The following is a 56,148-nucleotide window of genomic DNA, read 5'->3' as shown; positions in this document are numbered from 1 at the left end:
CTGGCCAGGTAGGTCACCGACAGTGACGTGCCGAGCCCGGCGACGACGCTCGCGGCGGCGATCACCAGGACGCCGCGCAGGATGCTGGAGGTGTCGCCGCTGGTCGACACGGTGTCGACGATGTCGCCGAGGACCCATGGCGCTACCAGACCTGCCAGTCCCACGACGACGAATGCCGCGGCTGACACGGCAAGCGGTCCGCGGTGGGCCCGCAGCATGCGCATCGCGATCCGGGTCGTCTCGGCCCGCGACGCGATGGGCAGCAGATGGCGGGTCATCGGAGCACCGCCCGACGATAGGTCTCGTCCTCGGAGAGCTCGTGGTGCGTACCGGTCGCGACGACCTGGCCCGCCGTGATCATGACGACGCGGTCCGCGGCCGCCAGGATGGCCGGGCTCGAGGTGATGACGATCGTGGTGAGCCCGGACCCGTCATGGTGGCGCAGCGTACGGATGCCCTCGGCGACCCGCTGCTCGGTCATCGCGTCGACGGCGCTCGTGGGCTCGGCGAGGACGAGGATCGGAGCGCGGGTCGCCAGGGCGCGAGCCAGCGAGATGCGCTGCCGCTGGCCGCCCGAGAACGTGGTCGCACCGGCGGTGACGGGCTGCTGCAGCCCGTCCGGGTGCAGGCCGACGACGTCGCCGGCTGCCGATGCGGACAGGACCTCCTCGAGCGCCGCGTCGTCGAGCCGCCCGTCGGGGTCGATCGCCGAGCGCAAGGTCCCCTCGAACAGGTCGACGTGGTGCTGGCTCACGACGACCCGGGAGCGGAGGGAGTCGATCGTCAGCTCGTCGACGGGGTGACCACCGAGCGCCACCAGGCCCTCGCGATCCGCGGGACCGATCTCGCCACGCAGGAGCCGTACGAGCAGGTCGCTGCTGGCGGTGTCGTCCACGACGACGCCCAGCAGCTCACCGCTGCGAGGCGCGAGGTCGACGCCGCGGATCGGACCGGCGGTCACCCCATCGAGGGTGAGCTCGGGGCTCGCCTCGTCGAGGACGATCTCGCCGTACGTCGCCAGCTGGGGGGTCTGCAGGAACTCGACGACCCGTCGCGCCGAGGCGAAGGACGACGCTGCCTGCGCACTCGTCTCGCCGAGCCCGGTGATGGGCTCGGCGAGGAACTGCGTCAGGCCCACGATCGCGATCAGCTCGCCGATGCTGATCGTGCCGTCGAGGGCGCGGGTGCCGGCCAGCCACGCCACGACCGCGAGGAAGATGCCGCTGAGCGACGCGGTGAGGCCGAACAGGTAGCCGACGGACTGCGCCGTGCGGATGCTGGCGTCGCGGGCCGAGGCGCTGTGCCCGCGATAGCGGGCGGCCGCGACGTTCTCGGCGCCGACACCCTTGAGCGGGCGGAGCCCTTTCACGAGGTCCGTCGCGATGCCGGTCGCCTTGGCGATGCCGGCCTGCTGGTCGCTGGTGTGCCGGGCGATCAGGGGGGTCACGACCTGGATCAGCGCCAGCACGAGCGGCACGCCGAGCAGCACCACGACGCCGATCGTGAGGTCGATGCGGATCAGGACGACCGCACTGACGACGACGCCGACGAGCCCGGCCAGGGTGTAGCCGACGTGCCAGAGGAACTGGCCGATCGTCTCGGCGTCGGACGTGGCCAGCGACAGCGTCTCGCCGGGCAGCAGGCCCGTACGGGCGCCACCGGGCCCCAGCACGTGCTCGCTGACCTCGACCCGGAGCAGATGGGTCTCGAGCTCCAGAGCACCGACACCGAGCCGCGCCCCGAACCGGTAGGAGTAGCTCAGCACGACGAACAGCGCGACGAGCGCCGCGCCCCAGGTCGCGAGCTCGCTCACGTCGCCGGTGGCCACGGCACGGTCGATGACGACGCCGATGACGACCGGCACCAAGGCCTCGCAGAGAAGCCAGGAGCAGATCAGGGCATAGCTGCCGAACAGCTTCCTGCGGTGGCGACGCAGCCCTCGCCGCAGCAGGGCGCCGGCGCTCCGGGGTGGAGCAGGGACGTCGACAGGCACCGGGTCAGGCTAGCCTCAGCTGCGCCCGTCCGATCCACCCAGGTGGGCGTCAGAGATCCACCGAGAAGGCCCACAGGATGACGTCGGGCTCGGGGCTCCAGTCGAGCTCAGGACGACGCACGAAGCCCAGGCGGGCGTACAGCCGATGCGCCGGGACCATCTCCAGGAGGGAGAACAGCAGGACCTCGGTCAACCCGGCCTCGCGCGCGAGCCCGAGGCAGTGCTCGACCAAGGCCTGTCCGATCCCGCGGCCACGTGCCTCCGGCGCGATCGAGAGCGTACGGAACTCGCCTTGATGCGGCTCCTTGGCCAGCTGGGCGTCGCCGGACCCGTACGGGCACCACGTCACGGTGCCGACCAGCTCGTCGTCGTCGATCGCCACGAGCAGGGTGCTCTTGTCGGCGCGGGAGGCGGCGTCGGCGAGCCAGCCGGCGTAGCCGTCGTCGAACGTCCCGTCCGGGTAGGTGAGGTAGCCGTCGGCGTCGTATCCGGCGACGCTCAGCGCTCCGACGGCCTCGTACTCCGCCTCGAGGGCCGGCCGGATGACGACCACGTCAGATGCCGGTGGTGTTGCGCGGGTAGGCCGCGTTGATGTCCGTCATGACGTTGACGAGGTAGGGGACGCCCGAGGCGAACGCGCGGTCGAGGGCCGGGCCGATCTCGCGGGGGTCCGTCACCATCTCGCCGCCGCCACCCAGCGCGGTGACGACCTGGTCGTAGCGCGTCTGCGGAGCCAGGTCGGCGGCGACGTCGTAGCCGTACAGCCACTGCATCGGCCCCTTCTCGAGCCCCCACGCCGAGTTGTTGCCGACCACCATGACGACGGGCAGGTTGTGCCGCACGAGGCTGTCGACGTCCATGAGCGACATGCCGGCCGCACCGTCGCCGTAGAGCAGGACGACCTGGCTCGACGGTCGGGCGATGCGGGCTGCCATCGCGGCGCCCATGCCGGCGCCGAGGCAACCATAGGGACCGGGATCGAGCCAGCCACCGGGCCGCTTGGGCTCGACGAACTTGCCCGCGAACGACACGAAGTCGCCGCCGTCGCCGATCACGACGGCGTCGTCGGCCAGGCGCGGGAGCAGCTCGCCGTAGATGCGAGCCGGGTGGATCGGGTCCGCCTCGGCCATCAGCAGCTCGCTGTCGCGTTGCGTGGCCGCGGCGACCTCGGCCTGCAGCGTCCCGATCCACGAGGACCAGTTGGGACGGCGACCGTGCTGCGACGACGAGGTCAGCGAGTCGAGCAGCGCGGTGAAGAACAGCGTCAGGTCGCCGCTCGCGGATGCCGCGAGCTCGGCGTGCGTCGACATCTGGCCGGGGGAGTCCGCGACGTGCACGGTACGCGCCGGGGTCGCGCCGTCCTTGCCGCCGAAGATGCCGTAACCGAGGCGGAAGTCGAGCGGGGTGCCGACGACGATCACCAGGTCGGACTGGTTGAACGAGGTCGAGCGGGCCTTGGTCACGAGCTGTGGGTGCCCACCGGGCACGATGCCGCGGCCCATGCCGTTGGAGATCACCGGCATGCCGGTCTCCTCGACGAAGTGCAGGGCCGCGACCTCGGCGCGATCGGCCCAGACGTCGGTGCCCAGGACCAGGACGGGTCGGGCCGACTGCCGGATGAGCTCGGCGATGGCCTCGACGGCACCGGGGTCGGGCTCGACCGGGGTCGTGGGGTTGCCCTGCGACGGCGTGGTCACGGTCGTGCTGTTGAAGAACTCGTCCATGGGGACGTCGACGAACGTCGGACCGCGATGCGACGAGCCGGCGAGGGTGAAGGACTCGTCCATGACCGGAGCGATGTCGTCGACCGTCCGGGCGGTGACGGCGGACTTCGAGATCGAGTCGAGGATCGGTGGCTGGTCAAGCTCCTGCAGGCTGCCCGAGCCCCACCGGTTGTTGGGCGCCCGGCCGCCGACGACGACGAGCGGCGAGCCGGAGAAGCTGGCCTGGGCGATGGGGCTCACGCCGTTGGTCACGCCGGGTCCGGCGGTGAGCACGGCGAGGCCCGGGGTGCGGGTCAGCTTGCCGATCGCCTCGGCCGCGAACACGGCCGTGGGCTCGTGGCGGACGTCGATGATCGGCATCGGCGGCTCGGCCTTGACGGCGGCGTCGTACATCGGGAACACGTGGGCACCCGACAGGGTGAACATCGTCTCGACGCCATGGGCGCGGGCCACGTCGACGGCGTGGACTCCGCCGTGACCTTCTCGGGGCTCAGTACTCATGTGACGCAGGCTACTGGAGCGTCAGGCCAGCGGCTTGGCCCTGGTCGTCGGGCGGTAGAGCCAAGGACTCTCGGCGCGGATCTGGTCGAGGACCGCGAGCAGCAGGTCCGCCCGGTGCGCGGGCTGCTCCGCGAACAGCTCGGCGTCGGCCCGCAGGTCGTCGCGGCCCTGCACCCCGAGCGCGAGCTGGAGGTGCAGCGCCCGCAGGAACGACGACGTGTTGCGCACGCCGGGGGAGGGCCACTCCGCCTCGAGGTGGCCGCGGGTGCGCGGGGGCTTGATGCCGGCGCCGAGCCGGGCGAGCCACGGCTCGACGATGCTCGGGTCGAGCTCGTTGCGGTGCAGCAGCGTCATGACGGCGTACGCCAGCCGGTCGTCCTCGCCGTGGCGCCAGATGTAGGCCGTCGGCGTCAGGACACGGTCAGCGATGACGTCGAGGAGGACCGTCAGCTCGAGCCGGCCGAAGTGCCGCGAGCGCGCGAGCGCCGCCAGGAGGTCGGCGCCGTGGGCGATCGAGTTGGCCCACCCCAGCTCGGGGATCCAACCGCGATGGTCCTGCTCCCGGACGTACCAGGCGGTTGCCCGGTCGCCCCAGTCCAGCACCGAGGAGGCCGACATCAGGTGCTCGTTGTTGTCGCGGCCGATGATCTCGGCCAGCATCAGCGCGCTGTAGGACCGCCGCAGGACCGAGACGTCGCCGTCGTGGCCGAGGCCGTAGCGCAGGCCGGGCGCGATGCCGTCGCCGAGCCCGGACAACAGCTCGTCGTAGACGCCGCGCGTGATCCACGTGGTCAGCAGGGGGTAGGCCAGGTCCTCGCGCCACCGGGGGTTGGAGTGGCCCAGCATCTCGACGAGCTCGACGGTGCACTCGTCGAGGCTGCGGTCACCGGGTACGTTCATCCCGCTCTGCATCACGGTTTGCCAATACGCCTCAGACACTCGCTCATCGTGCCACGCCTCCGCCACTAGGCTGACTGTGTGCCCTCGCTGGATGACATCGCGCGCTTCCAGACGTCGCTGAGCCCTGACGACGTGGCGTGGCTGCACGCCCTGGTCACGGACTGGCAGATCATCGCCGACCTGTCGTTCTCCGACCTCGTGCTGTGGGTGCCCGACGCGGAGGCCAAGGGCATGTGGGCCGGGGCCCAGATCCGCCCCACGACCGGGCCGACGACCCTGTTCGAGGACGTCGCCGGGACGTTCATGCCGTCGGGCCGTATCGACGAGATCGAGCTGGCCCTGAGCAGCGGCGAGGTCGTCGCCGAACGGATCGCCGAGCTGCCGGACGGCCGTCGCATCCGGGTCGAGTTGGTCCCGGTCACGCACGACGGTCGGACGATCGCCGTGATCTCCCGCCGCAGCGCCGAGTCAGGCGTCCGCACCGCCAGCACGCTCGAGGCCGCGTACTTCGAGGCAGCCGGCGAGCTCACCGAGATGATTCGCCGAGGCGAGTTCCCGTTGCCGGGCAGCCGCTCGGACCTGGCCGACTCGTTGCGGGTGGGTGACGGGTTCGTTCGTACGAACGCCGCCGGGACGGTCCGCTACGCCAGCCCCAACGCGATGTCGGCCTACCGTCGCCTCGGACTCGTCGGTGACCTGGTCGGCACGCAGCTGGGGCACGTCACCTCGGGTCTCGTCGACCGCCGCCCGACCGACCGAGGTGCCCGCGGCCTGCTCGGCGGTGACGCCAGCACGGAGGCCGAGATCGAGAACTCGGCGGCCTCCCTGCTGCTGCGGGTCATCCCGCTGCGGTCGGACGGCCACCGCAGCGGGGCCCTGATCCTGCTGCGCGACGTCACCGAGCTGAGGCTCCGCGAGCGCGAGCTCGTCTCCAAGGAGGCGACGATCCGCGAGATCCACCACCGGGTCAAGAACAACCTGCAGACCGTCGCCGCCCTCCTGCGGCTCCAGGGCCGGCGCATGGAGCTGCCCGAGGCGCGCGCGGCGCTCGACGACGCCGAGCGCCGGGTCGGGTCGATCGCCCTCGTCCACGAGACCTTGAGCCAGTCGTTCGACGACAACGTCGCGTTCGACGAGATCGCCGACCGGTTGCTGCGCACCGTGCTCGACGTGGGCGAGGAGGCGTCCGCGGTCGGTCGCATCCGCGCGGACCGGATCGGCTCGTTCGGCCTGCTTCCCGGTGCGGTGGCGACCCCGCTGGCGATGGTGCTGACCGAGCTGGTCCAGAACGCGTCGGCGCACGCCTTCGATGAGCGCGGCGGCACCGTGACGATCGCCGTCAACCGCATCCGCGACCGCGTACGCCTGCGGGTCAGCGACGACGGCAAGGGACTGCCAGCGGACTTCGACCCCGCCGGCAGCCTCGGCCTGTCGATCGTCACGACGTTGGTCGAGGGCGAGCTGCACGGCTCGCTGGCCTTCGAGCAGCGGTCCGGCGGCGGCACGACCGTGGCCATCTCGCTCCACGTGTAGCGGTCGGGGATGCAAAGAACCCCGCGGCCGAGGCCACGGGGTTCACCGATACGTGCGTACGTTCAGGCAGTACGAATACGTGCCCGTGCGTTGCGGCGCTTCAGCGTACGACGTTCGTCTTCGCTCAAGCCTCCCCACACACCGTGATCCTGTCCGGACTCGAGTGCCCACTGGAGGCACTGCTCGCGAACGTCACAGCGGCGGCATACGACCTTGGCCTCTTCGATCTGCAAGATGGCGGGACCCGTGTTGCCGATGGGGAAGAAGAGCTCAGGGTCCTCATCGAGGCATGCAGACTTGTGACGCCAATCCATGTGGACACTCCTTCCCGTTCGGTGTTGCTCCCTGGGCAGGCCTGTTTGACCCGGTACCAAGGCGTTGACCTCCATGTTTTCAACAATCCAATCGCTTTACAAGGGCTGCGCCGCGCGCGAATTGTCAGTTCGGTCACACGCTCCCTACCCTGATGTCGTGAGCGCTCACGCCAAGCCGACCGGCACGGCTCGAAACCTGCTTCTCGTAGCGGCCGTCGTCGTCCTCGCCGAGGCCGGGACCTGCGTGGTCCTGGCCGTCCTCGGCCTGCTCGACCTGGGCGGGGACAGCATCGGCTCCGGCATCGGGGTGTCCCTCATCCTCGCGGTGTACGGCGGGTTCCAGGCCTGGGCCGCGTGGCGAGTCACCGAGGGGGACCAGTGGGCCCGCAGCCCGCTCGTCGTCACCCAGATCATCCAGCTCATCATCGCGTTCAACCTCGCAGACGTACCGACGTGGATCACGGTCCTGCTGGGCTCCGCCGCGGTCGTCACCCTGGCCTGCCTGCTGTCCCCGCCGGTGACCCGGGCCCTCGGGGACAACCCTCCCGTGTGAGAGACTGGCGGTCGGGCACAACCCGTGTGACCCCGCCTCGGCGGGCAGCAATGAGCGGCGTACTCGCCGCGCCGGCGACCTGATCGGTCCCGAAGAGAACGTACGGAACGGCCCCGAGGATCCACACCATGGTTGCGACTGACATCGACGTGCACTCCGACACCCCTGACCCCGACGACCCGGTCTTCGCCCTGCACCGCGGCGGCAAGATGGCGATCTCGGCGACGGTGCCGCTGCGCAACGCCCAGGACCTGGCGATGTCCTACACACCCGGCGTCGCACGGGTGTGCGAGGCGATCGCGGCCGACCCGGCCCTCGCCCACGACTACACCTGGGTGTCCAACACCGTCGCGGTGGTCACGGACGGCACCGCGGTGCTCGGGCTCGGCGACATCGGCCCGGCAGCGTCGATGCCCGTCATGGAGGGCAAGGCCGTGCTGTTCAAGCAGTTCGGTGGGGTCGATGCGATCCCGGTCGCCCTCGACACGACCGACGTCGACGAGATCGTCGAGACCATCGTCCGACTCGCGCCGACATTTGGTGGCATCAACCTCGAGGACATCTCGAGCCCGCGCTGCTTCGAGATCGAGCGCCGCCTGATCGAGCGCCTCGAGATCCCGGTCTTCCACGACGACCAGCACGGCACCGCCGTCGTGACCCTCGCCGCGCTGATCAACGCCGCGCGCGTGACGGACCGCGAGCTGGACGACCTCAAGGTCGTCATCTCCGGGGCCGGTGCCGCGGGCGTCGCGATCATGAAGATGCTCCAGACGGCCGGCGTGCGCAAGATCGCCGTCGTCGACCGCACCGGCGTCATCCACCCGGCGCGCGAAGGACTCGACGTCGTCAAGGCCGGCATCGCCGAGGCGACCGCCCCGTGGGCCCGGCCCGGCACGATCGCCGATGCGCTGGCCGGGGCCGATGTCTTCGTCGGTGTCTCGGGCGGGACGGTTCCCGAGGCCGCTGTGGCCTCGATGGCACCGGACGCCGTCGTCTTCGCGATGGCCAACCCGACCCCCGAGGTGCACCCGGACATCGCTCACAAGTACGCGCGGATCGTGGCCACCGGACGCTCTGACTTCCCCAACCAGATCAACAACGTGCTGGTGTTCCCCGGGATCTTCCGCGGGGCCCTCGACGTCCGCGCGACGCGGATCTCCGAGGGCATGAAGCTCGCCGCGGCCCACGCCATCGCCGACCTCGTCGGCGACGACCTCAGTGAGACGTACGTCATCCCGTCGCCGTTCGATCCCCGGGTAGCCTCTGCCGTGGCGCGGGCCGTCACGGACACCGCGCGCCGCGAGGGCGTGGCTCGACGCCCCTACTGATCTCGACAGGAGCGCGATGTTCGCCGTCTACGCAGGAACCATCGATCCGAAGGACCCCCTGAGCGGTCTGGTGGTGGGCGACCGCCCCGCCCCCGAGGTCCCGGACGGCTGGACCACCGTCACGGTCAAGGCGGCATCGATCAATCACCACGACGTGTGGAGCCTGCGCGGGGTCGGCCTGCGCGAGGAGTCGCTGCCGATGATCCTCGGCTGCGATGCCGCGGGCCTCGACGAGGACGGCAACGAGGTGCTGGTGCACGCGGTCATCAGCGATCCGTCGTGGCGCGGTGACGAGACGCTCGACCCCAAGCGGTCCCTGCTGTCGGAGCGCCACCAGGGCACGTTTGCCGAGAAGGTCGCCGTGCCGACCCGCAACGTCGTGGCGAAGCCCGCTGGCCTGTCCTTCGCCGAGGCGGCGTGCCTGCCGACGGCCTGGCTCACGGCCTACCGCATGCTCTTCACGCAGTCGGGCCTGCAGCAGGGCGACACGGTCCTGGTCCAAGGAGCCGGGGGAGGCGTCGCCACCGCGGCGATCACGCTGGCCAGGGCCGCCGGCTTCCGCGTCTACGCGACGAGCCGTGACGAGGACAAGCGCCAGAAGGCGGTCGAGATCGGCGCCCACGAGGCGTTCGAGTCCGGTGCTCGGCTGCCCAGCAAGGTCGACGCCGTCATCGAGACCGTCGGTGCAGCGACCTGGTCGCACTCGGTCAAGTCGATGCGGCCCGGCGGCACGATCGTCATCGCGGGGGCGACCTCGGGCGACGCGCCGTCGCACGCCGAGCTGACCCGCATCTTCTTCCAGCAGATGCGCGTGCACGGCTCGACGATGGGCACGCGTGACGAGCTGCACCGCCTCGCCCAGTTCATGGACGTCACAGGCACCCGGCCGCTCATCGACCGCGAGATCCCGATGGCGGACGCCGCGGACGGGCTGGCCTCGGTCATCGACGGTGACGTCTTCGGCAAGATCGTCCTGACCCTCTAGCCCCCGAGCTTTGTGACGTTGATCGTCACGCGAGGCGCCAGCGTGACGATCACCGTCACAAAACTTGGGGGTCAGTCCTCGTCGTCGAGGCGGGCCAGCCAGGTGGCGAGCCGCTCGACCGGGACCTCGAACTCGGGGTTCAGGTCGACGAACTCGACGAGCCGCTCCGCAAGCCAGGCGAAGGTGACCTCTTCGTCACCTCGCCGGCTCTGGAGCTCCTCGATGCCTCGATCCGTGAAGTACATGCGTCAGCTGAAGGCCTGCTGCATCAGCGTGGCCTGCTCCTCGACGTGCCGGTTGTGCGAGCCCACGGACGGTGCCGACGACTCCGGGCGCGAGACGCGCAGCAGCGGGAGGCCGTCGAACTCGCCGCTGTAGTGCAGCGCGACGTGTGGCCACGGGCCCTGGTTGGCCGGCTCGTCCTGCACCCAGCGCACCTCGCGGGCGTTGACGAACTGGCTGATCACGGCGTTGAGCTCGGACGTGGGCCGCGGGTAGAGCTGCTCGAGACGGACGATCGCGGTGCGGGACTGGCCCGACTCCCGCTTCTCGCGCTCGGCGAACAGGTCCCAGGCGATCTTGCCCGAGCAGACCAGCACGCGCTCGACCTTGGACGCGTCGACGGAGTCGTCGCCGATCACCGGCCGGAACTTGCCGGAGGTGAAGTCCTCCGGCTGCGAGGCCGCCGCCTTGCTGCGCAGCATCGACTTCGGCGTGAAGACGACGAGCGGGCGGTGCTGCGTCTGCAGGTTCTGTCGGCGCAGCAGGTGGAAGTACGACGCGGGGGTCGAGGGCTGCGCGAGCGTCATGGCGTCGTTGGCGCACAGCTCGAGGAACCGCTCGATGCGGGCCGACGTGTGGTCCGGCCCCTGTCCCTCGTGACCGTGCGGCAGGAGCAGCACGACGCCGGACTTCTGGCCCCACTTGCTCTCACCGGCCGAGATGTACTCGTCGATGACCGACTGGGCGCCGTTGATGAAGTCGCCGAACTGCGCCTCCCAGATCGTGAGCGCCTCGGGGCGGGCGACCGAGTAGCCGTACTCGAAGCCCAGTGCGGCGTACTCGCTCAGGAGCGAGTCGTAGATGTAGAACGTGGCCTGGTCGTCTCCGACGTTGGCCAGCGGGGTCCACTCGTTGGCGTTCGTGCGATCGATGATCGTCGCGAACCGCGAGGAGAACGTGCCGCGGCGCGAGTCCTGACCGGCGAGGCGTACGGGCCGCCCGTCGAGCAGCAACGAGCCGAGCGCGAGGATCTCGCCCGTGCCCCAGTCGATCGGGCCGGCGCTGATCGACTGCGCGCGGCGCTGCAGCTGCGGGAGCACCTTGGGGTGGACCGTGAAGCCCTCGGGCACGTTGGTGTAGGAGTCGGCGATCGCCTTCATCGTCTCGGGCGTGATCGCGGTGACCAGCTCGCCGGCGTGCTCGGGCTTCTCGGGGTAGTCCGGGGTGCGCGAGTAGCCGGGATCGGTCGTGCTCTCCTTGACCTCGGCGAAGTTGCGCTCGAGCTGTGCCTGGTAGTCGCTGAGCGCTGCTTCGGCCTCCTCGAGGGTGATGTCGCCACGTCCCACCAGGGCTTCGGTGTAGAGCTTGCGCACCGACTTCTTGGCGTTGATCGTGTCGTACATCAGCGGCTGGGTGAAGCTCGGGTCGTCACCCTCGTTGTGACCACGGCGGCGGTAGCAGACCAGGTCGATGACGATGTCCTTGTGGAACGTGCGGCGGTACTCGTACGCCAGGTGTGCCACGCGGATGCAGGCCTCGGGGTCGTCGCCGTTGACGTGGAAGACCGGCGCCTGGATCATGCGGGCGACGTCGGTGCAGTACGTCGAGGAGCGCGACGACGAGGGTGCCGTCGTGAAGCCGACCTGGTTGTTGACGATCAGGTGGATCGTGCCGCCCGTGCGGTAGCCGCGCAGCTGCGACAGGTTGAGCGTCTCGGCCACGACGCCCTGCCCGGCGAACGCGGCGTCGCCGTGCACGAGGACGGGGAGGACGGGGTACTCCGCGCCACGGTTGAGCCGGTCCTGCTTGGCGCGGGCGATGCCCTCCAGCACGGGGTCGACGACCTCGAGGTGGGACGGGTTGGCCGCGACGGAGACCTTGATCTTGTCGCCGGTGCCGGAGGTGAACTCACCCTCGACGCCGAGGTGGTACTTGACGTCGCCGGAACCCTGCACCGTACGGGGGTCGATGTTGCCCTCGAACTCGCGGAACACCGAGCCTGCGTGCTTGCCGGCGATGTTGACGAGCACGTTGAGGCGACCGCGGTGGGCCATGCCGATGCAGACCTCGTCGAGCTGGTCGGCCGCGGCGGCCTCGCAGATCTCGTCGAGCACGGGGACCGTGGTCTCGCCGCCCTCGAGGCTGAAGCGCTTCTGCCCGACGAACTTGGTCTGCAGGAACGTCTCGAACGCCTCGGCCTGGTTGAGCTTCTGCAGGATCCGCAGCTGCTCCTCGCGGGGCGGCTTGGTGTGCGGCCGCTCGATGCGCTCCTGGAACCAGGCGCGCTCGTCTGGATCCTGGATGTGCATGTACTCCAGGCCGATCGTGCGGGCGTAGGAGTCGCGCAGGATGCCGAGGATCTCGCGCAGCTTCATGAAGCGCTTGTCGGTCTTGAACGATCCCGTGGCGAACTCGCGGTCGAGGTCCCACAGCGTCAGGCCGTGCGACGCGGTGTCGAGGTCGGCGTGACTGCGCGGCCGGTTGTCGAGCGGGTTGGTGTCGGCCATGAGGTGACCACGGACGCGGAACGCGTGGATCAGCTCGAGGACGCGGGCCTGCTTGTGCACCTCGTCGTCGTGGCTGACCGCGATGTCCTGGGCCCAGCGGATCGGCTCGTAGGGGATCTTGAGGGCGCGGAAGATCTCGTCGTAGAAGTCCTCCTCGCCGAGCAGCAGGGCGTGGATCTTCTTGAGGAACTCGCCCGACTGCGCGCCCTGGATGACGCGGTGGTCGTACGTCGAGGTCAGCGTCATCATCTTGGAGATCGCCATCTGGGCGAGCGTGTGCTCGCTGGCGCCCTGGAACTCCGGCGGGTACTCCATCGAGCCGACGCCGACGATGACGCCCTGCCCCTGCATGAGACGGGGGATCGAGTGGTTGGTGCCGATGCCACCGGGGTTGGTGAGGCTGACGGTCGTGCCCTGGAAGTCGGAGACCTCGAGCTTGCCGTCGCGCGCCTTGCGGACCATGGTCTCGTAGGCGGCCCAGAACTCCGCGAAGCCCATGGTCTCGGCGGCCTTGATCGAGGGCACGAGCAGCGTGCGGGAGCCGTCGGGCTTCTTGAGGTCGATCGCGAGACCGAAGTTGACGTGCTCGGGCTTGAGCTGGTTGGGCTTGCCGTCGACGACCTCGAAGCCGGTGTTCATCTCCGGGATGGCCTTGAGGGCCTTGACGATGGCCCAGCCGATGAGGTGCGTGAACGAGACCTTGCCACCACGGGCGCGGGCCAGGTGGTTGTTGATCACGATGCGGTTGTCGAACAGGAGCTTGACCGGGACCGAGCGGACGCTCGTGGCGGTCGGGACGGCCAGGCTGGCGTCCATGTTGGCGACCGTGCGGGCCGCCGCGCCGCGCAGGACGACGTTGTCGACCTCGCCGGGACCGGCCTTGGGCGCCTCGGCCTTCTTGGTGGCGGGAGGCGTGGCCGCGGCCGTGGGTGCGTCGACGACCGGGGGCAACGGGGCCGGCGGGTCGACGTGCGCCGGGGCAGCCACCTGGCTCTGCGCCGGGGTCACGGCCGCAGGCTCGGTCTTGGCGGCCGGAGCTGCCGTGGACGACGGTGCCGTCGGGGCCGGGCTGGGCGCAGCAGGCTCGGCCTTGGCGGCGGGCTGCTCGGCCTTGGCAGCGGCCGCGGGCTCCTTGGCCTTGGCAGCGGGCGCCGGGCTGGCCGCCGAGCTAGCGCCGTTGGCCGACGCGCCGTTGCCGGAGCTGCCCGCCATCGCCGCGCCGTCGCCGCTCTCGAAGAACGTCACCCAGGTGGCGTCGACCGACGACTTGTCCTGGCGGAAACGTTCGTACATCTCTTCGACGAGCCACTGGTTGGTGCCGAAATCAGGGGTTGAATGGTCTTGTGAGGACTCGGCCACAGCCTCGATCGCCTCTTCCGAATTGTGTGCTGGCGCGTTTGCAAAAACTACCGCTAACAGGGTAACGCGGCGTCCTACCGCCCTGCAGGCAGGTGGACGGCCGAATCGCCGTGATCATGGCGCCTGGTTGATGGGGCGTGGTGGACATCACGTCCGCCTTGACGCTGGCTCGTCAGCTCGTCAGCTCGTCAGCTCGCCAGCGTGAGCTGTGGCTCACGGTTCAAGAACCGGCCGAACGCGGCAGCCTCGGCCTCGAGGGCGCGCCGCACCGCCGCCGTGAGCCGAGGCGCTCGGTCGACCACGATCGTGACCGTCCTGGCCGAGACCGTGCGGGACCACCGGGCGCAGAGGAGGCCGTCGATCATCAGCAGTCCGGCGCCGCGCATCACGTCGTCAGCGGTGCCGTCGAACCCTGCGTAGTCCTCGGGGTCGCGAGCGTAGGAGATGTACTCGTCGAAGTTCGACAGCAGCATCACGCGCGGGACCTCGGCCTCGACCGGCTCGTCGATCATCCAGTAGGCCTGGCCGTCGACGTCCAGCGGTCGGAGCCCGGCGAGCTCGATCGCCCGGCGGCTGTCGGTCAGGGTGAGGCTCGTCCACCACGCCAGGTCCTTGTCGCGGAACGGCCCGTGCCCTCGGGCATACCGGCGGGCAGCCTCGGCCAGCAGCTCGTCGTGGGCTGGTGCCTCCGGCTGGGGCGGCAGGGCGACGTAGGTGTGCTGCTTGCCCTGCATCGGGCCGTTCGCGGCGAGCAGCCGGATCTCGGCGTTCATCAGCTGGTGCACCAGGAACGTGCCGGTGGCCTGCAGCCCGGCGCCCTCGAGGGCCTCGGCGAGCTCGGCGCGGGTGTGCGGCTCGCCGTCGGCCAACGCAGCCGCGATGACCTCGGAGCCGCGGTCGATGAGCTCCATGCTGAGCCCGAGGGCGTTCCAGCTCGACGTCATGACCTGGCGGATGCGGGGGGCGGTCAGGGCCATGAGCCAGGGCAGGTCCGCCGGGTCGACGAAGTGCCAGGTCGGCCGCAGGATGTGCGTGCGGAGGAAGTCGCCGCGAGCGAACGCGGCCTGGACCTCGGCGTACGTCAGGCCGGGCGTGCGGCGGGCGACCGCCCACAGGGCCATGTCGTGGAGCTGTGACTGGACGCAGCCCAGGTGGCGCACGACGTCGGCGGCTGTCTCGAGCCGTGGGGTTGCGAGCCCCTGTGCGTGGACTCGGCCGGGGACGTTGGGCTTCACGGGTTCAGCATGGCGTACGAGACGGACCTTTCGGCGGGTCGATGCGCCCGGCGGCCGTGCTCTAGGCTCGCCCTGACGAAGCATGATCAGCGACGAAGGTGGAGATCGATGAGCACTGGGACAACTTCGGGACGCAACCGGCTCGTGGTTCCGGCCGCGGCCGGCGCGATCCTCCTGGTCATCATCATCGGCGTCCTGCTCGCGCGCGGCGGCGACGAGACACCCGCAGCGCCCAAGGCCACCAAGTCGACGACGGCTGCACCCACCGCGCCGCAGGACAAGCTCAAGGGCTCGGGTGACGCACCCGAGGCGATCTCGGTCAAGACCGCGACGGTCGCGCGGGGCTCGAGCGTCTTCGCGCTCGGCGCCGAGCTGCCCGACATCGACATCAAGAAGATCGACACCGTCAATCTCGTGATGGGTCAGGACGACGGCGACGTGCTGTGGCGCCTGACGACCTTCCAGGACGCCCGTGGGGGCTTCGTCTATCCCGAGCTCTACCTGGTCAAGGACGGGGACGACGAGCAGTTCGCCTGCAACGCCGTCATGCGCATCAAGGGTGTCCAGCTGACCATGACGGTCCCACTGAAGTGCCTCGACGACTCCGAGAAGCCCCTGCGGGCACGCCTTGAGATCACTGATCGCGATGGCGGCGAGGAGAAGACCTCGACGTCCAAGGAGCTCAGCGCTCCCAAGGCGTAGACCCGGTCAGGGAGTCTCGAGCGCGGCGTCGAGCGTGATGTCGACGCCGGCGAGGGCCTTGCTGATGGGACAACCGACCTTGGCGGCCTCGGCTGCCTCGAGGAAGCCGGCCTCGTCGATGCCCTCGACCTCGCCACGGACCTTGAGCACGATGCCCGTGAGCTTGAACCCGCCATCGGGGTCGGGACCGAGCGTGACCTCGGCGCTGACCTCCATCGACTGCGGCGAGGCGTCCCGCGCATTGAGCTGGCCGGCCAGCGACATGGCGTAGCAGGCCGAGTGGGAGGCGCCGATGAGCTCCTCGGGATTCGTGACGCCGCCGCCGTCGTCGGACGCGCGCTTGGGGAACGAGACCTCGAACGTGCCGAGGCCCGAGCTGGTGAGCTCGACCTGGCCGGAACCGTCCTGCAGACCGCCGTCCCAGGCGGTACGGGCTGTGCGTGTGGGCATCGTGAACCTTCTTTCCGTATCGGGTGTCACCTCGACGCTACTGGTCCGGGTCTGACGCGGGGAAGGTGCGAGGTGACGGCCGGGTGAAACTTCCTGCCGTCCGGCGGGATGCAGGCCAGGCCCTGGCTCAGTCGCGACTGCCCAGGAGCTCGAGGGAGACCTCCCAGAGCCGCTCGGCGTTGCCGGGGTCGAGCGCGTACGGCGCCACCCCGGTCATGTCGTCGGTCGGGCGATCGACGACCACGGCCTGCTGGTTGTCGACGAAGTAGCGCCCGCCGATCCCCTCGAGCAGGGGGCTGGTGGCGAGCAGCACCGACGTCGACGCGCCCTGCTCGACGGTCTTGGCGAGAGGGTTCGGCGGCTCCGAGCCATCGCTGTGCCGTTGGAGGTTGGTGGCGATCGAGCCGGGCATCAACGCGTTCGCGGTGATCCCGTCGTCGGCCCAGCGCCTGGTCGCCTCCACCGCGAACAGGACGTTGGCGGTCTTGGACTGGCCGTACGCGGCCCCCGGGTCGTACGGCATGAACCGGTAGAACAGGTCGTCGAAGATCACCGGCGACCGGAAGTGTGCGCTTGAGCTGACCGAGACGATGCGGGCACGGCCTGCAGCCGCGAGGGCGTCGTGCAGCCCGAGCGCCAGCTTGAAGTGCCCCAGGTGGTTGGTCGCGAACTGCAGCTCCCAGCCCTGCTCGGTGTAGGTCTCCGGCGTGGCCATGACGCCGGCGTTGTTGACGAGGATGTGGAGCGGCTCGTCCCACTCGGCGGCGAAGGTGTCGACGCTGTCGAGGTCCGTCAGCTCGAGGTGGCGGACGTCGACGACACCTCCGGACGTCGTCCGGCGAATATCCGCGGCGACCTCCTCGCCCGCGTCCAGGTCGCGCACGGCCAGGGTCACGTCCGCGCCGGCACCGGCCAGCGCGCGGGCCGTCTCGACCCCGATGCCGGACGCGCCTCCGGTGACGACGGCGCGCCTGCCCCGCAGGTCGATGCCCTCGACCACCTCGGCGGCGGTGGACGTGATGTCGAACGGTGTCGTGATGCGGTCCATGCCCCCCAGCATGCGCGCCGGCCTAGACGTGCGGGTAGTCGGGGGAGCGCTGCTGGAAGGCCAGGATGTCGGGGTTCTGGACGACGCCGTCCCGGATCTCGATCGCCCGCCTCAGCGTCTCGTCGGCGTCCCAGGCCTCCGGACCGGCGAGGACCTTCGAGACGTACGGCAGGAGGGCCTGGCTGATCTCCCACGTGGCGGAGTTCCAGAGGTACGACGGGCTGTGGTCGACCGCGTAGTAGGTGACGCCGTTGCCGACCGTGAACGTCGGCTCGTCGAAGGACGTCGGCCTGGCCCACTCGAACCCCATGCCCTCGTCGCAGGACACGTCGACCACGAGCGTGCCCGACGCCAGGGTCGGCAGGTCGTCGTTCGTCAGGAACGTCATGGGGGAGTTCGGGTTCTGCAGGACACAGTTGACGATGACGTCGTGCTCGGCCAGCAGCGCCGGCATCGGCACCCAGCTCTCGTCGACGAACGCGCGACTCTCCGCCGGCGACGCGGCCGGGTCGAAGTGCACGATGCGGGCCGAGTGGATCGGTGCGCTGACGGCCGCCACGCCGCGCTGCGTGAAGATGTCGACGTCGTGGATGCCATGGGCGCTCAGCGCCGTGACGGCACCTCGTGCGGTGGCCCCGAACCCGATCACGGCGGCGGCGAGGCGGCGTCCGTAGTTGCCGGTCAGTCCGCCGATCTCCATCGCGTGCAGCACGGACGAGTAGCCGGCGAGCTCGTTGTTCTTGTGGAACACGTGCAGCAGGAAGTTGCCGTCGCCGCTCCAGTGGTTCATGACCTCCCACGCGATGAGGGTCAGCTTGCGGTCGATCGCGGCCTGGGTGAGCGCGCGGTCCTGCACGCAGTGCGGCCAGCCCCAGAGCGTCTGGCCCTCGCGCATCGCCAGCAGGTCGGACGGCTGGGGCTTGGTCAGCAGGATGATGTCGCAGCGCTCGATCAGCTCGGCACGGCTGAGGATGCCGCCGACGTACGGCCGCAGCTCGTCGTCGGACCAGCCGAAGTTCGCCCCGTAGCCGGCCTCGAGGAACACGTGAGGTCGCTGCGCCTCGGTCAGCCGCTCCAGGTGCCGCGGGTGGATCGGCAGCCGGCGTTCGTTCTCCTTGGCGGTGTGGGCGATGACGCCCAGGTCGAGCTGTTCCATGCGGCTCCGTCTGATGAGGGTCTTGTGCAGGATCGAGTGCCCGCTGCCCGCTCTCGTGATGCTCGGCACAGCGTACGTCCACACGGCGGTGTCGCGACCGGCCCGGCCGCGACACCGCCATGCGGGATCAGCCGCGGAGCGACCCGAAGAACTCGCGGATGTCGGCCGACACGACGTCGGGACGCTCGAGCGAGGCGTAGTGCCCACCGGTCTCGTGCTCGGTCCAGTGCACGATGTTGCTGTTGTCGCGGTCGGCGAACGTACGGATGGACGTGAAGTCGTCGGCGAACACCGCGACGCCGGTCGGGGCGTGGTTGACGGCCGGCTCGGTCCCGGCATGCGCCTCGGCGTAGTGGTAGCGACCGACCGTGGCCGACGTGTTCGTGAACCACTCCAGCGACACCTCGGTCAGGATCTGCTCGCGCGTCACGAGGCTCGTGCCGTTGCCGAACGACATGAACAGCTCGTTCCAGGCGAGCTGGCCCACCGGGGAGTCGGAGGTGCCGGCGGCGATGGTCTGCGGCCGGGACGCGTTGATCGCGTTGTAGCCGCCGACCGACTGGAACCACTCCATGTGCTCGAGGGCGGCGTAGTCCTTGGGCTGCAGCTGCTCGAACTCGGCGGGGTCGCCGGACGGGAAGGAGAAGAGCTGCAGGACGTGCAGGCCCAGGAATCCCTCGGGCTGCAGCAACCCGAGCTCCCGCGAGACCAGCGCTCCGCTGTCGCTGCCGTGGGCACCGTACGAGTCGTAGCCGAGTCGGCGCATCAGGGCGTCGTACGTCCGCGCGACCCGTGCCATCGTCCAGCCGTGGTCGGTGACCGGCGTGCTGAACGCGAAGCCGGGCATCGAGGGCACGACGACCGAGAAGGCGTCCTCGGCCCTGCCGCCGTGCGCCACCGGATCCGTGAGCGGGCCGATCATGTCGAGGAAGTCGACGAACGATCCGGGGTAGGTGTGGAGCAGCAGCAGCGGGGTCGCATCCGCCTCGACGGACGGCGCGTGGATGAAGTGGATCGTCTGACCGTCGATCTCGGTCAGGTAGTGCGGGAACTCGTTCATGCGTGCCTCCTGGACGCGCCAGTCGAACTCGCCCCGCCACTGGGCCACCATCTCCTGGAGGTAGTGGTTGGGCACGCCGTAGGTCCAGTCGTCACCGGGCGCCGGCGCGGGGTAGCGGGTCCGGGCGAGCCGGTCGTCCAGGTCGTCGAGCTCGGCCTGCGGGATGTCGATGATGAAGGGGCGGATGTCGGATGAGGTGCTTCGCTGTGTGGTCATGAGTCAACCGTAGAATCGATATAGGAAGACTTCGTTCCTATATCTGGAGTATCTTTTCAGCCATGTACGAGACCTCCTCACGGCTCCTGTCCCTGCTCTCGTTGCTGCAGTCCCGGCCGCAGTGGTCGGGTGCCGAGCTCGCCGAGCGGCTGGACGTCACGACCCGCACGATCCGCAACGACATCGAGCGGCTGCGGGCGATGGGCTACCCGGTCAACGCCGAGCGTGGGGTGCACGGCAGCTACCGGCTCGGCGCCGGCGCCGCGCTTCCTCCTCTCCTCCTGGAGGACGACGAGGCCATCGCGGTCGTGCTGGGTCTGCGGGCCGCGTCGACGAGTGCGGTCGAGCGCGTCGCCGAGAGCAGCACCGTGGCATTGGCCAAGCTCGAGCAGGTGCTGCCGTCGCGCCTGCGCCGCCAGGTGGCCACGCTGTCGCAGGTCACGACCCAGGTCGCCGACGACGCCGGCATCCCCGATGCCGACCCGACGGTGGATCCCGAGGTGCTGACCGCCGTCGCCGCGGCGATCCGCGACGTCGAGTGGCTCCGGTTCGACCACGACGACGAGCCTCGCCTCGTGGAGCCCTACCGGCTGGTCAGCTGGGAGCGTCGTTGGTACCTGCTCGGCCGAGACCCCGACGCCGACGTGTGGGGTGTGTTCCGGCTCGACCGCATGACGCTGCGGATGCGCACCGGGCGCCGATTCGCCCCGCAGCCCCTGCCGGACGAGGACGTCAGCGCGTACGTCATGCGAGCCGTCGCGTACGAGGGGTGGGCCGTGCACGCTCGCATCACGGTGCTGGCCCCGGCCGAGCAGGTCCGTGAGCGGATCAACGCTGCGGTCGGCATCGTCGAGCCGATCGACGACGAGTCCTGCGTGCTGATCACCGGCGCCGACAGCGTCGCGACGATGGCGGTCTACGTCGGCCTGCTCGACATGGACATCCGCGTCGACGAGCCGCCGGAGCTCGTCGAGCGGATGAAGGTGCTCAGCCGCCGGTACGGCGAGGCGGTCGGCTGAGTCCGCGGCGTCGGGGCCCCGGCCGCCCGGACGGGCTCGAGATGGGCCATACTTTCCGGGTCAGGCTCGCACGAGGTTGGCGTCGCGGACGTGGTGTAGTTGCAGCACGCTTCCCTTCCAGGGAATGGGTCGAGGTTCAAATCCTCGCGTCCGCTCCACACGCCACTCGAGCCCGATGCCGGCGCACTGACGCGTCGCCTGGCCGGTGCCGGGCATGGGCCGATCGTCAGCCCACCTCAGTCGTGCCGGCGACCACCAGATCGGCCAGGGCGCGGTAGGCATCTGAGTCGCTCAGACCGGTCCTCGAGCGGATGTCACCGCGGTGGATCGCCTCCATGACCTGAGCCGTCGCGGCGCCGACGAACGCAGCGTACGTCCGATCGGCCTCCGGGGTGGCCGCGCGGATCAGCTCCCTGACGCGCTCCGACGCACGTGCCGTGTTGAGCCGGTAGATCTCTCGCGCGGGGGCCATGGAGTGCAGGTCCGCGAAGAACTGTGGCGATGCCGGCGCAAGCTCCTCGGACACGCTCAGGAGATAGGTGGAGATGCGACCGACTGGGTCCGGCTGGGTGGCCACGCGAGCCTCGACGCGCTCGGTCGCCCGGCGGAAGAAGCTGCGAACGGTCGTGGAGATGAGCTGTTCCTTGCTCGGCGCCAAGGTGTAGAGCGTCGATTTGGAGCATCTGAGGCGCAGCGCCAGGTCGTCCAGGCTGAAGCCGAGAAATCCCTCCGAGAGGAAGAGCTCGATCAGCTGAGTCTGGAGCTGAGCGTGCCGGGGGGAGTGTCCTGGTCGGTGGCGCATGGTCCTACTGTACTGATATAGATTCGTCAGTACACCTTGAAGTATCGTCCCGAGGAGAGCAATGCCTGCCATCCGCCTGATGCCGTCCGACGAGTCCTCGGACCTGATCGCCCTGACCCGCGACATCGTGGCCAAGGAGCTGACGCCGAAGGTCGCGCAGATCGAGGCGTCGGCGGAGTTCCCTCGTGAGGTGTTCCGGACCCTGGGGAGGGCCGGGCTGCTGTCGTTGCCCTATCCCGAGGAGGTCGGCGGGGGTGGTCAGTCGTACGAGGTGTACCTGCAGGTGCTGGAGGAGATCGCGGCGGTGTCGGCGTCGGTCGGGGTGGGGGTCAGCGTGCACGCGCTGTCGTGCTTCGGCTTGTTCACCGCGGGCACCGACGAGCAGCGCCAACGATGGCTGCCCGAGATGTTGTCGGGCGAGCTGCTCGGCGCGTACTGCCTGTCGGAGGCGCACGCGGGCTCGGACCCGGCGGCGATGCGGACCCGCGCGGTGCGCGACGGCGACTCGTACGTGCTCAACGGCGCCAAGGCCTGGACGACGCACGGCGGCCAAGCCGACTTCTACAAGGTCATGGCGCGCACGTCCGACGACGGTGGGCGCGGGATCTCGTGCTTCCTCGTGCCGGCCGACACTCCGGGGCTGTCGGCGGACAACCCCGAGCAGAAGATGGGCCTGATGGGGTCCACGACCGCGACGATGCTGTTCGACGATGCCCGCGTCCCGGCCGAGCGACGGCTGGGTGACGAGGGGCAGGGGCTGCCGATCGCCCTGGCCGGCCTGGACTCGGGGCGCTTGGGCATTGCCGCGGTGGCCACAGGTCTGGCGCAGGGTGCGCTGGATGCCGCGGTCGCGTACGCCAAGGAGCGGCAGGCGTTCGGCAAGGCGATCATCGACCACCAGGGTCTGGGGTTCGTGCTGGCCGACATGGCGGCGGCGGTCGAGTCCGCTCGTGCGACCTATCTGGCCGCGGCCCGGCTCAAGGATGCGGGGCAGCCGTTCTCGCGGCAGGCCTCGATCGCCAAGCTGGTGTGCACCGACAACGCCATGAAGGTCACGACCGATGCCGTGCAGGTCTTCGGCGGCGCCGGCTACACCCGCGACTTCCCGGTCGAGCGCTACATGCGCGAGGCCAAGGTCATGCAGATCTTCGAGGGCACCAACCAGATCCAGCGCCTCGTGATCGCCCGCGACCTCGCCCGCTGATGAGGACGATCCTCGGCGAGCTGTCGGAGATCGTGGCGGGACGGGTCGACACCGACCCGGACGTCATGGTCGCGTACAGCCGCGACCAGTGCCTCACGGCGCCCGCTGGTGCACCGCTCGCGGTCGTCCACCCCACGTCGACGGCAGAGGTGAGTCAGGTCCTCCGGCTGGCCACGCGGCACCGACTCCCTGTGGTCACCCGAGGTGCGGGGTCCGGACTGGCGGGGGGAGCCAACGCGATCGACGGCTGCATCGTGCTGAGCCTCGACGCGATGAACCGGGCTCCACTCATCGACGCCGTTGCGCGGACTGCCACAGTCGAGGCCGGCGTGCTCAATGCTGATCTCGACGCTGCGGCCCGACGGCACGGCCTGTTCTACGCCCCCGATCCGGGCAGCAGGTCGATCAGCACGATCGGCGGCAACCTGGCCACCAACGCCGGCGGGATGTGCTGCACCAAGTACGGGGTGACGGCCGACCATGCCCTGTGCCTCACCGCAGTGCTCGCCGACGGCACCGTGATGACGACCGGCAGGGCGACGCTGAAGGACGTGGCAGGTCTGGACCTGGTACGGCTGCTGGTCGGGTCGGAGGGCACGCTCGCCGTCATCACGGAGGCGGTGGTGAGGCTCCGGCCCGAGCCTGACGGGGTGTCGACGATGGCAGCGTTCTTCGCCACGCCGCACGAGGCGATCGAGGTGGTGCAGGCGCTGACGGACATCGGTCCCGCCTGCGTCGAGATCATGGACCGGACCACGATCGCGGCCGTCAACGACATGACGCACATGGGTCTCGACCCCGACGCCGGGGCCCTCCTGCTCGTCCAGTGCGACGGCCGGGGCGCAGACCGCGCGGCCGCGGACTGCGTCGCGGTGATGCAGCGGGGAGGAGCCCGCGACGTCGCGATCACGCACGACCCCGCAGAAGGGGCCGCCTTCATGCGAGCTCGCGCCAGCGCGTACCCCGCGCTCGAGCAGCGCGGGTCCACGATGCTGGACGACGTGTGTGTCCCGGTGCACGCCCTGCCACGGATGCTGTCCCTCGTCGACCAGGTCGGCGCCGACCACGAGCTCACGATCGGCACGTTCGGACATGCCGCCGACGGCAACCTGCACCCCACGATCGTGTACGACGCGGCATCGCCCGCAGAGCTGCAGCGCGCGACCGAGGCGTTCGACGCCATCGTTCGGGGCGCCCTGGCCCTGGGCGGGACGATCTCCGGCGAGCATGGCATCGGGGCACTGAAGACCGGTCACCTGGGCGACCAGCTGGCGCATGCCGAACGGGACGTCATGCAACGCGTGAGGTCGGCGCTGGACCCGGCCGGAATACTCAACCCCGGACGTGCGTACTGACCCGCGACCAGCGCCCCGCGCAAAGTCGAACTTGACATCGAATTCAGTTTGTCTAATACTCCGGAGAACGCCAGTTTCGCCCCGCGCCGAGGCGGCTGTGCGTGATGATGTCCTCGGGGTACTGAAGACGGGCGGTGGCATGATGACGGTCGACAGTGCCACGCCCGGCATCATCCTCGACCCTCCCGTCGCGATGCCGTCCCGGGGCGGTCTGATCGATGCTCGCGCGATCTTCACGTTGCTCGGCCGCTTCTACGCGATGTCGCTCGAGACCTTCCGCCAGCTGTTCAAGCGGCCGTTCCACACCAAGGAGTTCATCGAGCAGGCGTGGTTCATCGCCAGCGTCTCCTTGCTGCCCACCTTGCTGGTGGCGATCCCGTTCTGCGTCATCATCGTCTTCCAGATCAACCAGCTGCTGGCGCAGATCGGCGCCGTCGACCTGGCCGGAGCCGGGGCCGGCCTGACGGTGGTGCGCGAGATCGGCCCCCTGGTCAGCGTGCTGGTGGTGGCCGGAGCCGGGGCCACAGCCATCTGCGCGGACCTGGGAAGCCGGACGATCCGCGAGGAGATCGATGCCCTGATCACCTTGGGGGTCAATCCGATCCACCGCCTCGTCGTGCCCCGTGTCGTCGCCTCCACCGTGGTGGCCCTCGCGCTGAACGGGCTGGTCACGTTCTTCGGCCTCGCGGGAGGATTCATGTTCTCGGTCTTCGTGCAGGACGCCAGCCCCGGCCTGTTCGTGTCGAACCTCAACCTGCTGGTCGGCCTGCCCGACCTGCTCACCAGCCTGTTCAAGGCCGCCGTGTTCGGCATGGGAGCAGGGCTGGTGGCCTGCTTCATCGGGCTGAACGTCAAGGGCGGGTCCAAGGGCGTGGGCGAGGCGGTCAACCAAACCGTCGTGTTCAGCTTCATGATGCTGTTCTTCACCAACAGCGTCATCACCGCCGTCTTCATCCAGTTCGCGCGGTGATCCGGTGAGTGCAGGCACGCGGGTCTCGGACTCGGCAGCGGTGACGGGTCTCGCGGGTCTCGGCCGGCAGGTCCGGTTCCTCCTCGGTGCCTACCTCGCCGTGCCCTTCGCCGTGCGGCGCCACCGTCGGGAGGTGCTGCGGCTCGTCAGCGAGGTCAGCCTCGGCAGCGGCGCGCTCGCACTCATCGGCGGCACCGTGGTCGTCATCAGCTTCCTGACCGCGGCGGTGGGGATCGAGGTCGGGATCCAGGGATACACGTCGCTCGGCAACATCGGGGTGAGTGCCCTGTCCGGCTTCATCGCCGCGTACGTCAACACCCGCGAGGCCGCTCCCGCGATCGCCGGCATCGCCCTGACGGCGACCGTCGGCGCAGGCTTCACGGCGCAGCTGGGAGCCATGCGGGTCTCCGAGGAGATCGACGCCCTCGAGGTGATGGCCATCCGCTCCATCCCGTACCTGGTGTCCACCCGCATCGCCGCCGGATTCCTCTCGGTCATCCCGCTCTACGCCGTGGCCGTCGTGATGTCGTACGTCTCCACCCGCCTGGTCGTCACGGTCTTCTTCGGGCAGTCCGCCGGCACCTACGAGCACTACTTCTCCACGTTCCTCATCCCTGCCGACCTGCTCTACTCGTTCGGCAAGGCGCTGCTGATGGCGTTGCTGGTGCTGTCCATCTGCTGCTACGAGGGCTACACCGTCAAGGGCGGCCCGGCGGAGGTCGGACGTGCGGTGGGCCGTGCCGTGCGCACGTCCTTGATCGCCATCATGATGCTGGACCTCCTGTTCGGCCTGGCCGTCTGGGGCGGCACGTCGACCGTCCACGTGGCGGGCTGACATGACGCGACAGGTCAAGGACGTCGCCCTCGGCGTGATCTTCCTCCTCGGGATCGCCCTGCTCGCCCGCCTCGCGGTGGGCCAGTTCAATCACGAGTACGAGCGGACGTTGCCGGCCACGGTCGAGGCCCCGCGCGCCGGGCTGCTGCTGGAGAAGGGGTCGCAGGTCAAGCTCCGCGGGGTGGAGGTGGGCCGCGTGTCGAAGGTGGAGCCTGCGCCGGGCGGCGCGCGCATCCACCTGGCCCTCCAGCCCGGCAAGCAGCGGCTCATCCCCGCCGACGTCCGGGCCTCCATCATCCCGCCGACCGTGTTCGGGTCCAAGTACGTGGAGCTGGCCGGCTCGACCGAGACCGACGGGCCGGCGATCGCGTCCGGCGCCGTCATCGACGCCGACCACGTGACGGTCGAGACCAGCACGACGTTCGCGCACTTGGCGGAGCTTCTCGAGGCCGCGCCGCCGGCCAAGGTCAACGCCGCCCTGACCTCGCTGGAGGCCGCGCTCAGCGGGCGCGGTGAGGAGCTGGGCGAGTTCCTCACGGACCTCGACGCCTATCTCGCCCAGATCAACCCCGAGCTGCAGGTGTTCACCCGTGACCTGCGTTCGGCGGCGCGCGTGGCCAAGACCTACGCCGATGCCGCACCCGATCTCGTGGGCGTCGCCGAGAACCTGACCACCACGAGCAACCTAATCGAGGACAACCCGGCCACGCTCGACGCCTTCCTGCTGAGCCTGCGAACCGTCTCGACCCGGTCCCAACGATTCCTGGAGGCCAACGAGGACCAGCTGGTCACGACGCTGGACGTCCTCGCACCGACCACCCAGCTGCTGGCCCGGTACTCACCTGAGTTCCCGTGCCTGTTCCAAGGTCTCGTCAGGGCGTTGCCGCTGGCCGAAGCCTCGATCGGCGGGACGAATCCCGGGCTGACGGCCGAGTCCTCCTTCATCCCGGCGATCGAGCCGTATCGCTACCCTCGTGACCTGCCGAAGGTCGGGGCGGACGATCCGCCGGGCTGCTACGGACTGCCGGACATCACCGGTGCCGTCCCGCCCCGGCACAAGGTCTTCGACACCGGGCGCGACCCCTACCTGAATGCCAACCCGCGACCGGGCGTGGACCTGGACAACCTGGCCGAGCTGCTGTTCGGCTCGCTGCTCGGGGGCACGCCATGAACGTCCGTGCGAGTGCCATCAAGCTCGTGGCGTTCTTCGCCGTGTGCGGGCTCATCACGACCTATCTCGCGATCGTCATCGGCGACCTCAGCCTCACTCCGCGGCACCGCTACGGAGCGGTCTTCGACGACGTGTCCGGGCTCAAGCCCGGCAGCCCGGTTCGCATCGCGGGGGTCAAGGTCGGTTCGGTCAGCGACGTGCGCATCCACGGAGGCACGCGCGCCCGCGTCGACTTCGAGGTCGACGAGTCGGTGACGCTGTCCTCGCGGACCGAGCTTGCCGTGCGCTACAAGAACCTGATCGGCGACCGGTACCTCGAGCTCACGGGCGGGCAGTCGGGCGCCGACGTCCTTGAGCCGGGCACGGTGATACCGGCGACGAGGACGGCGGCGGCGCTCGACCTCGACACGCTGCTGGACGGATTTCAGCCCCTCTTCCAGGGCCTCGACTCGGCCGAGATCAACGCGTTGTCGACCGACATCGTCCGGACTCTCCAGGGGGAGGGCGGCACGGTCCGCGCCATCTTGAGCCATGTCGGCTCCCTCACCGGGACGTTGGCCGACCGCGACGAGGTCGTCGGCGAGGTGATCGACAACCTGCGGGCGTTTCTCGACGTGGTCGCCTCCAGGGAGTCCAACCTGGACGCCCTGGTGACCAACGTGCAGAGCCTCGTCACCGGGTTGGACCGGGAGCGCCGCCTCATCGGGACGGCCTTGACCGATGTCGGGGACCTCGGACGCACGACCGCCGATCTGCTCGCGGAGGTGCGTCCGGACCTGCGCGCCAACATCGAGTCGCTGGACGCAGTGGCCGGCACCTTGGCCAGTCGGCAGGACACGCTGCGGTTGGTGCTCGACAAGCTGCCCGACACGTATGCCCGGCTCGCGCGCTACGGGTCGTACGGCAACTTCTTCAACTTCTACGTGTGCGCGTTGCGGTTCAAGGTCGACGGGCCTGACGGGCCGATGTACACCCCGTACCAGCGAAGCGGAGCCGCCCGATGCGAGGACTGAGGATGCAACGCTCGTTCACCGAGATGAACCCGGTCGTGATCGGCGTCGTCGGAACGGTCTGCACGTTGGCGCTGCTGGTCGTGTCGTTGAACCTGACGAACCTGCCGTTCACGGGGGAGGGTCATGTCTACCGCGCGCAGTTCGCCGAGGTCGGCAACCTCAATCCCGGTGACAGCGTCGAGGTCGCGGGTCTGCAGGTCGGCACGATCAACGACATCCGCCTGCGCGACGGGCTGGCCGAGGTCGAGTTCGAGGTCTCCGACCGAGCCGTGCACCTGGGTGAGGAGACTCGGATTCAGGTCTCGACCCTGACGCTGCTGGGCAAGCGAGGTCTGCGCCTCACCAGCGCCGGACCCGGCACGCTCGACCCCGGGCGCGTCGTGCCCGTCGCGCGCACGGAAGGCCCCTACGACCTGACCGAGGCGCTCTCGGGCCTGACGCAGACGACGGGAGCCATCGACACGGCGCAGGTCGCCAAGGCCCTGGAGACCCTCACCGAGACCTTCGGGGGCACCGCCCCGGCCCTGCAGTCGGCGGTGCAGGGATTGTCCGACATCAGCGCACAGGTGGCGGATCGCGACGACTCGGTCAAGGCCCTGCTCGGATCGGCCGAGACCGTGACCTCCGTGCTGGCAGACCGGAACGAGCAGATCCGTCTGCTGCTCAAGGACGGGTCGACCCTGCTCGGCGAGCTGAACACCCGACGGGCGGCGGTGATCAGGCTGCTGGACGCCACACAGGAGGTCTCGCGCCAGCTGACCGGGCTCGTGGGGGACAACAGCAAGGCGATCGGGCCAGCCCTCGACAAGCTCAACGACGTCACCGCGCTGCTCAATCGCAACAAGGCCAACCTGGAGAACATCCTGGCCCGGGCCGGCGTCTACGCCACGGGACTGGGCGAGTCGCTTGGCAGCGGGCCGTTCTTCAGCGCGTACGTGCAGAACCTGGTGCCGCCCACCAGCCTCCTGCCGGTGCTCGGGGGGTTGAGCCAATGACGCGCGTCCGCCACGGGCTGATAGCCCTGGTCCTCGTCATCCTGGCGTCGGCCGTGGTCGTCCGCCTCACGGGGTGGAACGACGCCGGGACGCGAGGGGTCGATGCCTACTTCCGGTCCACCACCGGCCTCTACGTCGGCGACGAGGTGCGCGTGATCGGCGTCAAGGTCGGCAAGGTGGAGTCGATCACCCCCACCGCCGACGCCTTCCGGGTGCGGCTGCAGGTGCCTCACGACCTGGAGCTGCCTGCGCAGGTCAGGGCGGCCATCGTCCCGCCCAACCTCGTGAGCGGCCGGTTCGTCGAGCTGGCGCCCGCCTACAGGGGAGGCGCACGCCTGGGTCGCGGCGAGCCGGTGCGGTTGGACAGGACCGCGGTCCCGGTCGAGTGGGACGAGGTCAAGTCCCAGCTGACCGAGCTCTCGCAGGCGCTCGGGCCCGACGGTGCCAACAAGGAGGGTGCCCTGGGTGACGCGGTGGTGACGGCGGACGCGAACCTCGACGGCCTGGCCCGGAAGCTGAACGACACGCTCGGGACGATGGCAACCAGCTCACGCGCGCTCGCGGACGGGCGCGGTGACCTCTTCGCCACGGTGGACCACCTCCAGCAGCTCGTCAGCACCATCCGGGCCAGCGACTCCGACGTCCGGGCGTTCAGCGCCCAGCTCGACGGGGTGGCGGAGGTGCTCGCGGCCAACCGGACCGACCTGTCCGCGGCGGTCACGCTGCTCGACCAGGCCCTGCGGGACGTCACGGGCTTCGTCCGGACGAACAAGGCATCGCTGTCCAAAGGCGTCGACCAGCTGACCGAGCTCGGGTCGACGCTCGCGGGCCGGACCGACGAGATCGAGACGATCCTGCACGTGCTCCCGACCGCGCTGGCCAACTTCTACAACGTCATGGATCCCCGGTACGCCTCGGTCACCGGTGCCCTGTCGGTCGACAACGCCCGGGATCTCGGCCAGCTCGTGTGCGGTGCGGTGGTGTCGACCGGTGCTCCGGTGACGGACTGCAAGAAGGCGCTCGGCCCCCTGCTCGAGCTGCTCCGACTCAACGACCTGTCGTTGCCCGGAGGAAATGCCGGAGCTGAGGCGGCGCCGCCGTCCGAGCAGCCCTCTCCAGCGCCCGACGCTGCTCGACCGACGACGCCGGCCCCCCTGGGCGGATTGCTCGACCTGCTGGTTCCCGACGCGGAGGAGGGCCGATGAGAACGATCAGGCGATCGTGGTCGTCCGCGGTCGCGGCGATCGTGGTGGCAGGTGTGCTCGCGTCGGGGTGCGGCCTGACTGATCCTGGCAGCGCCGTCCTCCCGGGCGGTGTGGCCAGCGGGGGCGACGGCTACCGGGTGACCGCCGAGTTCGAGAGTGTCTCGAACCTCGTGCCCAACTCGTCCGTCATGTTCAACGACGTGACGATCGGCACCGTGCGCTCGATCGACCTGGATCGCCGGACGTGGCGGGCGCGAGTCGTGCTGAGCCTGGACCGCGACGTCGACCTGCCTGCCGATGTCACCGCGTCGGTGGCGCAGAAGAGCCTGCTCGGCGCGGAGTACGTCGAGCTGGCCGCGCCGGGGGAGCCGAGCACCGCGCTCCTCGAGCCCGCGGCCGTGATCCCCGCGTCGCGCACGAATCGCTACCCCGAGGTCGACGAGCTGCTGTCGGCCCTGTCGCTGCTGCTGAACAACGGTGGTCTGGACAAGATCCGCAGCATCACCGCTGAGCTGCACGACGCGCTCGGCGGGCGCAGCGCCGACGTCCGGTCGCTGCTGGACCGGCTCGACGTGTTCGTCGGGTCCTTGGCCGGGCAGCGCAGCACGATCAAGGAGACGATCCAGCACATCAACCGCTTGTCGAGGACGTTCGCCCAGGAGTCCGAGACGGTCCGCGACGCGCTCGAGGGGATCACTCCTGCGGTCGCGCGGCTCGAACGTGAACGCCCGGACATCGTCCGGGCCCTGCGCGCCGTGGACGAGTTCGCCGTGGTGGCTGAACGCGTCGTCACCGAGTCCCGTGCGGGGCTCGCGGCCAACCTCGAGTCGCTCCGGCCCGTGCTCGGCAAGCTCGCCGAAGCCGGTGACTCGGTGCCGGACTCCCTTCCCATCGCGCTCAGCTTCCCCTTTCCCGTCACGACGCTCGAGCGCGCCGCACCGGGGGACTACCTCAACGCCTTCCTCACGTTCGACTTCCGCCTGGGCACCCTGCAGCGGGACCTGCTCGGCCAGGTGCCGCTCGTCGGCGGCCTTCCGCTGGGTGCGGCACTCGACGCGAACGACCCGACGACCGCGCCCCTGACGACTCCGCCTGCCGGGAAGGACGCGGCGAAGGGCTCGGCTCCCAAGCCCCCTGCCGCCACATCGCCCGAGCCCCGGGCGACCGAGCCCCCGGCCGCGCCCTGCGGGCTGCTCGGCCAGCTGCTCGGGAGCTGCACATGATCACGCGTCGGACACGGGTCCAGCTGGTGATCTTCGCCGTCGTCAGCATCGTGATGGTCGCGGTGACCTCGGTCCTGTACCTCCGGCTCCCTCAGCAGCTCGGCATCGGGCAGTACGACGTGACCGCGGACTTCGCCGACACGTCGGGCCTCTACGCCAACGCGCTCGTCACCTACCGCGGCATGGACGTCGGCAGGGTGCGCGGACTCGACCTGCGAGCCGACGGAGTCACCGTGCGGATGAGCATCGACGACGAGCGACGGATCCCGGCGAACGTGACGGCGAGGATCCGGAGCACCTCAGCCATCGGCGAGCAGTACGTCGACCTGGAGCCGGCGACCGTGTCGGGACCGATGCTTCGCGACGGAGCCGAGATCGAGCGAGCCCGCACCAAGGAGATGCCTCAGGTTGGCCCGTTGCTCGACAGCTTGGATGCGCTGGTCGAGTCCGTCCCCGAGGAGGCGCTCGGCCGGCTGCTGACGAACGTCGCGGTCAGCTTCGAGGGCAGCAGCGACGACGTCGACACGCTGTTGACCGCTTCCGCACAGCTCGTGTCGACCGCGTCGGACCACGTCGAGTCGACCCGCGCCCTGCTCCGGGACCTCGGGCCCGTGCTGCAGACGCAGGAAGATCTCGCTGACCAGACCCTGTCGTCGGTCGCCGACCTCGAGTCGTTCACCAAGGATCTCGCCGGCAGCAGCGATCATCTCCTCCGGCTGTTGCTCGCCCTGCCCGCGGCCACCTCCCAGGTGCTGGACCTGCAGGACCGCCTCGAACCCACCCTTCCGGTCCTCCTGTCGAGCCTGACGACGGTCGGCGACGTGGTGTACACCTACCTCCCCGGGGTCCAGCAGGTTCTCGTGATCTACCCGCCGCTGGTCTCCGACCTGATCGCCGACGTGCTGCCCTACGCCGACCGGTCGGCCGTGCCGCTGGACTTCCGGCTGAACCTGAACGACCCGCCCACGTGCACCAAGGGATTCATCCCGGTCAAGGACCGGAGGGACCCGAGCGAGACGTCGCTGGTGCCCACGCCCCCCGGCCTGTACTGCAAGGAGCCGGTCGATGCGGTGCAGGACGTCCGGGGCGCGCGCAACCTGCCCTGCCTGAACAACCCGGGGGTTCGCGCGGCGAGCCCCAAGCTGTGCCGAGCCGGGGCGCCGGCCAACCGTCGTTCGGGGGCCTCGGACCTCGCCGCGACTCCGTACGACCCAGCGACCGGTGGCTTCAGCGCGCCGGACGGTGCGCGATACCTGTTGGGCTCCACGGGCCCGACCACGTCAGGAGGAAGCACGACATGGCAACAGCTCTTGCTGAGGGCGAGATGACCGACCGACCCGCGCCTGAAGGGGTGCGCCGAGTCCGACGACCCGGATGGCAGGTCGTCGTGGTTCTGACGCTGGCGGTCGGTCTCACGATCTACGGCGTGGTGGGTGTCCTCGACCTTCGCGAGCATCGCGCGCGCGACGTGCAGCGTGACGACGCCGTCCGCACGGCCAACCGAGCCGTGCTGCTGCTCGTGTCCATCACCAAGGACAACGCGGACCGCAACCTGGACGACCTGTTGGAGCTCACCGAGACCGGTACCGGGTTCCGCGAGAACCTCGCGCAGCTGGCGAAGACGTTCCAGCAGACGGTCGAGGCCGGAAAGGTGACCTCGACGGGTGAGGTCACCTCGGCCGGGCTCGTCCGCATGACCGACACCTCGGCACGAGTGGTCGTCGCGGCGTCCGCGGTCGTCGTCAACGTCGACGCTCCTGATGGAGAACCACGCAACTACCGGATGTCGGTGTCTTTGAAGCGCGTGGACGGCACGTGGAAGATCAGCAACATGGAGTTCGTCGCATGAGCCGCCGACCTGCGGTGCTGGTCCGGGTCGTCGTGGCCGTGGCGCTGCTCGCCCTGCTTGCCGTCGACGTGCGCCTGTCCGTCGTGCGGGACAACCGTGAAGAGGTGGAGTCCGCGCGAACCGAGGCGCTGGCGAGCGCAAGGAAACGGGTCCCCGCGGTCCTGTCGTACCACCACCGCTCGCTCGACGCCGATCTCGCCCGGGCCACCCGACAGCTCACCGGGCCCTTTCGCCGCGACTTCAGCGAGCTCGTCCGGTCGACGGTCGAGCCAGCGGCGCGCAAGAGCCAGATCGTCACCAAGGCGGTGGTGCGATCAGCCGGCATCGTCCGGGCGAAGTCCGACAAGGTCGTGGTGCTGCTGCTGGTCAACCAGCAGACCAGCACGAAGTCGCAGACCGCGCCCAGGATCGACGGCAGCAGGGTGCAGGTGACGATGCAGCGCAAGGGGTCGAGCTGGTTCGTCGCCGCCATCAAGCCGGTGTGACGGGCTCGCCGAGCTCCTCTGCGAAGGCCAGGACCAGGTGGGCGAGCTCGGGCGCCAGCATCGCGAGATGACCGGCTCGCGCCAGGACCACCTCGTCCACGAGCCGGAGCCCGGCGACCAGGTCGGTCGTGTGGTCGGCAGGCAGGGCACGGTCTGCGCCGGCGCGCACCACCAGCGCAGGGCACGCCACCTCTGGCAGGCGCGGCCGCAGGTCGATGGTCGACGCCAGCTCGCAGCAGTCTGCGTACGCTGCGGCGTCGACTCCGGCGAGCATGGCCAACGTGCGGTCGGCCTGGTCGGCCGGCACGTCCCACCGCTCCGCGATCGCGGGGGCGAGGTCACCCAGCCCTGATGCGCGCACCCGCGCTGCTCGATCCAGCCACGCCGCCGGGTCACTGGGGCACGCCGTACCGGCTGCCAGCACGAGGCCGGCCACCGTCGCAGGCTCGCGAAGCGCCACGGCGAGCGCGAGGCAGGCGCCGAAGCCGACACCGACCACGACCGCCTGTCCGCGGTCCGGGACCAGGGCCAGGAGGGTGTCGGCGAAGCGGTCGAGGTCGGTGCAGTCCGCGCCGCCGAGGGGCACGTCCACGGCTCGGGGCTGGTGCCTGGGCGAGAGGAGCCGGGCCGTGTCGGCCCAGACGTCGGCCGTCGTGCCGAGCGGCCCGAGGAGGAGGACCGTCGTCACCCGATCGCCGGCGCTCTGGGTGCGGGGGTCCACCCGGTGCCGGAGGGGTGGCCGTACCGGTTGCGAAGCACGCCCAGGCCCTCGATCTCGAGCTCGACCAGGTCCCCGGGCGCCAGACGCTTGCCGATCTCGAGGGTGCAGCCTTCGTTGCAGGTGCCCGAGCCCAGCAGCATCCCCGGCACGAGCTCCTCAGCCTGCGAGGTCCAGGCGACGAGCTCAGCGATCGACCAGATCATGTCGGCCGTGGTCGACCGGTTCCACGTCTCCCCGTTGACTCGTGTCTGCATCACCAGACCGGCCTCCAGGTCCAGCTCGTCGAGGCTGGTGACCCACGGTCCCACGGCGCAGGCGAAGTGCTTGCCCTTGGAGGGGCCGAGACCACCGGTCATCTCGCGGGCCTGGATGTCCCGCGCCGAGACATCGTTCAAGATGGTCAGCCCCGCGACGTGCTGAAGGGCCTCGTCCGGAGTCAGGTTCGTCCCCGGACGACCGATCACGATGCCCAGCTCGAGCTCGTAGTCGAGATGCTCGCTGTAGTGGGGCCACGGGACCTCGTCGTCAGGTCCGATGAAGGCCAGCGGGTTGCCGCAGTAGCTGACCGGGAGCTCGTACATGACCTCGGGGACCGGCTTGCCCTGCCACCGGTACCCGAAGCTGAAGTGCCGCTCGAACGTCATGAAGTCTCGGTAGCCGGCAGGATCGAGGGCGTTGACCAACGGCGTGCTCGCCGCGACCGGGGCATCGCCTGCGGAGACCGCCGCCGCACACGCCTCCTGAAACAGCGGCCCGACCGAGAGCGCCTCGCTCAGGCTGCCCGGCACCACCGCCGCAGCGACCCGCGCCGCCGCCTGGTGCGTGGCGCCCAGACGCACCAGCCGCAGGCGCTCAGCCGTGCGCACGTCCACCCATCCAGAGCTCGGGTCAGCACTGGCCAGCAGCCTGGGCTGGGGGCCGTCGCCGACATCCACGACCGTGCGTGCGTAGTGCACGTCAGAGCTCCAGGCCTGCGGGAAGCGGGTCCTGGGGGGTGGGGAACTCTCCGTCGATGAGCTCGATGCGATGCCCGTCGGGGTCGACGGCGAAGCACACGCGCACCTCGGCGCGATCGGCCGGATGGAACGGCTCGGACTCCAGGTTGATCCCGTCCTCACGCAGCGACCGGACCACCGCGTCGAGATCGCCGACGGCCAGCGCCAGGTGTCCGGTCCCGGGGTCGCGTGAGTAGTCCGGATCGGTCGTCCCGTTGACGGCCAGCTCGATCGTCACGCCGGGATCCCCGGGCGCCGACACGTAGAGGAGGTAGTAGCCCTCGGCGATCTGCAGGCACCCGGTCACCTCGAGGCCCAGCGAGCGGTAGAAGCTCACGGAGGCCGCGGGGTCCGACACCCGCAGATTCGCATGCGAGAACCGGACGCTCATGAGTCTTCCTTGGTCAAGGTCTCCATGTCGTACGACTTCTCGTCGGCCATCGGCCAGTACCCGTGGGTCGCCCAGCACTCCATGGCCATGCCGGTCGGCAGCTCCTTGGTGAGCAGCTCACGCCACGGCTGCACCAGCAGGGCGCGGGTCATTCGCCGGTGGGAACGGGCTCGGGCCATGAACACGGTGCGTGCCAGCTCCCATGCGCGGTTAAGCAGCTGGTCGTCGGGCACGACCTCGCCGACGACCCCGGCGGCGAGCATGTCCTCGGCCGTCAAGGTCTGGCCGGTCAGCAGGAAGTGGCGGGCACGGATGGGTCCGAGCAGCTCACGGAAGACGGTCTGGACACCGTCGCCCGGGACGATCCCCATGCCGGTGTAGTGCCCGTCGCTCATGGTCGTGCTCTCCGAGCAGATGACCAGGTCGTTCAGGAGCGCGAGCTCTTGATGGATGAAGAACGGTCCGTTGATGGCCGCGATCACCGGGATCTCCAGGTTCAGCAGCGACATCGGCTCGTGGACCTGGTCCGCGTACCAGAAGTCGTACCCCTTTTCGAAGTCATAGGGCTTGTCGAACTCGTAGCGGACCCACCCGGCAGGGTCCATCGACGCGAGGAAGGCGTCGCCGCTGCCCGAGAAGATGACGCACTCGTTCTCCGGGTCGTGCCCGATGTCTGCGAACGCCGGGATGAACGCGCGATGGAGCTCGAGGCTCCACTTCGCCGAGTCGCCGCCCGTGTGCATCCGTACCTCGAGGATGCCGTCCTCCCGCCTCATCTGGAAGTATTCCTGCCACGCGACCGAGTAGTCCTCGAGGTGGGTCCGGTACATCTGGTTGGCCTTGTGCACGCGCATGCGTTTCCTTCCGTTGGTGCGGTGAGGGGTGGGTACGTCAGGTGGTCGAGACGGTGCGGGCTACGTACGGCTCGGGGATCCAGTCGCCGCCGCGACGAGCATCGGCGCCAGCCGCCACGGCCCGGTCGAACACCGTGTCGCAGGCGGTCTCGGCGAGTCGGCGCAGGCGGGCCACGTCGACACCGACCAGCTCACCGTCCCGCTTGACCGCCTTTCCGGCGACGTAGACCGACTCCACGTCCCCGGCGTGCGAGCCGAGCGCGACGGCTCCGTACGGGTTGTTGAGGGGCGCGTGGTGGAGGGTGTCCGCCCGCAGGACCACCAGGTCGGCCTGCTTGCCGGGGGTCAAGGTCCCGATCTTGTCCTCCATCCACAGCGAGCGCGATCCCACCACCGTGGCCATCTCGAGCAGGTCGCGCGCGGTGACGGTGAGCCGGTCGGGCATCGCGTCGGCGTGCGCATGCTGCATCGCGCGGGTGAGGGCGGCGGTGGACCGCATCGCGCCGAACATGTCGCCGACGGAGTTGATGACGATGTCGATCCCGAGGCTCGGGCGCAGCCCGAGCTCCATGAGACGCAGGACCGCCGGCCAGCCGAGGCCGAAGTGGGACTCGCTGTCGACCGTGACCGACGGCGGCCGGCACCCGGCGTCGCGGATCAGCCGCAGCTCCTCGTCGCTCGAGGCGTTGCAGTGCACGAACAAGATGTCGTCGGCCAGGAGGCCCCAGTCGTGCAACGACGTGACCGGCCCGTGATTGGCGGGCAGGCGGTCCCCGTTGCCGACGTGGATGCTCATCTTGAGGTCGAGCTCGCGGGCCAGGGCCATGTCGTGCTCCACGACCGCGCGGGTCGTGAACTCGGGTCCGCGGGGCGACATGGCCATGGTCACCAAGCCGTCGTCGTGGGGGAACCAGGTCTCGCGGACGTGTCGTGCCACCTGGTCGCTCGCGGGAACATCACTCATCGGCAGCCAGTCGTCGTTCGGGTCGCCCAGACCGAAGACCGCGCGACCGCCGGCGTCTCGCAGGCCGGCCACCGCGGCGTCCGCCGCGTCCTGGTCGTTGATGCAGTGCGCCCAGTCGAAGATCGTCGTGATGCCCATGTCGAGCGCCTCGAGGGCGCCGACGAGGTTGGCCGCGTACATCTCCTCGGCGCCGAAGTGGCGTCCGAGCTGACCGCGAACCCCCGAGAAGTAGTGGGATCCCTGCCAGTCGGTGGCGATGTTGCGCAGCACCGACTCCCAGGTGTGCCGGTGCGTGTCGATGAACCCCGGCATCAGGATGCGGCCGCTGACGTCGACGACCTGCGCGTCGCCGACGCCCAGGTCGGCCCCGACGGCGGCGATGAGCTCGTCCTCGATGAGCAGCTCACCGCGCGGCAGGATGCCGATCTCGGGGTCCAGCGACATGACCATGCCTCCGGTCAGCAGCGTTCGCATGCGGTCTCTCCCGGTCTCAGGCGCCCGGCGCCCGGTAGATCGTCACGACAGCGGCGCCGCCGAGCCCGATGTTGTGCTGAAGGGCGGCGCGCGCGTCGTCGACCTGGCGGGCCCCGGCCGTGCCGCGCAGCTGCCAGGTGAGCTCAGCGCACTGCGCCAGCCCCGTGGCCCCGAGGGGGTGCCCCTTGCTGATCAGGCCGCCCGACGGGTTGACCACCCACCGGCCGCCGTAGGTGGTGTCCTCGTCATCGACGAGGTGGTGCCCGTGACCCTCGTCGCACAGGCCGAGGGCTTCATAGGTGAGCAGCTCGTTGGTGGCGAAGCAGTCGTGCAGCTCGATGACCTGCACGTCGGAGACGTCGAGCCCGGCCTCGGCGTAGGCTGAGCGGGCTGCCGCGCGCGTCATGCCGGCGCCGACGATCTGCGCGGCCGACCGAGAACTCAGCGTCGCGTCGGTGTCGGTCACCATGCTCTGTCCGGCGATCTCGACGGCTGTGTCGCGCAGTCCGCGCTCGTCCATCGCTCGTTCGCTCATCACGACGGCCGCGGCGGCGCCCTCAGAGGTCGGCGAGCACATCAGCCGGGTGAGCGGGTCGTGCACGGCCGGGGAGGCCATGATCTCGTCGACGGAGTACGCGTCCTGGAACTGCGCGCGCGGGTTGTTGACCGAGTGGGCGTGATTCTTCGCCGCGATTCGTGCGAAGTGCTCGGCGGTCGATCCGTGCCGGTGCATGTGCTCGCGCCCGGCGTTGCCGAACAGCTGCGCCGCAGGAGGCCCGGACTCGGGCGGGTAGAGATCGGTCATCGACGCGACGTGGAGGTCGAGGGGGTTGGTGCGGTCCTCGTACTGCGTCACGAGCGACCCGCGCTGCATCTTCTCGAAGCCGACGGCCATGGCGACGTCCACGACCCCGGCGGCGACCAGCTGACGTGCCGCGAACAGCGCGGTCGACCCGGTGGAGCAGTTGTTGTTGACGTTCACCACCGGTACGCCGCTGCGGCCGAGGCCGTACACGGCGCGCTGACCCGAGCAGGAGTCGCCGTAGACGTATCCGACGTGCACTTGCTCGACCTCGTCGTAGCCGATGCCGGCGTCCTCGAGGGCGGCGGTCCCGGCCTCCAGGACCATGTCGGGGTAGTCCCACTCGCGGCGGCCCGGCTTCTCGAAGTTCGTCATGCCGACACCGGCGATGAACGTCCTGCGCGCAACGCTCATGTCAGATGCTCCTGTCGTGGTCGGCCCAGAACTCCTCGCGCACCTCGCGCTTCAGGATCTTGCCGACCGACGTACGGGGGAGGGCTTCGCGGATCTCGACGCGCTTCGGGGTCTTCACCCCGGACAGCCGGTCCCGGCAGAAGGCCACGAGCTCGTCCTCTGTCAGGGCGGCGCCGGGCCGCAGCTCGACGACGGCCGTCACGATCTCGCCCCAGTGCGCGTCGGGGGCGCCGACGACGACACAGTCAGCGACGCCGGGATGCTCGGCGACCACACGCTCCACCTCGGCGGAGTACACGTTGAAGCCGCCCGAGATGATGACGTCCTTCGAGCGATCGACCAGGTACAGGTACCCGTCCTCGTCCAGGTAGCCGATGTCGCCGGTCCGGTGCCACGCGCCGTGCTTGGAGCGTTCGGTCTCCTCGGGCTCGCGGAAGTAGCCGGTCATCACCAGGTTGCCGCGGACGCACACCTCACCGCGCTCACCCTGGGGGACAGGTTCGCCGTCGCTGTCGAGGATCGCCAGTCGCACGAACGGAGTCGCGCGCCCCGCGCTCGACAGCCGATGAACGGCATTCTCGTCCAACGCCCTCGTGTGCTCGGCCGCGGTCAGGGCGGTGCAGATCATCGGCGCCTCGGTCTGTCCGTAGAGCTGGACCATCACCGGGCCGAACACCTCCATGGCCTCGACCAAGCGGGTCGGTGAGATCGGAGCCGCGGCGTAGAGGAAGTGGCGGACGGACGAGAGGTCGTGGTCGGCTCGCGAGGGCGCGTCGAGGAGCATGTAGATCAACGTCGGAGGCAGGAAGATCGTGTCGACCCGGTGGGTCTCGATCGCCTCGAAGATCGCAGGCGGCGAGGGGACTCCCAGCACCACGATGGTGCCGCCCAGCGCCATGATCGGGAACGCCAGTGCGCCTGCCGCATGGGTCAGGGGAGCGGCGGCGAGGTAGGTCGGCGGGGCGCTGAACTGGACGGTGGCCAGCACGGTGGCCGTCATCGTCTCGAAGGTCAGGTCGGACAGCATGACCCCCTTGGGAGTGCCGGTCGTCCCCCCGGTGAAGCCCAGCACGGCTGTCCGGTGCGGATCGCTCGACGCCTCCGGGACGGCAGCCTTGGGGCCGGCCAGCCATTCGGCCAGCGGTACGGCTGACTCGCCGGCAGCGCCGTCCCCGGCAACCACGACCGCCTTGAGGGACGGAAGATCGGCCAGCAGCTGACCGGCGGCGGAGGCGAACATCGGGTGCACGAACAGCAGCTCGCACTCCGACGTCCGCAGCACCTGGGTCGTCTCGGCGATCGTGGCACGGGCGTTGACCGGGACCCAGATCTGCTCAGCCCGAGCGATGCCGAGGACGCAGAGGAACGCTGTCGGATCGTTGGGGCTGAGCACGGCCACGGCGGAGCTGGGGCCGAGGTCGGCCACCAGGCGCTCCGCGACGGCCGTGATCTGCTCGTCCGCCTCGCGGTAGGTCACGTGGTCGTGGTCGAACACGAGGAAGGGGCGGTCGGCGTGCAGGGCACGGCCGCTGTCGAAGTAGTCGATGAGGCGCACATCGGCATCCGAACACAACTTGAAGATGATGTCAATATCAAGTACGCTGTCACGAGTACGCTGAGGCGTGGAGAGCGACGGTGACGGACAGGTGGATGGCACGATGAAAGCCAGCGCGACAACCAGCGACCGGCCGGTCCTGACGGCGCGGGGCCAACGCACCCGTGGGATCTTGGTGGATGCCGCGCGGAAGGTGTTCGACCGCGACGGCTTCTTCGACGCCCGCATCGCCGACATCGCCGACATGGCGGGGGTCGCCCATGGAAGCTTCTACACCTATTTCGAGGGCAAGGAGCAGATCTTCCGCGCGGTCGCCGAGCAGGTGGCGGAGGAGATTCTCGCGCAGAGCCAGCCGCCGGAGGACGCTCCCCAGGATCCGCTCGCACGCATCGAGCTGACCAACCGCGCCTACCTCGCAAGCCAGGGACGCAACCGCAGGTTCTTCGACACCCTGAACCAGGTCGCGACGTTCAGCGACGAGCTCTCGCAGCTTCGGCGCGACCTGCGACGCCATTTCGTCGATCGCGCAGTGGCCGGCATCCGGCACGGCCAGGCTGCCGGAGTCTTCGACGCGTCATTGGACGCCGAGGCGACCGGCAATGCGCTGTGCGCCATGGTCGAGCACATGAGCTACCTCGTCGCAGTCCTCGGAGAGCCGCTCGAGGAGGCCCGTGTGCTGGACACGATGAGCCTCATCTGGGCCCGCACGCTCGGGCTCACCGACGCCAGCAGCTCCCTCTGACGGTCACCCCTGACGACGCCTGCTCCACCAGTGGAGCCCCGCCAAGGCGACCAGCCCGGCAGCCAGAGGCGCGGTGGGGTCGGTACGGAGGTCGTTGCTGCCGACGATCAGGGACGGTCGCGGATCCTGCAGTCGTGAGCACAGGAGCCGCGCTGACGGCGCCAGGACGGCCGCCTCGTCGAGCAGCCCCTCCATCTCACCGGCCAGGTGGGACAGCTCGAGGCGAGCGTGCCGGTGATGGGCCGCGAACCGGTTGATGCCGAACGTGCTCGTGAACATCTGACGCACGGCGAGGTGCAGCATCGGCTCCGGAACCTTGCCTAGTCGCGCCAGGTGAGCGGGGGTGAGGTGGTGCCCGGTTCGTCGCACCGCGACGTAGCTCTCCTTGACCGCGCGACCCAGGACGCGCTGGATGTCCGGCGTGGTCGACAGGCGCCACGGGTCCCCGCCCGCGAGCTCGAGCGCCCCGGCCATGGCCACCACGACGGCGTGGTGGGTGCGGCGCCAGCTGGCCATGTCCGGCTCGAGGTCGACCGGGACCCCCGCGCTGAGGAACAACGACCTCACGTCATCGGCGGCGGGGTGGTGCGCGTCGATCGTCACCGGGAAGCGCTTTCCCTTGTCGGTGTCGAATTGCTGCACCTCGCCACCCGACATGGTGCCCCCGGCGCCGGTGAAGGCCACGACAGCGCGAGCGGCCGGCAGTCCGGCGGTGACGTCGACGATGCCGTTCCCCAGGAGCACCACGGGCGCCCTGCCCGTCGGGACGAGCTTGATGGCCTCCGGCAGGTCGTGAGCACCCACCGCCACCAGCACCACGTCGGCGGTGTCGCGCGCGGAGGTGCCGACGCCCACGGGGGTCACCGAACGACGCCCACTCACGATGTCGTGGATCCTGGCGCCGCCCTCGAGCTCGTCCGCCCGACGCCCACGAGCCACCAGGTGCACGTCATGGCCGGCCTCGGCCAGCTGAGCTGCGTAGATGGTCCCGACGACGCCTGCGCCGATGACGTCGACCCTGGTCATGCCAGCATGTCGTTGAGCCGCTTGAACATCACCGCGTACAGGGCGGGGAAGTTGGCGACCGACACGTGGTCGTCCGCTCCGCCGCCCTTCGGGAGCACGTCCAGCGTGGCGCGCTCGCCGAGCAGCTCCACGAGGTGACGGGAGAGGGCATACCAGGCCGGCGGCTCGGACTCGCCGACGATGACGGCAACCGGTGCCTCGATCCGGGCCAGGACGTCGTCGGCGATGACGAACTGCTCGAGGTGCTCGATCATCTGGGACCACCTGGTGGCCGGTGCGAACCTCGCTGAGAACCAGTCGAACCCGAAGGCGACCGGAGGCACTCCGCGGAGCGCCTCCATGTGCGCGTCGACATCGTCCATCGTCTTGCCCGCGGCCAGCATCTGGTCGATCCCCGCCACTGAGGTGGCCAGGTGGCGCAGGTCCTGGAGGGCGGCGTCGAACACCCACGCCTTGACCCGCGGCTCGAACGCCGCAGCCCGGGGACCCAGGTATCCGCCCAAGCTGAAGGCCGCCAGCGCGAGACGATCGCCGTCGACGCCGGGCTGCTGCAGGACGAGATCGACTGCTGCCGACACGTCGCGCTCGCTGTCCGGAGCGAAGTGCGACACCTCGTTCATCGCCAGGCTGGATCCCTGCCCGGGCACCTCGAACAAGAACACGTTGTAGCCGCGTTCCAGCGCCGCGAGCCCGGCGATGAGGCCGAGCTCCTCGACGCACGAGTCGCCGCCACCGAGCAGCATGAGGGTGGGGGCGTCGTCGGCCGTCGGGCACGGCAGGTACCAGGCCGGCAGCCGCACGCCCCGCGACTCGTACTCGAGGTACTCCGCGGCCTGGCCGGTCGCGGCCATCGCGGCGCCGAAGCTGGCCTTCACGTGCTCGCGGATCTCCCGGCGCCGAGCGTCCTTCTGCGGCAGGAACTGCTCCGACGCGTGCGCGTAGTTCATCGAGCGCAGGTGCGCGCTGCGGGCGTCGGGGCCGGTCAGCTCCGCTGCCGCGTCCGCGCAGCGTTGCGACATCTGCCGCCAGGCGACGTGCCAGGTCTCCAGGTCGGCCTGGTCGATCTGTGACGCGAGCGTCAGGACCTCGCCCAGGGTGGCTGCACCGTGCACCGCGTACCCGAGGAAACGGCTCACCTGGAAGTCGACCCAGGCGTCGGGGAAGAGATTGAGCCGCATCTCCGCCATCACCAGGCTGTCATTGGGCTTCGTTTCGGTCATAGCCGTTCCATCTCCTTCTTGAGTCCGTCCAGGTATCCCATGCGCAGCCCCCACCCGCCGACCGGAGTGCGATCCATCGCCGTGTCGCGCAGGGTCTGCACGAGCGGGTTGCGGCTGTGGAAGATCGCACCCAGGGCCCGGGCGAACTGCACGGTCTGTGTGGTGTGGCCCCGGCGGAGATCGTCGTACGACCGCAAGGCGGCAGCGACCTCCTCGGTCCGGTCCAGGTCGACGTCGCGCAGGATCTTCGCGAGCTGCCAGCCGTCCTCGATCGCCATCCCCGCGCCGTAGCCCGCATAGGGGGAGGTGGCGTGCGCAGCGTCTCCGAGCAGGGTGACCCGCCCGCGAGACCACCGTGGCAGCGGGCGCTTGTCCTGGATCTCGCGACGGATCAGCACGTCTGGATCGGTCGACGCGACGCACTCGGCGATGAAGGGATCCCACCCTCCGGACCAGATCTCGGCCAGGACGTGCTCGAGACCGGCGCCGGGGCCGGTGCCCGGGTGCACCCGCTCGATGTACCACCACTGACGACCCAGTCGGCCGTCGGCGAGCCGGAGTGGCAGGTGACCGACCTGCGCGTGGCGGTTGTGCATGATGCGGCCCTCGCGCTCAGGTCGGCCGGCATAGTCGCACCAGCCCTGCCAGGCCACGAGCCCGTGGCTGCGCAAGGGCGCGCGACCCCACAGCTGGTCCCGGATCACCGAGTGGATGCCGTCCGCCCCGATCACGAGGTCGGCCGTGTGGGTGGAGCCGTCGTCGAACGTCACGTCGACATGCGTGCCGGTGTCGTCGACCCGGGTCACGCGACGGCCCGATGAACGGGACGAGGTGGGGATGAGGTCGAGGAGTGCCTCGTGGAGCGTCGGGCGGAGCATCGACCAGACCGAGGCGCCGAAGTCCCGCTCCAGCTCGGGGCTGGAGATGACGCCGGTCCGCGTGGTTCCGTCGGCCCGGGCGAAGTCCAGGTCGACCGGGACTCCGATGGCGTCCAGGTCGACGCCAAGCTCGGACAGCACCCACATCGGCGGTGCCGACAGCGAGATGCCGGACCCGATCGGCCGGATCGCGTCCTTCTGCTCGAACAGGTGAGCATCGAGGCCGGCTCGCCTCAGGGCGATGAGAGCTGTCAGGCCGCCGATCCCGCCACCGACGACGACGATGGAGTGCTTGGTCACCGGTCCTCCTGACTGGGACGCGCCGCGGGTGTGCAGCGAGGTATGCGTATATTGATCCACGAATATGAATCCGATGTCAAGTTCATTTTAGGAGCATCGTGCTGGCAAGCGTGAAGAAGGTCATCGCGGAACACGTCTCGGACGGCATGACCTTGGCCGTCGGCGGCTTCGGTCTGTGCGGCATCCCGGCCGATCTCATCGAGGCAGTGCGGGACTCGGGCGCATCTGACCTGACGATCGTGTCGAACAATATGGGCGTGGACGGCAAAGGGCTCGGGCTGCTGCTGGAGAGTCGCCAGGTGCGGCGGGTCGTCGCGTCGTACGTGGGAGAGAACGCGTTGTTCGCCCGCCAGTACCTGCAGGGAGAGCTCGAGGTCGAGTTCAACCCGCAGGGAACACTGGCTGAGCGGTTGCGGGCAGGCGGAGCGGGCATCCCGGCGTTCTACACGCGGACCGGCGTCGGGACCGCCGTCGCGGAGGGCAAGCCGACCGCCATCTTCGACGGCGTCGAGTACGTGCAGGAGCGGGGGATCGTGGCCGACGTGTCGTTGGTCCACGCCCGCTCGGGCGACCGCCACGGGAACCTTGCCTATCGTCTCGCCGCACGGAACTTCAATCCAGCGGTGGCGATGGCTGGACGGGTCACCATCGCCGAGGTCGAGCACCGGGTCGATGCCTTGGACCCGGAACAGGTCCACACTCCGGGGATCTACGTGAACCACGTGGTGACGACGACCGCCCGGGTCAAGGACATCGAGCAGCTCACCACCCGCCCCCGGCGGAAGGTGGGTGCGTCATGACGTGGACCAGGCACGAGATGGCCGCCGTGGCGGCACAGGAGCTGGAGTCGGGCGACTACGTCAACCTCGGCATCGGCATCCCGACCCTCGTGGCCAACCACATCCCGCCCGGTGTCTCGGTCACGCTCCAGTCCGAGAACGGCATCCTCGGGATGGGGCCCTTCCCGTTGGAGGGCGACGAGGACGCCGACCTGATCAATGCCGGCAAGCAGACCGTGACGGTCAACGCCGGCGGAAGCTTCTTCGACTCGGTCGAGTCGTTCGCGATGATCCGCGGCGGCAAGGTCGACATCGCGATCCTCGGTGCGCTGCAGGTTGCGGCGAACGGTGATCTGGCCAACTGGGCGGTGCCGGGAGCACTGGTCAAGGGGATGGGCGGAGCCATGGACCTCGTCGCCGGCACTCGTCGGATCGTGGTGCTGACCGATCACGTGGCCAAGGACGGCACGCCCAAGATCGTCGACCGGTGCACCCTTCCGTTGACCGGGGAGAAGGTGGTCGACCGCATCATCACCGATCGGGGAGTCCTGGACGTGACGCCTCGTGGCCTCGTTCTGCGGCAGCTGGCCCCCGGGGAGACAGTCGCCGGCGTCCGAGGCCTCACAGGAGCGGACCTGCATCTGTCGCCCGATCTTTGAGGCATGGCCAGGAGCGGCCACGCCGCCGCAGCGACCTCCGACGTCGGGAGGGGGTGCACCCCTTCCGCGGAAGTGGTGTGTCCACCCTCGTGGTCGCCGGCCCGCTCGCCGAGGCTGGAACCACCACTCGGCGCGTCACCAGCGACGCGCACACCCGAAAGGATGATCTGATGTTCGTGTGTCATACGTTGAGCCGCCTGACCACCGCCTTGGCGGTCAGCCTGATGGCGGCCGGCACCCTGGTCGCCACCACGGCCCCCGCCACGGCGGCGTGGTCACCGAACGTCATGGTGATCAGTCCTGCTGCACCGATGGCGAACGAGGTGTTCGCCACGAAGGGCCGGCTGAGCACTGCGTTCGAGAGGCCGGTCAAGCTGCAGCGCCTGAAGTCGTATCGCGACCAGACCTGGGAGACCGTCCACACGGCGGTCTCGGACTCGGCCGGCTACTTCTACCTGTCAGGTCGTACGAGCGCAGACCGGTCCTTCCGGGTCTATGCCCCTACGGTCAAGCACAAGGGTCGGACCTACGCGCGCATCGTGACACCCACCAAGGTCGTCCGGGTGGCGGTCCAGAAGGTGACGCTGACGGTCAGCAGCAAGGTGTGGTTCCCGTACCAGCCGGCGACGGTCACCTTGCAGGCCACACCGGCCCGCCCTGGTCGCGCCATGTACCTGTTCGCGTCCACGTCATCGCACATCGACACCACCGGGATGCCCGCGCAGGCGTCGACGCAGGATTCGCGGGGGCGAGCGACCTTCACGTTCACGCCCGACTCCGACGAGGTCGGCCTCCACATATTCCTTCTGGGCAAGGCCATGGCGTGGGACGGCGCGGCGCCCACGTCGAGCGCGGCGCTCGAAGCCGACATCGTCGCTCCGAAGCCATGACCGGCCTCTCCATGGGCGCGAGCCAGCGCCCATGGAGAGCGCACACCGGCCGACCGGACGACGTGGAGCGAGCGCCGCAGTGACGATCGAGCACCGTCCGGCCGTACGGATCGGTAGGTTGATGCTGGATCGAGCTCGGGATGCCGCCGCTCGGCGGGACGAGACACCAGGATCATCAGGAGACACATGTCGGAGCACGTAGCCCTCATCACCGGCGCTGCTGGCGGCATCGGGTCCGCGACTGCGGCACGCTTTCTCGAGGCCGGGACCAGTGTCGTCGGATTCGACCTCAAGGTCCCGGATCACACGGCTCGCACCATGGACGCGGCGGCCGCGCGCGGGGGCGGCGAGATCATCTGGATCGAAGGCTCTGTGACCGACCTGGGCGCCATGGCGGCGGCGCGCGACCTCGCCGTGAAGCGGTTCGGTGGCGTCGACGTCTGGGTGAACAATGCCGCGCGGCTCTTCGTTGGACCATTCCTGGAGACCACCGACGCCGACTGGCTCTCAGTCCTCGACTCGAACCTCCTCGGATACGTCCGTGGAGCGCGGCTTGCCGCTGAGGTCATGGTTCCCCGAGGTCGTGGTTCGATCATCAACGTCGGTTCGGTGGTCGAGGTCCTGCCGCCCACGGAGATGAGCGTGTACGTCACGGCCAAAGCCGGCGTCACCGGCCTGACCCGGGCTCTGGCCGTCGAGCTCGGACCACGTGGGGTCCGCGTCAACTGTGTCTCGCCAGGCGCGACTGAGACACCTCTGAACGAGGAATCGTGGACCGATGCGGTCCGCGACACCTACAAGGCGCGCATACCGTTGCGAGCCATCGCGACGTCGGACGACGTGGCCGGAGTCATCGCGATGGTCGCGTCGAGCGACGCCAGCTACATGACCGGTCAGGTCGTGGTCGTCGACGGCGGTCTGAGTCTCGACGGCTCGGTCGGCCACCGGGGCACCGGAGGGCACGCGGACAAGGTCGCCGATCGGGAGCCTGACGGATCGGGGACGACCGGGGCCTGAGCGCCCCCGGCAGGACTCCGTCAGGCGCTGAGCGCCTTCCTCCCCGAATCCTGAACGCCGGGGAGTTGCGAGGTGACCTCGCGTTCGTATGTGCGCCCCCGGCAGGACTCCGTCAGGCGCTGAGCGCCTTCCTCCCCGAATCCTGAACGCCGGGGAGTTGCGAAGTGACCTCGCGTTCGTATGTGCGCCCCCGGCAGGACTCCGTCAGGCGCTGAGCGCCTTCCTCCCCGAATCCTGGACGCCGGGGAGTTGCGAGGTAGGAGCGGGTAAATCTGTGCGCCCCCGGCAGGATTCGAACCTGCGCTTCCGCCTCCGGAGGGCGGCGCTCTATCCCCTGAGCTACGGGGGCCAATGCGGCCAACTGCGGTGTGAGCCTACCCCACAGGCGCTACCGTGTTGCTGGTGCCCAGAGTGCTTGTCGTGGACGACACCGCTTCGATCCGGTTCCTCATCCGGACCAACCTCCAGCTCGCGGGATTCGAGGTCGACGAAGCCGTCGACGGCGCCGATTGCCTCGAGTTCCTCCGGACGACCGAGGTGCTGCCCGACGCCATCACGGTCGACGTCATGATGCCCCGGCTCGACGGGATCGCGACGGTGTCGGCAATCCGCGCCGACGCGCGTACGGCGCACATCGCGGTCGTGATGGTGACGACCCAGGGCCACCCCGCCGACATCCAGCGAGCCAAGCAGGCCGGTGTCGACGCCTACGTCACCAAGCCGTTCGACCCCGACGCCCTCATCCAGACCGTGCAGGACGTGATCGACGGAGCCGCGACTCGCGGCGACGACTGATCGCAAAGTGCTTGAGTGCTGCCATCCCGGGACGTACGGTTGCAGTACACGGAGAGGAGGTGGTCCGAAGAATGAATTCGTCTTGGACTTGTGAGGTGGCTGTCCGCTAGCCGCAAGGCTCAGCCGGTGGCGGCGAATACCCGCAGTCACCCGACCCGCAGGGCGTCGAGTTGTCCACTCGACCGCGCTCCTACTCCTGGGAGGCGAGCGCAGCCCTGCGGGTCGTCCACGTTCAGGGGCAGTGTCCCGGGCCGATACGCTTGGCGAGTGACTCCCGAGCAGCTCTCCGCGGCCATCGTCGGCGCCCTCACCTCCCTCAGCGAGGCTGGGACGATCACGCTGCCCGATGGGGTGCCGGCCGAGGTGCTCGTCGAGCGGCCCAAGGTCAAGGAGCACGGCGACTACGCCACCAACATCGCGCTCCAGCTGGCCAAGAAGGCCGGCATGAATCCACGCGACTTCGCCCAGCTCCTGGCCGACCAGCTCGCCGCGACCAACGGTGTCGCGAGCGCGGAGATCGCCGGACCCGGTTTCCTCAACATCCGCGTCGAGGCCGGTGCCCAAGGTGCCCTGGCCCCGCAGATCGTCGCGGCCGGGCAGGCGTACGGCACGAGTGACCTGTACGCCGGGCAGAAGGTCAACCTCGAGTTCGTCAGCGCCAACCCCACGGGCCCGATCCACATCGGCGGTGTGCGGTGGGCCGCGGTGGGTGACTCGCTCGGCCGCATCCTCACGGCGATCGGCGCCGACGTCACGCGGGAGTACTACTTCAACGACCACGGCATGCAGATCGACCGCTACTCGCGCTCGCTGCTGGCCAACGCCCGCGGCGAGGACGCGCCGGAGGACGGCTACGGCGGTCAGTACATCTCCGACATCGCCGCGACGGTGGTCGCCAAGCACCCGGACGTCCTCACGCTTCCCGAGGCCGACGCGCTCGAGACCTTCCGCGCCGAGGGCGTCGACCTGATGTTCACGGAGATCAAGCGGAGCCTGCACGACTTCGGCGTCGACTTCGACGTGTTCTTTCACGAGAACGACCTGCACGAGTCCGGTGCCGTGCAGCGAGCGATCGCACGGCTGCGCGAGCTCGGCATGATGTACGAGCAGGACGACGCGACCTGGTTGCGGACCTCCGACTTCGGCGATGACAAGGACCGCGTCGTCATCAAGTCCGACGGGCAGCCGGCCTACATCTCGGGCGACCTGGCCTACTACCTCGACAAGCGCGAGCGGGGCTTCGACCGCTGCCTCATCATGCTCGGCGCCGACCACCACGGCTACGTGTCGCGGATGCTCGCGATGTGCGCCGCGTTCGGCGACACCCCCAAGGTCAACCTGGAGCTGCTGATCGGGCAGCTGGTCAACCTCGTGCGCGACGGTGAACCGCTGCGGATGAGCAAGCGCGCCGGCACCGTCATCACGCTCGAGGACCTCGTCGACGCGATCGGCGTCGACGCCGCCCGCTACGCCCTCGCGCGTTACTCCACGGACTCCACGATCGACCTCGACCTCGATCTCTGGGCCAAGCAGGACAGTGACAACCCGGTCTACTACGTCCAGTACGCCCACGCGCGGCTGTCGTCGATCATCCGCAACGCGGTCGACCTCGGCGTCGTGATCGACGAGTCGACGTTCAACCCGTCGCTGCTGGCGGTCGAGCAGGAGGGCGCGCTGCTGCGGGCGCTTGCCGACTACCCGCGCGTCGTCGCTCGAGCGGCGGAGCTGCGCGAGCCGCACCGCGTCGCCCGCTACCTCGAGGACACCGCCGCGGCGTTCCACAAGTTCTACGACGTGGCGCACGTGCTGCCCAAGGGCGACGAGGAGCCCAGCGACCTGCACCGGGCCCGGCTGATGCTCGTCGCGGCGACGCGACAGGTCATCGCCAACGGCCTCGGCCTGCTCGGCGTCAACGCCCCGGAGCGCATGTGATGAGGTCCCACGAGGCAGGTGCCCTGCACGGCCAGTCGGGCGACCGCGGACCGGCGTGGTTGCGTACGCCCGAGGATCCCAACCAGCTCGTCCCGCACCTGTGGGCCTCGTCGGTCTCCAAGGTCGACGGCGTGCTGACCGTCGCGGGCGAGTCCGCGGTCGACCTCGCCGCCGAGTACGGCACGCCCACCTACGTCGTCGACGAGGACGACTTCCGGCGCCGGGCGCGCGCGTTCAAGGAGGCGTTCCCCGACGCCGACGTCTACTACGCCGGCAAGGCGTTCCTGTGCGTCGCGACCGCCCGGTGGATCGCCGAGGAGGGTCTCAACCTCGACGTCTGCACCGGCGGCGAGCTCGCCGTGGCGCTCAAGGCCGAGGTCCCGCCGGAGCGCATCGGCCTGCACGGCAACAACAAGTCCGTGACCGAGCTGCGCCGGGCCCTGGAGGTCGGGGTGGGTCGCATCATCATCGACTCGGTCGAGGAGATCGAGCGGCTGCACGACCTGACCACCGAGCTCGGCGTCACCGCGCCCGTCATGATCCGGGTGACGGCCGGAGTCGAGGCGCACACGCACGAGTACATCTCGACGTCGCACGAGGACCAGAAGTTCGGGTTCTCGATCACCGGCGGCGACGCCCTCGACGCCGCACGCCGGGTGCTGGCCGAGCCGGCGCTCGAGCTGCGCGGCCTGCACTCCCACATCGGGTCGCAGATCTTCGTGACCGACGGCTTCGAGGTGGCGGCCCGGCGCGTGCTGCGCCTGCACGCCGAGATCGAGAAGGAGCTCGGCGTCGCGCTGCCGGAGTTCGACCTCGGCGGTGGCTTCGGCATCGCCTACACGACCCAGGACGACCCCTCCACACCGGACGACCTGGCGCGGGGGATGCTCAAGATCGTCGACGACGAGTGCGCGGCGATGGGCATCGCCGTGCCTCACCTGTCGATCGAGCCCGGCCGCGCGATCGCCGGCCCCTCGACGTTCACGCTCTACGAGGTCGGCACGACCAAGTCTGTCGCGCTCGACGGCGGCGCGTCCCGTCGCTACATCTCCGTCGACGGCGGCATGAGCGACAACATCCGGCCCGCTCTCTACGGCGCCGACTACTCGTGCACCCTCGCCTCGCGCGCCTCGGACGCGCCTGCGCTGCTGAGCCGGGTCGTCGGCAAGCACTGCGAGTCCGGCGACATCGTCGTCAAGGACGAGTTCCTCCCCGGCGACGTCGCGGCCGGCGACCTGCTCGCGGTGCCCGGCACCGGGGCCTACTGCCGCTCGCTCGCGAGCAACTACAACCACGTGCCCCGCGCCGCGGTCGTGGCCGTGCGCGAGGGCGAGGCGCGGGTCATCCTGCGGCGCGAGACCGAGGACGACCTGCTCGCCCTCGACGTCGGCTGACGTACCTCAGGCGATGCTCGACGGCGGCCGCAGGAGGCGCCGCGGTCCGGAGCCATGCGCGGCGAGCCGGTCTCCCGGGTTGTAGAGAGCGCAGCTCTTCAGGGAGAGGCAGCCGCAGCCGATGCAGCCGTCGAGGTCGTCGCGCAGGCTCTTGAGCTGGTCGATGCGGGCGTCGAGGTCAGCCCGCCAGCGTTGTGACAACCGGGCCCAGTCGGACTTGGTCGGCACCTTGTCGTCCGGCAGCGACTCCAGCGCCTCGCGGATGCGGGCGAGGCTGATCCCGAGTCCTTGCGACACCCTGATGAACGAGATCCGGCGCAGCACGTCGCGGTGGTAGCGCCGCTGGTTGCCCGCCGTTCGCTCGCTCTCGATGAGGCCCTCACGCTCGTAGAAGTGGAGGGCCGAGACCGCGACCCCGGCGCGCTCCGACACCTCGCCAGGGGTCAGCCGCTGGTGCTTCGAGACCGTCATGACCTGAAGGATACTTGAGGTTCACGCCAGCAGGCGAAGGCCTGCCGTCACGACAGCCGCGACGAGTACCGAGGTCAGGACGCCGGCGCGGGTCAGCACGAGAACTCCCGCACCCGCCGCGACGCCGGCCGTGTCGGCACCGACGTGCAGGTGCTCGCCGTCCGCGAGGGCGCTCGAGACCACGAGTGCGGCCAGCAGGGCCGGAGCCATCAGCATGATCACGCCGTTGACGCGGTCGGGCAGCTCGCGACCGCCCATCAACACCGGCCCGAAGGCCTTGATCGCGAACGTCACGACGGTGCAGCCCGCGATCGTCAGCCAGATCGTCTCGGTCATGCGGCCTGCTCCCGACGTCGAAGACCCCACAGGGCGACGAGGCTGGCCGCGAGCACCGGGATCCCGGCTGGCGCGATCTCGATGAGCGAGAGCGCGACGACGGCGCCGGCAGCGGCGATCGCGGCCGTGCGCCGGTCCTTGATCTCGGCGATCAGGAGGGCGAGGAAGAACATCGGGTAGATCGCGTCCAGCCCGAAGCGGGACGTGTCGCCGAGCGTGTCGCCGCCCAGGGCGCCGACCGTCGTGCCGGTCATCCAGGTCACGTACTGCGGAGCCGTCGAGCCGAACAGGAACCAGCGGTCGAACGTCCCGTCGCCCCGGTTGGCCATGGCCCATGAGGCGTCGACGACGGTCTGACCCTGGGCCGCTCGCAAGGCCGGCCGTCCGGGCAGGGAGGGACCGAGGGCGATGCCCATGGGCAGGAAGCGGGAGTTCATGAGGGCCGCCGCGGCGATCGCCGCGCCGGCCGTGCCGCCCCCGGCCAGGATCGCCACCGCGGCGAACTGCGCCGAGCCGGCGAACACGACGGCCGACATGACGATCGCGGCCTCGACCGGGAAGCCGGCGTCGCGGGCCAGCACGCCGAACGACATCGACAGGAGCCCGCCCACCGCGGCATACGGGATCGCGGCGCGGACACCGGCGCGAAACGAGGCCCTGCTGTCCTCGGCTGCGGACTCGACGGGGCTCGGCATGTGGCCAGCCTGCCACGTACGACCGACAGGGCAGGTCGGTGGTCAGCCCACGCAGACTGCGACGTAGCCCGGCTTGCGGGCCGTCCGCCTGCTGACGACCGTGCCGTCGATCGACACCGAGCACGTCACGTACGTCGCGGTGGACAGCACCTGCCCGCCGATCCTGCCGACCGGTAGCGGCCCGCGAACCGTGCGGCTGATCGTCACCGACTTGTCGGCGACCTGGGTGCCGGCCCTCTTGCCGTCGCGGTAGTCGTGGCCCTCGTTGATGGCTCCGTCAGAGGTCAGGGTCATCACGACCTTGTAGAGCTTGGTGGTGCCGTGCGAGCCGGCGTACGGATCGGGCATGCCGGCGAACGGGTCGTCCTTGGAGGAAGAGGCCTTGACCACTCCGCTCCCGGACTCCTCGTCGCCGGCCGAGGTCGGGCCGGAGCCGTAGTCGCTGGTGCTCCCACTCAAGCCGTCGGAGGCCGGATCCGACGCCGACGCGGGGTCGGTGTCGCCCTTGAGCAGCATGACCAACGAAAGAGCCGCTACCAAGGCTGCGGCAACACCGATGGCGACGGCAGCACGCTGCTTGAGACGGGACGGGAACCTGCGCTTCATGTTGACCTGACTCTTCCGTCTGATGCCTGGCGGCGGTTCGGGGTTCATGGGGAGAACGACCGACGCCCCCCTCGGGCTATGGTGACGAACCCCTCATATGGCTTCTCATTCGACGAACCGTGTCACCTGTCGCGCCCTCGCGCCGATACCCTTGACCGGTGAGCGAATCCTCGTGGTCCCCCGGTCGTCCGCTCCGCGTCGCCCTGTTGGGCTGCGGAGTCGTCGGCACGGAAGTCGCCCGACTGCTCACGAGCGACTCCGAAGAGCTCGCCCAGCGCGTGGGCGCGCCGCTGGAGCTGGCGGGCATCGCCGTACGCCGTCTGGGCCGCGAGCGCGACCTCGACGTGCCGGCCGAGCTGTTCACCACGGATGCGACCGGCCTCGTCGGCCGGGGCGACATCGACGTGGTGATCGAGGTCATCGGGGGCATCGAGCCGGCCCGCGAGCTGATCTTGTCCGCGCTCGACAACGGCGCCTCCGTCGTCACCGCCAACAAGGCGTTGCTCGCCGAGGACGGCGCGACGCTGTTCGAGGCAGCGCACAAGGCCGAGCGCGACCTCTACTTCGAGGCCGCCGTCGCCGGCGCCATCCCGATCGTCCGGCCGTTGCGCGAGTCGCTCGCCGGTGACCGGGTGCAGCGCGTGCTGGGCATCGTCAACGGCACCACCAACTTCATCCTCGATGCGATGACCACGACGGGGCAGGGCTTCTCCGAGGCGCTCGACGAGGCCCAGCGGCTGGGATACGCCGAGGCCGACCCGACCGCCGACATCGAGGGCTTCGACGCCGCGTCCAAGGCCGCCATCCTCGCCGGCCTGGCGTTCCACACCCGCGTGACGATCGGCGACGTCCACCGCGAGGGCATCAGCGAGGTCACCGCCGCCGACGTGCGCTCCGCGGCCGAGATGGGCTGCGTCGTCAAGCTCCTCGCGATCTGTGAGCAGCGGGAGACCCCCGACGGCCCTGCGGTCTCCGCCCGCGTGCATCCCGCGATGATCCCGCTCTCGCACCCGCTGGCCTCGGTTCACGGTGCCTACAACGCGGTGTTCGTCGAGAGCGAGGCCGCCGGCCAGCTCATGTTCTACGGTCCCGGCGCCGGTGGCGCCCCCACGGCCAGCGCCGTGCTGGGTGATGTCGTTTCGGTCGCGCGCAACCGCCGCAGCAACGTGTTCGGCCCCGGCGAGTCCACGCATGCGCAGCTCGAGGTGCTCGACATCGGCCGGGCCCGCACCCGCTACCACGTGTCGATCGACGTCGACGACCGTGCAGGCGTGCTGGCCTCCGTGGCAAGCGCCTTCGCCGAGTTCGACGTCTCGATCCGCACGG

The 56,148-nt window shown here is 69.7% G+C and carries 55 protein-coding genes and 2 tRNA genes (2 of these 57 cut by a window edge); 28 read left to right on the top strand and 29 right to left on the bottom strand.

The features are described 5' to 3' along the window. The 5 genes in view from AB0N22_RS08220 to AB0N22_RS08200 are tightly spaced (at most 49 nt apart) and all read right to left on the bottom strand, a layout consistent with a single transcriptional unit that may run on beyond the window. Positions 1-278, bottom strand: the 5' portion of a protein-coding gene (locus AB0N22_RS08220) for an ABC transporter ATP-binding protein (protein ID WP_364637995.1). The gene continues 1,465 nt to the left of window position 1, outside the view; 278 of the gene's 1,743 nt are visible here — the first part of the coding sequence; it begins with the start codon at positions 276-278; its stop codon lies off the left edge, out of view. Further along, positions 275-1,993: an ABC transporter ATP-binding protein gene (locus AB0N22_RS08215; RefSeq protein ID WP_364637993.1), complete on the bottom strand. Its 1,719-nt coding sequence runs from the start codon at positions 1,991-1,993 to the stop codon at positions 275-277. Before AB0N22_RS08215 ends, AB0N22_RS08220 begins: the two co-directional genes overlap by 4 nt. 49 nt (positions 1,994-2,042) lie before the next feature. Then, entirely contained in the window at positions 2,043-2,546 is a 504-nt protein-coding gene (locus tag AB0N22_RS08210; RefSeq protein WP_364637991.1) for a GNAT family N-acetyltransferase, read from the bottom strand. Between the two features lies 1 nt (position 2,547). After that, positions 2,548-4,218 (bottom strand): acetolactate synthase, encoded by a 1,671-nt coding sequence (locus AB0N22_RS08205; RefSeq protein WP_364637989.1) that lies wholly within the window; start codon positions 4,216-4,218, stop codon positions 2,548-2,550. Between the two features lie 21 nt (positions 4,219-4,239). Continuing rightward, positions 4,240-5,157, bottom strand: a complete 918-nt coding sequence (locus AB0N22_RS08200; protein ID WP_364637987.1) for a DUF2785 domain-containing protein — start codon at positions 5,155-5,157, stop codon at positions 4,240-4,242. 39 nt (positions 5,158-5,196) lie between these two features. On the opposite strand from AB0N22_RS08200, the gene AB0N22_RS08195 reads away from it, so the two are divergent. Then, positions 5,197-6,651 (top strand): sensor histidine kinase, encoded by a 1,455-nt coding sequence (locus AB0N22_RS08195; protein WP_364637985.1) that lies wholly within the window; start codon positions 5,197-5,199, stop codon positions 6,649-6,651. A 62-nt stretch (positions 6,652-6,713) separates the two neighbouring features. On the opposite strand, the gene AB0N22_RS08190 is transcribed toward AB0N22_RS08195, so the two are convergent. Then, a complete protein-coding gene (locus AB0N22_RS08190; protein ID WP_082530375.1) occupies positions 6,714-6,965 on the bottom strand; it encodes a WhiB family transcriptional regulator in 252 nt (83 codons plus the stop codon). A 157-nt stretch (positions 6,966-7,122) separates the two neighbouring features. On the opposite strand from AB0N22_RS08190, the gene AB0N22_RS08185 reads away from it, so the two are divergent. The 3 genes from AB0N22_RS08185 to AB0N22_RS08175 all read left to right on the top strand — a co-directional run bounded on the left by AB0N22_RS08185 (position 7,123) and on the right by AB0N22_RS08175 (position 9,831). After that, entirely contained in the window at positions 7,123-7,518 is a 396-nt protein-coding gene (locus tag AB0N22_RS08185; RefSeq protein ID WP_364637983.1) for a hypothetical protein, read from the top strand. A gap of 128 nt (positions 7,519-7,646) precedes the next feature. Next, positions 7,647-8,846, top strand: a complete 1,200-nt coding sequence (locus AB0N22_RS08180; protein ID WP_364637981.1) for an NADP-dependent malic enzyme — start codon at positions 7,647-7,649, stop codon at positions 8,844-8,846. Between the two features lie 16 nt (positions 8,847-8,862). Then, on the top strand, positions 8,863-9,831 hold the full coding sequence (locus AB0N22_RS08175; RefSeq protein ID WP_364637979.1) for a zinc-binding dehydrogenase: 969 nt from the start codon (positions 8,863-8,865) through the stop codon (positions 9,829-9,831). Positions 9,832-9,902: 71 nt separating this feature from the next. On the opposite strand, the gene AB0N22_RS08170 is transcribed toward AB0N22_RS08175, so the two are convergent. From AB0N22_RS08170 to AB0N22_RS08160, 3 genes are all read right to left on the bottom strand, one after another. Next, entirely contained in the window at positions 9,903-10,076 is a 174-nt protein-coding gene (locus AB0N22_RS08170; protein WP_364637977.1) for a DUF6104 family protein, read from the bottom strand. A gap of 3 nt (positions 10,077-10,079) precedes the next feature. Next, positions 10,080-13,919, bottom strand: a complete 3,840-nt coding sequence (locus AB0N22_RS08165) for a multifunctional oxoglutarate decarboxylase/oxoglutarate dehydrogenase thiamine pyrophosphate-binding subunit/dihydrolipoyllysine-residue succinyltransferase subunit (protein WP_364637975.1) — start codon at positions 13,917-13,919, stop codon at positions 10,080-10,082. A gap of 188 nt (positions 13,920-14,107) precedes the next feature. Next, on the bottom strand, positions 14,108-15,154 hold the full coding sequence (locus tag AB0N22_RS08160) for a winged helix DNA-binding domain-containing protein (protein ID WP_364637973.1): 1,047 nt from the start codon (positions 15,152-15,154) through the stop codon (positions 14,108-14,110). 108 nt (positions 15,155-15,262) lie between these two features. Between AB0N22_RS08160 and AB0N22_RS08155 the strand changes: the two genes are divergently transcribed. Next, positions 15,263-15,856, top strand: coding sequence for a hypothetical protein (locus AB0N22_RS08155; RefSeq protein WP_364637971.1), 594 nt, complete (start codon positions 15,263-15,265; stop codon positions 15,854-15,856). A 6-nt stretch (positions 15,857-15,862) separates the two neighbouring features. Here the strand turns inward: AB0N22_RS08155 and AB0N22_RS08150 are convergent, their stop codons facing one another. The 4 genes from AB0N22_RS08150 to AB0N22_RS08135 form a co-directional block, all read right to left on the bottom strand. Beyond that, the gene (locus AB0N22_RS08150) at positions 15,863-16,306 is read right to left on the bottom strand and encodes an OsmC family peroxiredoxin (RefSeq protein ID WP_364637969.1); all 444 of its coding nucleotides are present in this window, start codon (positions 16,304-16,306) and stop codon (positions 15,863-15,865) included. A gap of 127 nt (positions 16,307-16,433) precedes the next feature. Further along, entirely contained in the window at positions 16,434-17,354 is a 921-nt protein-coding gene (locus tag AB0N22_RS08145; RefSeq protein ID WP_364637967.1) for an SDR family NAD(P)-dependent oxidoreductase, read from the bottom strand. A gap of 22 nt (positions 17,355-17,376) precedes the next feature. After that, positions 17,377-18,510 (bottom strand): N(5)-(carboxyethyl)ornithine synthase, encoded by a 1,134-nt coding sequence (locus tag AB0N22_RS08140; RefSeq protein ID WP_364637965.1) that lies wholly within the window; start codon positions 18,508-18,510, stop codon positions 17,377-17,379. A 127-nt stretch (positions 18,511-18,637) separates the two neighbouring features. Beyond that, a complete protein-coding gene (locus tag AB0N22_RS08135) occupies positions 18,638-19,786 on the bottom strand; it encodes an epoxide hydrolase family protein (RefSeq protein WP_364637963.1) in 1,149 nt (382 codons plus the stop codon). A 62-nt stretch (positions 19,787-19,848) separates the two neighbouring features. On the opposite strand from AB0N22_RS08135, the gene AB0N22_RS08130 reads away from it, so the two are divergent. Together AB0N22_RS08130 and AB0N22_RS08125 are read left to right on the top strand one after the other, a co-directional pair. After that, positions 19,849-20,805 (top strand): WYL domain-containing protein, encoded by a 957-nt coding sequence (locus AB0N22_RS08130; RefSeq protein WP_364637961.1) that lies wholly within the window; start codon positions 19,849-19,851, stop codon positions 20,803-20,805. A gap of 84 nt (positions 20,806-20,889) precedes the next feature. Further along, positions 20,890-20,963: transfer RNA gene (locus tag AB0N22_RS08125), tRNA-Gly, on the top strand. A gap of 68 nt (positions 20,964-21,031) precedes the next feature. Here the strand turns inward: AB0N22_RS08125 and AB0N22_RS08120 are convergent. After that, a complete protein-coding gene (locus AB0N22_RS08120) occupies positions 21,032-21,607 on the bottom strand; it encodes a TetR/AcrR family transcriptional regulator (RefSeq protein WP_364637959.1) in 576 nt (191 codons plus the stop codon). 61 nt (positions 21,608-21,668) lie between these two features. Here AB0N22_RS08120 and AB0N22_RS08115 point away from each other — a divergent pair, with 61 nt between their 5' ends. The 12 genes from AB0N22_RS08115 to AB0N22_RS08060 all read left to right on the top strand — a co-directional run bounded on the left by AB0N22_RS08115 (position 21,669) and on the right by AB0N22_RS08060 (position 33,912). Further along, positions 21,669-22,811, top strand: a complete 1,143-nt coding sequence (locus AB0N22_RS08115) for an acyl-CoA dehydrogenase family protein (RefSeq protein WP_364637957.1) — start codon at positions 21,669-21,671, stop codon at positions 22,809-22,811. After that, positions 22,811-24,166, top strand: a complete 1,356-nt coding sequence (locus AB0N22_RS08110) for an FAD-linked oxidase C-terminal domain-containing protein (protein WP_364637955.1) — start codon at positions 22,811-22,813, stop codon at positions 24,164-24,166. Before AB0N22_RS08115 ends, AB0N22_RS08110 begins: the two co-directional genes overlap by 1 nt. Positions 24,167-24,359: 193 nt before the next feature. Further along, complete coding sequence (locus AB0N22_RS08105) at positions 24,360-25,136, top strand: ABC transporter permease (RefSeq protein ID WP_364639265.1); 777 nt, start codon at positions 24,360-24,362, stop codon at positions 25,134-25,136. 4 nt (positions 25,137-25,140) lie between these two features. After that, entirely contained in the window at positions 25,141-25,971 is an 831-nt protein-coding gene (locus AB0N22_RS08100; protein ID WP_364637953.1) for an ABC transporter permease, read from the top strand. 1 nt (position 25,972) lies between these two features. Further along, the gene (locus AB0N22_RS08095; RefSeq protein ID WP_364637951.1) at positions 25,973-27,142 is read left to right on the top strand and encodes an MCE family protein; all 1,170 of its coding nucleotides are present in this window, start codon (positions 25,973-25,975) and stop codon (positions 27,140-27,142) included. After that, positions 27,139-28,155, top strand: coding sequence for an MlaD family protein (locus AB0N22_RS08090; RefSeq protein ID WP_364637949.1), 1,017 nt, complete (start codon positions 27,139-27,141; stop codon positions 28,153-28,155). Before AB0N22_RS08095 ends, AB0N22_RS08090 begins: the two co-directional genes overlap by 4 nt. A 2-nt stretch (positions 28,156-28,157) precedes the next feature. Then, positions 28,158-29,150, top strand: a complete 993-nt coding sequence (locus AB0N22_RS08085) for an MCE family protein (RefSeq protein WP_364637947.1) — start codon at positions 28,158-28,160, stop codon at positions 29,148-29,150. After that, complete coding sequence (locus AB0N22_RS08080) at positions 29,147-30,355, top strand: MCE family protein (protein WP_364637945.1); 1,209 nt, start codon at positions 29,147-29,149, stop codon at positions 30,353-30,355. The genes AB0N22_RS08085 and AB0N22_RS08080 overlap by 4 nt, the downstream gene beginning before the upstream one ends. After that, on the top strand, positions 30,352-31,578 hold the full coding sequence (locus AB0N22_RS08075) for an MCE family protein (protein ID WP_364637943.1): 1,227 nt from the start codon (positions 30,352-30,354) through the stop codon (positions 31,576-31,578). Before AB0N22_RS08080 ends, AB0N22_RS08075 begins: the two co-directional genes overlap by 4 nt. Further along, complete coding sequence (locus AB0N22_RS08070; RefSeq protein WP_364637941.1) at positions 31,575-32,906, top strand: MlaD family protein; 1,332 nt, start codon at positions 31,575-31,577, stop codon at positions 32,904-32,906. Before AB0N22_RS08075 ends, AB0N22_RS08070 begins: the two co-directional genes overlap by 4 nt. Next, positions 32,876-33,427, top strand: coding sequence for a hypothetical protein (locus AB0N22_RS08065; protein ID WP_364637939.1), 552 nt, complete (start codon positions 32,876-32,878; stop codon positions 33,425-33,427). Before AB0N22_RS08070 ends, AB0N22_RS08065 begins: the two co-directional genes overlap by 31 nt. Next, entirely contained in the window at positions 33,424-33,912 is a 489-nt protein-coding gene (locus tag AB0N22_RS08060; protein ID WP_364637937.1) for a hypothetical protein, read from the top strand. Before AB0N22_RS08065 ends, AB0N22_RS08060 begins: the two co-directional genes overlap by 4 nt. On the opposite strand, the gene AB0N22_RS08055 is transcribed toward AB0N22_RS08060, so the two are convergent. Genes AB0N22_RS08055 through AB0N22_RS08025 form a run of 7 tightly spaced genes read right to left on the bottom strand, consistent with a single transcriptional unit; the run spans position 33,899 to position 41,082 of the window. Next, a complete protein-coding gene (locus AB0N22_RS08055) occupies positions 33,899-34,600 on the bottom strand; it encodes an alpha/beta hydrolase (RefSeq protein WP_364637935.1) in 702 nt (233 codons plus the stop codon). The genes AB0N22_RS08060 and AB0N22_RS08055 overlap by 14 nt on opposite strands. After that, complete coding sequence (locus AB0N22_RS08050; RefSeq protein WP_364637933.1) at positions 34,597-35,589, bottom strand: fumarylacetoacetate hydrolase family protein; 993 nt, start codon at positions 35,587-35,589, stop codon at positions 34,597-34,599. The genes AB0N22_RS08055 and AB0N22_RS08050 overlap by 4 nt, the downstream gene beginning before the upstream one ends. A 1-nt stretch (position 35,590) precedes the next feature. Continuing rightward, entirely contained in the window at positions 35,591-36,019 is a 429-nt protein-coding gene (locus AB0N22_RS08045) for a VOC family protein (RefSeq protein ID WP_364637931.1), read from the bottom strand. Continuing rightward, a complete protein-coding gene (locus tag AB0N22_RS08040; RefSeq protein WP_364637929.1) occupies positions 36,016-36,873 on the bottom strand; it encodes an enoyl-CoA hydratase/isomerase family protein in 858 nt (285 codons plus the stop codon). Before AB0N22_RS08040 ends, AB0N22_RS08045 begins: the two co-directional genes overlap by 4 nt. A gap of 37 nt (positions 36,874-36,910) precedes the next feature. Then, on the bottom strand, positions 36,911-38,311 hold the full coding sequence (locus tag AB0N22_RS08035) for an amidohydrolase family protein (RefSeq protein ID WP_364637927.1): 1,401 nt from the start codon (positions 38,309-38,311) through the stop codon (positions 36,911-36,913). A 16-nt stretch (positions 38,312-38,327) separates the two neighbouring features. After that, positions 38,328-39,527, bottom strand: a complete 1,200-nt coding sequence (locus AB0N22_RS08030) for a lipid-transfer protein (protein WP_364637925.1) — start codon at positions 39,525-39,527, stop codon at positions 38,328-38,330. A 1-nt stretch (position 39,528) separates the two neighbouring features. Continuing rightward, entirely contained in the window at positions 39,529-41,082 is a 1,554-nt protein-coding gene (locus AB0N22_RS08025; RefSeq protein WP_364637923.1) for an AMP-binding protein, read from the bottom strand. Positions 41,083-41,257: 175 nt separating this feature from the next. Here AB0N22_RS08025 and AB0N22_RS08020 point away from each other — a divergent pair, with 175 nt between their 5' ends. Then, on the top strand, positions 41,258-41,824 hold the full coding sequence (locus tag AB0N22_RS08020) for a TetR/AcrR family transcriptional regulator (RefSeq protein WP_364637921.1): 567 nt from the start codon (positions 41,258-41,260) through the stop codon (positions 41,822-41,824). Between the two features lie 3 nt (positions 41,825-41,827). On the opposite strand, the gene AB0N22_RS08015 is transcribed toward AB0N22_RS08020, so the two are convergent. The 3 genes from AB0N22_RS08015 to AB0N22_RS08005 are packed head-to-tail and all read right to left on the bottom strand — an operon-like array spanning position 41,828 to position 45,248. After that, the gene (locus tag AB0N22_RS08015; RefSeq protein WP_364637919.1) at positions 41,828-42,850 is read right to left on the bottom strand and encodes a 2-dehydropantoate 2-reductase N-terminal domain-containing protein; all 1,023 of its coding nucleotides are present in this window, start codon (positions 42,848-42,850) and stop codon (positions 41,828-41,830) included. After that, positions 42,847-44,070, bottom strand: a complete 1,224-nt coding sequence (locus AB0N22_RS08010; RefSeq protein WP_364637917.1) for an alpha/beta fold hydrolase — start codon at positions 44,068-44,070, stop codon at positions 42,847-42,849. The genes AB0N22_RS08015 and AB0N22_RS08010 overlap by 4 nt, the downstream gene beginning before the upstream one ends. Then, positions 44,067-45,248 carry an NAD(P)/FAD-dependent oxidoreductase gene (locus AB0N22_RS08005; protein WP_364637915.1) on the bottom strand — a complete coding sequence of 394 codons (1,182 nt, stop codon included), beginning with the start codon at positions 45,246-45,248 and terminating at the stop codon, positions 44,067-44,069. Before AB0N22_RS08005 ends, AB0N22_RS08010 begins: the two co-directional genes overlap by 4 nt. Before the next feature lie 98 nt (positions 45,249-45,346). Here AB0N22_RS08005 and AB0N22_RS08000 point away from each other — a divergent pair, with 98 nt between their 5' ends. The 4 genes from AB0N22_RS08000 to AB0N22_RS07985 all read left to right on the top strand — a co-directional run bounded on the left by AB0N22_RS08000 (position 45,347) and on the right by AB0N22_RS07985 (position 48,593). Continuing rightward, positions 45,347-46,048 (top strand): CoA transferase subunit A, encoded by a 702-nt coding sequence (locus AB0N22_RS08000; protein WP_364637913.1) that lies wholly within the window; start codon positions 45,347-45,349, stop codon positions 46,046-46,048. Continuing rightward, positions 46,045-46,686, top strand: coding sequence for a 3-oxoacid CoA-transferase subunit B (locus AB0N22_RS07995; protein WP_364637911.1), 642 nt, complete (start codon positions 46,045-46,047; stop codon positions 46,684-46,686). The genes AB0N22_RS08000 and AB0N22_RS07995 overlap by 4 nt, the downstream gene beginning before the upstream one ends. A 170-nt stretch (positions 46,687-46,856) precedes the next feature. Continuing rightward, positions 46,857-47,576: a hypothetical protein gene (locus AB0N22_RS07990; RefSeq protein ID WP_364637909.1), complete on the top strand. Its 720-nt coding sequence runs from the start codon at positions 46,857-46,859 to the stop codon at positions 47,574-47,576. Positions 47,577-47,762: 186 nt separating this feature from the next. Beyond that, positions 47,763-48,593 (top strand): SDR family oxidoreductase, encoded by an 831-nt coding sequence (locus tag AB0N22_RS07985; RefSeq protein WP_364637907.1) that lies wholly within the window; start codon positions 47,763-47,765, stop codon positions 48,591-48,593. A 277-nt stretch (positions 48,594-48,870) separates the two neighbouring features. Here the strand turns inward: AB0N22_RS07985 and AB0N22_RS07980 are convergent. Continuing rightward, positions 48,871-48,942: transfer RNA gene (locus AB0N22_RS07980), tRNA-Arg, on the bottom strand. A 71-nt stretch (positions 48,943-49,013) separates the two neighbouring features. Here AB0N22_RS07980 and AB0N22_RS07975 point away from each other — a divergent pair. The 3 genes from AB0N22_RS07975 (at position 49,014) to lysA (ending at position 52,714) form a co-directional block, all read left to right on the top strand. Continuing rightward, entirely contained in the window at positions 49,014-49,388 is a 375-nt protein-coding gene (locus AB0N22_RS07975; protein ID WP_364637905.1) for a response regulator, read from the top strand. Positions 49,389-49,655: 267 nt separating this feature from the next. Continuing rightward, positions 49,656-51,320, top strand: a complete 1,665-nt coding sequence (gene argS, locus AB0N22_RS07970; RefSeq protein ID WP_364637903.1) for an arginine--tRNA ligase — start codon at positions 49,656-49,658, stop codon at positions 51,318-51,320. Beyond that, a complete protein-coding gene (gene lysA / locus AB0N22_RS07965; RefSeq protein ID WP_364637901.1) occupies positions 51,320-52,714 on the top strand; it encodes a diaminopimelate decarboxylase in 1,395 nt (464 codons plus the stop codon). Before argS ends, lysA begins: the two co-directional genes overlap by 1 nt. Before the next feature lie 6 nt (positions 52,715-52,720). On the opposite strand, the gene soxR is transcribed toward lysA, so the two are convergent. The 4 genes from soxR to AB0N22_RS07945 are packed head-to-tail and all read right to left on the bottom strand — an operon-like array spanning position 52,721 to position 54,822. Beyond that, entirely contained in the window at positions 52,721-53,185 is a 465-nt protein-coding gene (gene soxR, locus AB0N22_RS07960) for a redox-sensitive transcriptional activator SoxR (protein WP_364637899.1), read from the bottom strand. A gap of 21 nt (positions 53,186-53,206) precedes the next feature. Continuing rightward, positions 53,207-53,521, bottom strand: a complete 315-nt coding sequence (locus tag AB0N22_RS07955; protein ID WP_364637897.1) for an AzlD domain-containing protein — start codon at positions 53,519-53,521, stop codon at positions 53,207-53,209. Further along, positions 53,518-54,216 carry an AzlC family ABC transporter permease gene (locus AB0N22_RS07950; RefSeq protein ID WP_364637895.1) on the bottom strand — a complete coding sequence of 233 codons (699 nt, stop codon included), beginning with the start codon at positions 54,214-54,216 and terminating at the stop codon, positions 53,518-53,520. The genes AB0N22_RS07955 and AB0N22_RS07950 overlap by 4 nt, the downstream gene beginning before the upstream one ends. 42 nt (positions 54,217-54,258) lie before the next feature. Continuing rightward, the gene (locus tag AB0N22_RS07945; RefSeq protein WP_364637893.1) at positions 54,259-54,822 is read right to left on the bottom strand and encodes a hypothetical protein; all 564 of its coding nucleotides are present in this window, start codon (positions 54,820-54,822) and stop codon (positions 54,259-54,261) included. 158 nt (positions 54,823-54,980) lie between these two features. Between AB0N22_RS07945 and AB0N22_RS07940 the strand changes: the two genes are divergently transcribed. Then, positions 54,981-56,148 carry the 5' portion of a homoserine dehydrogenase gene (locus tag AB0N22_RS07940; RefSeq protein ID WP_364637891.1) on the top strand. 152 nt of this gene lie beyond the right edge of the window, so 1,168 of the gene's 1,320 nt are visible here — the first part of the coding sequence; its start codon is at positions 54,981-54,983; its stop codon lies off the right edge, out of view.

The sequence above is a fragment of the Aeromicrobium sp. NPDC092404 genome (genome assembly GCF_040684095.1).
Classification (GTDB): Bacteria; Actinomycetota; Actinomycetes; order Propionibacteriales; family Nocardioidaceae; genus Aeromicrobium.
This window is presented reverse-complemented; position numbering and strand designations above follow the sequence as displayed.

Coding starts and splice junctions, on each gene's coding strand:
- AB0N22_RS08070 (WP_364637941.1), top strand. CDS start 31,575: ATGATCACGCGTCGGACACGGGTCCAGCTGGTGATCTTCGCCGTCGTC.
- AB0N22_RS08175 (WP_364637979.1), top strand. CDS start 8,863: ATGTTCGCCGTCTACGCAGGAACCATCGATCCGAAGGACCCCCTGAGC.
- AB0N22_RS08095 (WP_364637951.1), top strand. CDS start 25,973: ATGACGCGACAGGTCAAGGACGTCGCCCTCGGCGTGATCTTCCTCCTC.
- soxR (WP_364637899.1), bottom strand. CDS start 53,185: ATGACGGTCTCGAAGCACCAGCGGCTGACCCCTGGCGAGGTGTCGGAG.
- AB0N22_RS08145 (WP_364637967.1), bottom strand. CDS start 17,354: ATGGACCGCATCACGACACCGTTCGACATCACGTCCACCGCCGCCGAG.
- AB0N22_RS08090 (WP_364637949.1), top strand. CDS start 27,139: ATGAACGTCCGTGCGAGTGCCATCAAGCTCGTGGCGTTCTTCGCCGTG.
- AB0N22_RS08150 (WP_364637969.1), bottom strand. CDS start 16,306: ATGCCCACACGCACAGCCCGTACCGCCTGGGACGGCGGTCTGCAGGAC.
- AB0N22_RS08135 (WP_364637963.1), bottom strand. CDS start 19,786: ATGACCACACAGCGAAGCACCTCATCCGACATCCGCCCCTTCATCATC.
- AB0N22_RS08085 (WP_364637947.1), top strand. CDS start 28,158: ATGCAACGCTCGTTCACCGAGATGAACCCGGTCGTGATCGGCGTCGTC.
- AB0N22_RS08180 (WP_364637981.1), top strand. CDS start 7,647: ATGGTTGCGACTGACATCGACGTGCACTCCGACACCCCTGACCCCGAC.
- AB0N22_RS08030 (WP_364637925.1), bottom strand. CDS start 39,527: ATGAGCGTTGCGCGCAGGACGTTCATCGCCGGTGTCGGCATGACGAAC.
- AB0N22_RS07985 (WP_364637907.1), top strand. CDS start 47,763: ATGTCGGAGCACGTAGCCCTCATCACCGGCGCTGCTGGCGGCATCGGG.
- AB0N22_RS07955 (WP_364637897.1), bottom strand. CDS start 53,521: ATGACCGAGACGATCTGGCTGACGATCGCGGGCTGCACCGTCGTGACG.
- AB0N22_RS08015 (WP_364637919.1), bottom strand. CDS start 42,850: ATGACCAGGGTCGACGTCATCGGCGCAGGCGTCGTCGGGACCATCTAC.
- AB0N22_RS08120 (WP_364637959.1), bottom strand. CDS start 21,607: ATGCGCCACCGACCAGGACACTCCCCCCGGCACGCTCAGCTCCAGACT.
- AB0N22_RS07995 (WP_364637911.1), top strand. CDS start 46,045: ATGACGTGGACCAGGCACGAGATGGCCGCCGTGGCGGCACAGGAGCTG.
- AB0N22_RS08190 (WP_082530375.1), bottom strand. CDS start 6,965: ATGGATTGGCGTCACAAGTCTGCATGCCTCGATGAGGACCCTGAGCTC.
- AB0N22_RS08140 (WP_364637965.1), bottom strand. CDS start 18,510: ATGGAACAGCTCGACCTGGGCGTCATCGCCCACACCGCCAAGGAGAAC.
- AB0N22_RS08010 (WP_364637917.1), bottom strand. CDS start 44,070: ATGACCGAAACGAAGCCCAATGACAGCCTGGTGATGGCGGAGATGCGG.
- AB0N22_RS08205 (WP_364637989.1), bottom strand. CDS start 4,218: ATGAGTACTGAGCCCCGAGAAGGTCACGGCGGAGTCCACGCCGTCGAC.
- AB0N22_RS07950 (WP_364637895.1), bottom strand. CDS start 54,216: ATGCCGAGCCCCGTCGAGTCCGCAGCCGAGGACAGCAGGGCCTCGTTT.
- AB0N22_RS08035 (WP_364637927.1), bottom strand. CDS start 38,311: ATGCGAACGCTGCTGACCGGAGGCATGGTCATGTCGCTGGACCCCGAG.
- AB0N22_RS07990 (WP_364637909.1), top strand. CDS start 46,857: ATGTTCGTGTGTCATACGTTGAGCCGCCTGACCACCGCCTTGGCGGTC.
- lysA (WP_364637901.1), top strand. CDS start 51,320: ATGAGGTCCCACGAGGCAGGTGCCCTGCACGGCCAGTCGGGCGACCGC.
- AB0N22_RS08060 (WP_364637937.1), top strand. CDS start 33,424: ATGAGCCGCCGACCTGCGGTGCTGGTCCGGGTCGTCGTGGCCGTGGCG.
- AB0N22_RS08155 (WP_364637971.1), top strand. CDS start 15,263: ATGAGCACTGGGACAACTTCGGGACGCAACCGGCTCGTGGTTCCGGCC.
- AB0N22_RS08065 (WP_364637939.1), top strand. CDS start 32,876: ATGGCAACAGCTCTTGCTGAGGGCGAGATGACCGACCGACCCGCGCCT.
- AB0N22_RS08110 (WP_364637955.1), top strand. CDS start 22,811: ATGAGGACGATCCTCGGCGAGCTGTCGGAGATCGTGGCGGGACGGGTC.
- AB0N22_RS08075 (WP_364637943.1), top strand. CDS start 30,352: ATGAGAACGATCAGGCGATCGTGGTCGTCCGCGGTCGCGGCGATCGTG.
- AB0N22_RS08080 (WP_364637945.1), top strand. CDS start 29,147: ATGACGCGCGTCCGCCACGGGCTGATAGCCCTGGTCCTCGTCATCCTG.
- AB0N22_RS08130 (WP_364637961.1), top strand. CDS start 19,849: ATGTACGAGACCTCCTCACGGCTCCTGTCCCTGCTCTCGTTGCTGCAG.
- AB0N22_RS08105 (WP_364639265.1), top strand. CDS start 24,360: ATGCCGTCCCGGGGCGGTCTGATCGATGCTCGCGCGATCTTCACGTTG.
- AB0N22_RS08115 (WP_364637957.1), top strand. CDS start 21,669: ATGCCTGCCATCCGCCTGATGCCGTCCGACGAGTCCTCGGACCTGATC.
- AB0N22_RS08045 (WP_364637931.1), bottom strand. CDS start 36,019: ATGAGCGTCCGGTTCTCGCATGCGAATCTGCGGGTGTCGGACCCCGCG.
- AB0N22_RS07945 (WP_364637893.1), bottom strand. CDS start 54,822: ATGAAGCGCAGGTTCCCGTCCCGTCTCAAGCAGCGTGCTGCCGTCGCC.
- AB0N22_RS08170 (WP_364637977.1), bottom strand. CDS start 10,076: ATGTACTTCACGGATCGAGGCATCGAGGAGCTCCAGAGCCGGCGAGGT.
- AB0N22_RS08040 (WP_364637929.1), bottom strand. CDS start 36,873: ATGCGCGTGCACAAGGCCAACCAGATGTACCGGACCCACCTCGAGGAC.